Origin of the sequence: Actinobacillus succinogenes 130Z, from assembly GCF_000017245.1 — a bacterium.
In the GTDB taxonomy this organism is placed as follows: Bacteria; Pseudomonadota; Gammaproteobacteria; order Enterobacterales; family Pasteurellaceae; genus Exercitatus; species Exercitatus succinogenes.
The window spans coordinates 1672476-1730146 of sequence record NC_009655.1 but is presented as its reverse complement, the minus strand read 5'-3'; the positions used below and the strand labels follow the sequence as shown (position 1 = coordinate 1730146).

56 protein-coding genes and 2 pseudogenes (2 of these 58 cut by a window edge) are annotated in these 57671 nt (G+C 45.8%); 39 read left to right on the top strand and 19 right to left on the bottom strand.

Going from position 1 to position 57671, the window contains the following annotated elements; all coding sequences use genetic code 11:
* Positions 1–1211, bottom strand: the 5' portion of a protein-coding gene (locus ASUC_RS08135) for a DASS family sodium-coupled anion symporter (RefSeq protein ID WP_012073299.1). Its footprint begins 181 nt before the window's first position; the window shows 1211 of its 1392 coding nt (coding positions 1–1211); its start codon is at positions 1209–1211; its stop codon lies off the left edge, out of view.
* A gap of 193 nt (positions 1212–1404) precedes the next feature.
* Between ASUC_RS08135 and sucA the strand changes: the two genes are divergently transcribed.
* The 5 genes from sucA (at position 1405) to ASUC_RS08110 (ending at position 8310) form a co-directional block, all read left to right on the top strand.
* A complete protein-coding gene (sucA, locus tag ASUC_RS08130) occupies positions 1405–4230 on the top strand; it encodes a 2-oxoglutarate dehydrogenase E1 component (RefSeq protein ID WP_012073298.1) in 2826 nt (941 codons plus the stop codon).
* A gap of 23 nt (positions 4231–4253) precedes the next feature.
* On the top strand, positions 4254–5432 hold the full coding sequence (gene odhB / locus ASUC_RS08125; protein ID WP_012073297.1) for a 2-oxoglutarate dehydrogenase complex dihydrolipoyllysine-residue succinyltransferase: 1179 nt from the start codon (positions 4254–4256) through the stop codon (positions 5430–5432).
* Between the two features lie 188 nt (positions 5433–5620).
* On the top strand, positions 5621–6781 hold the full coding sequence (gene sucC, locus ASUC_RS08120) for an ADP-forming succinate--CoA ligase subunit beta (protein WP_012073296.1): 1161 nt from the start codon (positions 5621–5623) through the stop codon (positions 6779–6781).
* Between the two features lie 11 nt (positions 6782–6792).
* A complete protein-coding gene (sucD, locus tag ASUC_RS08115) occupies positions 6793–7662 on the top strand; it encodes a succinate--CoA ligase subunit alpha (protein WP_012073295.1) in 870 nt (289 codons plus the stop codon).
* A 108-nt stretch (positions 7663–7770) separates the two neighbouring features.
* Positions 7771–8310 carry a DUF5358 domain-containing protein gene (locus ASUC_RS08110; protein WP_012073294.1) on the top strand — a complete coding sequence of 180 codons (540 nt, stop codon included), beginning with the start codon at positions 7771–7773 and terminating at the stop codon, positions 8308–8310.
* Between the two features lie 70 nt (positions 8311–8380).
* Here the strand turns inward: ASUC_RS08110 and hemH are convergent, their stop codons facing one another.
* The 3 genes from hemH to ASUC_RS08095 are packed head-to-tail and all read right to left on the bottom strand — an operon-like array spanning position 8381 to position 10552.
* The gene (gene hemH, locus ASUC_RS08105) at positions 8381–9355 is read right to left on the bottom strand and encodes a ferrochelatase (protein WP_012073293.1); all 975 of its coding nucleotides are present in this window, start codon (positions 9353–9355) and stop codon (positions 8381–8383) included.
* Entirely contained in the window at positions 9348–9770 is a 423-nt protein-coding gene (locus tag ASUC_RS08100; protein WP_012073292.1) for a hotdog fold thioesterase, read from the bottom strand. The genes hemH and ASUC_RS08100 overlap by 8 nt, the downstream gene beginning before the upstream one ends.
* An 11-nt stretch (positions 9771–9781) precedes the next feature.
* Positions 9782–10552 carry a TOBE domain-containing protein gene (locus ASUC_RS08095; RefSeq protein WP_012073291.1) on the bottom strand — a complete coding sequence of 257 codons (771 nt, stop codon included), beginning with the start codon at positions 10550–10552 and terminating at the stop codon, positions 9782–9784.
* Positions 10553–10689: 137 nt separating this feature from the next.
* On the opposite strand from ASUC_RS08095, the gene modA reads away from it, so the two are divergent.
* Positions 10690–11463 (top strand): molybdate ABC transporter substrate-binding protein, encoded by a 774-nt coding sequence (gene modA, locus ASUC_RS08090; protein WP_012073290.1) that lies wholly within the window; start codon positions 10690–10692, stop codon positions 11461–11463.
* A 125-nt stretch (positions 11464–11588) separates the two neighbouring features.
* Here the strand turns inward: modA and rarD are convergent, their stop codons facing one another.
* The 4 genes from rarD to ASUC_RS08070 form a co-directional block, all read right to left on the bottom strand.
* On the bottom strand, positions 11589–12479 hold the full coding sequence (gene rarD, locus ASUC_RS08085) for an EamA family transporter RarD (protein ID WP_012073289.1): 891 nt from the start codon (positions 12477–12479) through the stop codon (positions 11589–11591).
* Between the two features lie 9 nt (positions 12480–12488).
* Positions 12489–13130: a monofunctional biosynthetic peptidoglycan transglycosylase gene (gene mtgA, locus ASUC_RS08080; protein WP_049752225.1), complete on the bottom strand. Its 642-nt coding sequence runs from the start codon at positions 13128–13130 to the stop codon at positions 12489–12491.
* 91 nt (positions 13131–13221) lie between these two features.
* The gene (gene trpR / locus ASUC_RS08075; protein WP_012073287.1) at positions 13222–13527 is read right to left on the bottom strand and encodes a trp operon repressor; all 306 of its coding nucleotides are present in this window, start codon (positions 13525–13527) and stop codon (positions 13222–13224) included.
* A gap of 34 nt (positions 13528–13561) precedes the next feature.
* On the bottom strand, positions 13562–15583 hold the full coding sequence (locus ASUC_RS08070; RefSeq protein WP_012073286.1) for a transglycosylase SLT domain-containing protein: 2022 nt from the start codon (positions 15581–15583) through the stop codon (positions 13562–13564).
* Positions 15584–15705: 122 nt separating this feature from the next.
* On the opposite strand from ASUC_RS08070, the gene ASUC_RS08065 reads away from it, so the two are divergent.
* The 8 genes from ASUC_RS08065 to yciH all read left to right on the top strand — a co-directional run bounded on the left by ASUC_RS08065 (position 15706) and on the right by yciH (position 22078).
* On the top strand, positions 15706–16545 hold the full coding sequence (locus ASUC_RS08065; RefSeq protein WP_012073285.1) for a VirK/YbjX family protein: 840 nt from the start codon (positions 15706–15708) through the stop codon (positions 16543–16545).
* 15 nt (positions 16546–16560) lie between these two features.
* Entirely contained in the window at positions 16561–17253 is a 693-nt protein-coding gene (gene cmk, locus ASUC_RS08060) for a (d)CMP kinase (protein WP_041834651.1), read from the top strand.
* A gap of 101 nt (positions 17254–17354) precedes the next feature.
* The gene (rpsA, locus tag ASUC_RS08055) at positions 17355–19007 is read left to right on the top strand and encodes a 30S ribosomal protein S1 (RefSeq protein ID WP_012073283.1); all 1653 of its coding nucleotides are present in this window, start codon (positions 17355–17357) and stop codon (positions 19005–19007) included.
* A gap of 143 nt (positions 19008–19150) precedes the next feature.
* Positions 19151–19435: an integration host factor subunit beta gene (locus tag ASUC_RS08050; protein ID WP_012073282.1), complete on the top strand. Its 285-nt coding sequence runs from the start codon at positions 19151–19153 to the stop codon at positions 19433–19435.
* Between the two features lie 108 nt (positions 19436–19543).
* Complete coding sequence (locus tag ASUC_RS08045) at positions 19544–19843, top strand: LapA family protein (protein ID WP_012073281.1); 300 nt, start codon at positions 19544–19546, stop codon at positions 19841–19843.
* Positions 19840–21018 carry a lipopolysaccharide assembly protein LapB gene (lapB, locus tag ASUC_RS08040; protein WP_012073280.1) on the top strand — a complete coding sequence of 393 codons (1179 nt, stop codon included), beginning with the start codon at positions 19840–19842 and terminating at the stop codon, positions 21016–21018. The genes ASUC_RS08045 and lapB overlap by 4 nt, the downstream gene beginning before the upstream one ends.
* Before the next feature lie 33 nt (positions 21019–21051).
* The gene (gene pyrF / locus ASUC_RS08035) at positions 21052–21750 is read left to right on the top strand and encodes an orotidine-5'-phosphate decarboxylase (RefSeq protein WP_012073279.1); all 699 of its coding nucleotides are present in this window, start codon (positions 21052–21054) and stop codon (positions 21748–21750) included.
* 13 nt (positions 21751–21763) lie between these two features.
* Entirely contained in the window at positions 21764–22078 is a 315-nt protein-coding gene (yciH, locus tag ASUC_RS08030; RefSeq protein WP_012073278.1) for a stress response translation initiation inhibitor YciH, read from the top strand.
* A gap of 110 nt (positions 22079–22188) precedes the next feature.
* On the opposite strand, the gene ASUC_RS08025 is transcribed toward yciH, so the two are convergent.
* Entirely contained in the window at positions 22189–22854 is a 666-nt protein-coding gene (locus ASUC_RS08025) for an NAD(P)H-dependent oxidoreductase (RefSeq protein WP_012073277.1), read from the bottom strand.
* A gap of 206 nt (positions 22855–23060) precedes the next feature.
* Positions 23061–23990, bottom strand: a complete 930-nt coding sequence (locus ASUC_RS08020) for a LysR family transcriptional regulator (protein ID WP_012073276.1) — start codon at positions 23988–23990, stop codon at positions 23061–23063.
* 224 nt (positions 23991–24214) lie between these two features.
* Here ASUC_RS08020 and ASUC_RS08015 point away from each other — a divergent pair, with 224 nt between their 5' ends.
* Positions 24215–24469, top strand: a complete 255-nt coding sequence (locus ASUC_RS08015) for an ATP-binding protein (protein ID WP_049752190.1) — start codon at positions 24215–24217, stop codon at positions 24467–24469.
* A gap of 104 nt (positions 24470–24573) precedes the next feature.
* Positions 24574–24723 (top strand): annotated as a pseudogene (locus ASUC_RS11165) (S-(hydroxymethyl)glutathione dehydrogenase); the annotation flags it as partial.
* Between the two features lie 134 nt (positions 24724–24857).
* Here ASUC_RS11165 and ASUC_RS08010 read toward each other — a convergent pair.
* Positions 24858–25766, bottom strand: coding sequence for a LysR family transcriptional regulator (locus tag ASUC_RS08010; protein WP_012073275.1), 909 nt, complete (start codon positions 25764–25766; stop codon positions 24858–24860).
* 125 nt (positions 25767–25891) lie between these two features.
* On the opposite strand from ASUC_RS08010, the gene ASUC_RS08005 reads away from it, so the two are divergent.
* Both ASUC_RS08005 and ASUC_RS08000 read left to right on the top strand, forming a co-directional pair.
* Positions 25892–26905: an MBL fold metallo-hydrolase gene (locus ASUC_RS08005; RefSeq protein ID WP_012073274.1), complete on the top strand. Its 1014-nt coding sequence runs from the start codon at positions 25892–25894 to the stop codon at positions 26903–26905.
* A 221-nt stretch (positions 26906–27126) separates the two neighbouring features.
* Entirely contained in the window at positions 27127–28116 is a 990-nt protein-coding gene (locus ASUC_RS08000; protein WP_012073273.1) for a zinc-dependent alcohol dehydrogenase family protein, read from the top strand.
* 459 nt (positions 28117–28575) lie between these two features.
* Here ASUC_RS08000 and ASUC_RS07995 read toward each other — a convergent pair whose 3' ends face one another.
* The 3 genes from ASUC_RS07995 to ASUC_RS07985 all read right to left on the bottom strand — a co-directional run bounded on the left by ASUC_RS07995 (position 28576) and on the right by ASUC_RS07985 (position 31987).
* The gene (locus ASUC_RS07995; RefSeq protein ID WP_049752188.1) at positions 28576–29451 is read right to left on the bottom strand and encodes a hypothetical protein; all 876 of its coding nucleotides are present in this window, start codon (positions 29449–29451) and stop codon (positions 28576–28578) included.
* An 11-nt stretch (positions 29452–29462) separates the two neighbouring features.
* Positions 29463–30749, bottom strand: coding sequence for an ATP-binding protein (locus ASUC_RS07990; RefSeq protein WP_012073271.1), 1287 nt, complete (start codon positions 30747–30749; stop codon positions 29463–29465).
* Between the two features lie 338 nt (positions 30750–31087).
* Complete coding sequence (locus tag ASUC_RS07985) at positions 31088–31987, bottom strand: LysR family transcriptional regulator (RefSeq protein ID WP_012073270.1); 900 nt, start codon at positions 31985–31987, stop codon at positions 31088–31090.
* A 346-nt stretch (positions 31988–32333) separates the two neighbouring features.
* Between ASUC_RS07985 and ASUC_RS07975 the strand changes: the two genes are divergently transcribed.
* The 5 genes from ASUC_RS07975 to ASUC_RS07955 are packed head-to-tail and all read left to right on the top strand — an operon-like array spanning position 32334 to position 35762.
* Positions 32334–33353 (top strand): aldo/keto reductase, encoded by a 1020-nt coding sequence (locus ASUC_RS07975; protein ID WP_012073269.1) that lies wholly within the window; start codon positions 32334–32336, stop codon positions 33351–33353.
* Positions 33354–33380: 27 nt separating this feature from the next.
* Positions 33381–34130 carry an SDR family oxidoreductase gene (locus tag ASUC_RS07970; protein WP_012073268.1) on the top strand — a complete coding sequence of 250 codons (750 nt, stop codon included), beginning with the start codon at positions 33381–33383 and terminating at the stop codon, positions 34128–34130.
* 43 nt (positions 34131–34173) lie between these two features.
* The gene (locus tag ASUC_RS07965) at positions 34174–34890 is read left to right on the top strand and encodes a putative quinol monooxygenase (protein WP_012073267.1); all 717 of its coding nucleotides are present in this window, start codon (positions 34174–34176) and stop codon (positions 34888–34890) included.
* Between the two features lie 11 nt (positions 34891–34901).
* Positions 34902–35453 carry an NAD(P)H-dependent oxidoreductase gene (locus ASUC_RS07960; protein ID WP_012073266.1) on the top strand — a complete coding sequence of 184 codons (552 nt, stop codon included), beginning with the start codon at positions 34902–34904 and terminating at the stop codon, positions 35451–35453.
* Between the two features lie 12 nt (positions 35454–35465).
* Positions 35466–35762 (top strand): YciI family protein, encoded by a 297-nt coding sequence (locus tag ASUC_RS07955; RefSeq protein WP_012073265.1) that lies wholly within the window; start codon positions 35466–35468, stop codon positions 35760–35762.
* Positions 35763–35842: 80 nt separating this feature from the next.
* Here ASUC_RS07955 and ASUC_RS07950 read toward each other — a convergent pair.
* Positions 35843–36193 (bottom strand): annotated as a pseudogene (locus tag ASUC_RS07950) (helix-turn-helix domain-containing protein); the annotation flags it as partial.
* 133 nt (positions 36194–36326) lie between these two features.
* On the opposite strand from ASUC_RS07950, the gene ASUC_RS07945 reads away from it, so the two are divergent.
* The 11 genes from ASUC_RS07945 (at position 36327) to napF (ending at position 49328) form a co-directional block, all read left to right on the top strand.
* Positions 36327–37301 carry an NAD(P)H-dependent flavin oxidoreductase gene (locus tag ASUC_RS07945; RefSeq protein ID WP_012073264.1) on the top strand — a complete coding sequence of 325 codons (975 nt, stop codon included), beginning with the start codon at positions 36327–36329 and terminating at the stop codon, positions 37299–37301.
* A gap of 248 nt (positions 37302–37549) precedes the next feature.
* Positions 37550–38623, top strand: a complete 1074-nt coding sequence (locus tag ASUC_RS07940) for an ABC transporter ATP-binding protein (protein ID WP_012073263.1) — start codon at positions 37550–37552, stop codon at positions 38621–38623.
* Positions 38620–39489: an ABC transporter permease gene (locus tag ASUC_RS07935; protein WP_012073262.1), complete on the top strand. Its 870-nt coding sequence runs from the start codon at positions 38620–38622 to the stop codon at positions 39487–39489. The genes ASUC_RS07940 and ASUC_RS07935 overlap by 4 nt, the downstream gene beginning before the upstream one ends.
* On the top strand, positions 39486–40334 hold the full coding sequence (locus ASUC_RS07930; RefSeq protein ID WP_012073261.1) for an ABC transporter permease: 849 nt from the start codon (positions 39486–39488) through the stop codon (positions 40332–40334). Before ASUC_RS07935 ends, ASUC_RS07930 begins: the two co-directional genes overlap by 4 nt.
* Before the next feature lie 27 nt (positions 40335–40361).
* On the top strand, positions 40362–41444 hold the full coding sequence (locus ASUC_RS07925) for an extracellular solute-binding protein (protein ID WP_012073260.1): 1083 nt from the start codon (positions 40362–40364) through the stop codon (positions 41442–41444).
* Positions 41445–41737: 293 nt separating this feature from the next.
* Positions 41738–44167, top strand: a complete 2430-nt coding sequence (locus ASUC_RS07920; protein ID WP_041834793.1) for a DmsA/YnfE/YnfF family dimethyl sulfoxide reductase — start codon at positions 41738–41740, stop codon at positions 44165–44167.
* 25 nt (positions 44168–44192) lie between these two features.
* Positions 44193–46625, top strand: a complete 2433-nt coding sequence (locus ASUC_RS07915; protein ID WP_012073258.1) for a DMSO/selenate family reductase complex A subunit — start codon at positions 44193–44195, stop codon at positions 46623–46625.
* A gap of 9 nt (positions 46626–46634) precedes the next feature.
* Complete coding sequence (locus ASUC_RS07910) at positions 46635–47252, top strand: DMSO/selenate family reductase complex B subunit (RefSeq protein ID WP_012073257.1); 618 nt, start codon at positions 46635–46637, stop codon at positions 47250–47252.
* Between the two features lies 1 nt (position 47253).
* Positions 47254–48075 carry a DmsC/YnfH family molybdoenzyme membrane anchor subunit gene (locus tag ASUC_RS07905; protein ID WP_012073256.1) on the top strand — a complete coding sequence of 274 codons (822 nt, stop codon included), beginning with the start codon at positions 47254–47256 and terminating at the stop codon, positions 48073–48075.
* Positions 48076–48150: 75 nt separating this feature from the next.
* A complete protein-coding gene (dmsD, locus tag ASUC_RS07900; protein ID WP_012073255.1) occupies positions 48151–48756 on the top strand; it encodes a Tat proofreading chaperone DmsD in 606 nt (201 codons plus the stop codon).
* Between the two features lie 14 nt (positions 48757–48770).
* Complete coding sequence (gene napF, locus ASUC_RS07895) at positions 48771–49328, top strand: ferredoxin-type protein NapF (RefSeq protein ID WP_012073254.1); 558 nt, start codon at positions 48771–48773, stop codon at positions 49326–49328.
* Here napF and ASUC_RS07890 read toward each other — a convergent pair.
* Entirely contained in the window at positions 49319–49690 is a 372-nt protein-coding gene (locus ASUC_RS07890) for a MerR family transcriptional regulator (protein ID WP_012073253.1), read from the bottom strand. The genes napF and ASUC_RS07890 overlap by 10 nt on opposite strands.
* Positions 49691–49778: 88 nt before the next feature.
* Here ASUC_RS07890 and ASUC_RS07885 point away from each other — a divergent pair, with 88 nt between their 5' ends.
* Positions 49779–50402 (top strand): cation diffusion facilitator family transporter, encoded by a 624-nt coding sequence (locus tag ASUC_RS07885; RefSeq protein ID WP_012073252.1) that lies wholly within the window; start codon positions 49779–49781, stop codon positions 50400–50402.
* Positions 50403–50501: 99 nt separating this feature from the next.
* Here the strand turns inward: ASUC_RS07885 and hypA are convergent, their stop codons facing one another.
* From hypA to prfB, 3 genes are all read right to left on the bottom strand, one after another.
* Positions 50502–50843 carry a hydrogenase maturation nickel metallochaperone HypA gene (gene hypA, locus ASUC_RS07880; protein WP_012073251.1) on the bottom strand — a complete coding sequence of 114 codons (342 nt, stop codon included), beginning with the start codon at positions 50841–50843 and terminating at the stop codon, positions 50502–50504.
* Positions 50844–50904: 61 nt separating this feature from the next.
* Complete coding sequence (gene lysS, locus ASUC_RS07875; RefSeq protein ID WP_012073250.1) at positions 50905–52416, bottom strand: lysine--tRNA ligase; 1512 nt, start codon at positions 52414–52416, stop codon at positions 50905–50907.
* Positions 52417–52509: 93 nt separating this feature from the next.
* A protein-coding gene (prfB, locus tag ASUC_RS07870; RefSeq protein ID WP_099045253.1) for a peptide chain release factor 2 occupies positions 52510–53608 on the bottom strand; the annotation gives its coding sequence in 2 pieces (ribosomal slippage) (positions 52510–53532 and positions 53534–53608; 1098 coding nt in all).
* 179 nt (positions 53609–53787) lie between these two features.
* On the opposite strand from prfB, the gene dsbC reads away from it, so the two are divergent.
* From dsbC to ASUC_RS07850, 4 genes are all read left to right on the top strand, one after another.
* Complete coding sequence (gene dsbC, locus ASUC_RS07865; protein ID WP_012073248.1) at positions 53788–54477, top strand: bifunctional protein-disulfide isomerase/oxidoreductase DsbC; 690 nt, start codon at positions 53788–53790, stop codon at positions 54475–54477.
* Positions 54478–54681: 204 nt separating this feature from the next.
* Complete coding sequence (gene recJ / locus ASUC_RS07860; RefSeq protein WP_041834649.1) at positions 54682–56397, top strand: single-stranded-DNA-specific exonuclease RecJ; 1716 nt, start codon at positions 54682–54684, stop codon at positions 56395–56397.
* Positions 56398–57063, top strand: a complete 666-nt coding sequence (locus tag ASUC_RS07855; RefSeq protein ID WP_012073246.1) for a thiol:disulfide interchange protein DsbA/DsbL — start codon at positions 56398–56400, stop codon at positions 57061–57063.
* Positions 57060–57671, top strand: partial view of a 5'-methylthioadenosine/adenosylhomocysteine nucleosidase gene (locus ASUC_RS07850; RefSeq protein WP_012073245.1) — the 5' portion only. 81 nt of this gene lie beyond the right edge of the window; only the first 612 of its 693 coding nucleotides appear in the window; the start codon lies at positions 57060–57062; the stop codon falls past the right edge of the window. Before ASUC_RS07855 ends, ASUC_RS07850 begins: the two co-directional genes overlap by 4 nt.

Sequence of the window (57671 nt, the reverse complement as noted above, 5' to 3'; positions counted from 1 at the left end):
GCTAATCCGAGTTCCGGCATGCCCAATGCTTGCGCAATGGAAATAAAAATCGGTACTAAAAGTGCGGCGCTGGCGGTATTGCTGGTAAATTCCGTTAAAAAAACAATGAAAGCGGCGACAATAATACCGATAAGGTAGAAATGCCCGCCCTGAATAAGGAATACGATACCGTCCGCCATGATTTTGCTGGCGCCGGAATTTTTTAATACGCTGCTTAAGGTTAAACCGCCGCCGAATAAAAGCAACACGCCCCATTCGGTATTATCCTGAATCTGTTTCCAGGATGCCACACCCGCTACAGCAATGAGTACCGCCGCCAGTAATGCGACGACACTGTCGAAGCTGCCCACTTTTTTGCTTAATCCCAATAATTCGGTAAATATCGGGTTAAGTTGTGAGCTGAAAATCCAACAAACGGCGACGAAGAGGAAAATCAGTAAAGTTTTCCAACGATCACCGTTCATTTCAACCTGTTCGAATTTTTGTTCGAAACGGAAATTTAAGCGCGGTTTGAATACGATGAATAAAGCGCCGATCATGATCGGCATTAAAATAGCGACTACCGGTAAACCGTACCATAACCAATCGGAGAAGGTCAGGTGAAGTTGGGACGCAACGATGGCATTGGGCGGACTACCGACAAGGGTGCCCATACCGCCGATACTGGCGCTATAAGCAATACCGAGCAACACGAATACATAGGTATTGTATTGCCGTTCGCGATCAAGCTGGCTTAACACGCCCATAGCAAGCGGTAACATCATGGCGGCGGTTGCGGTGTTGCTGATCCACATAGATAAGAACGCGGTAGCGACGAATAAATAAATGACGGCAACCAGTAAATTTCCTCTGGCCAAAGCCATAATTCGGTTGGCTATCAGTTGGTCCAGTTTTTGAATATGTAATGCCGTAGCCAGAGCAAAACCGCCGAAAAACAGGAAGATCGTCGGATCGGCAAATGCAACCAACGCTTCTTTTGTGCTGACAAGTCCAAGCCCGATCGCCAATAAAGGTACCAACAACGCGGTAACGCTGACGTGCAGGGTTTCGGTCAGCCAAAGAACGGCGACAAACGCCAATAAAGCCAATCCTTTGTTCGCTTGAGCGTCAAACGGCAGCCATTTAAGCAAGGCGGCAAACAACAGGATGTCCAAACAGAGAATGATGATTTTCGGATTAAACCGCGATTTAAGTTCCGGCGTGATATTCATATCTCGCTCCTTAGTTAATGAAGTAGAGTAGTTAAGTTCCCAGTTGTCACAGTATTGTCTTTTAACAAAAAAACAACAATTTTTTTTCAAAATTGTGACGAACATCAAAATATTTTATGAAATACTGTGGTTAAATTTCAAAAAAATTTTTTCTCTGTATAATGCGCATATTGCAAATGCATAAGGAAGTTGTATGCCGAATAATCAGTTTCATTCATTTCAGCAATGGCTCAGTCAAACAGCGCTGGGCGGCGCGAATCAATCTTATATCGAAGCCCTTTACGAAGATTACCTGCAAGATCCGAATAACGTCGACGACAGCTGGCGCACCGTTTTTAATTCTTTCCCGAAACCCACCGCGCTTTCGCCGGAACAACCCCATTCTCCGGTACGCGATTATTTCAAGCGCCTTGCCCGCGATAATACTCGGGCCGGCACAACCGTTGTGGTGGATCCGAAAGTCAGCGCGCGTTTAGTCAAGGTATTGCAATGGGTGAACGGACATCGCAACCGCGGGCACTTAGATGCGAATCTGGATCCGTTAAAACTTTGGGAACGTATGCCGTCTCCGACTTTGGATTATAAGTTTTACGGTTTTACCGATGCGGATTTGGATAAAGAATTCGATATTGGCGGTTATGTGTATAACCGTGAAAAAATCACCTTGCGCGAATTGGAATATAATCTGAAAAACACCTACTGCGGCACTTTGGGTTTCGAGTTCATGCACGTGAACGATTTGGAGGCGCGTACATGGTTACAGCGCAAAGCGGAAAATTTACTGAATAAGCCGCTGTTTAATCGTGACGAGAAGATACGGTTTTTAGAAGAATTAACCGCCGCGGACGGCCTGGAACGTTACTTGGGCGCAAAATTTCCGGGGGCAAAACGTTTTTCGCTGGAGGGCAGTGACGGTTATATCCCGTTAATGAAAGAGATTATTCGCCACGGCGGTAAAAACGGCGTGAAAGAAATCGTATTCGGCATGGCGCACCGCGGACGGTTGAACATGCTGGTAAATGTGCTGGGTAAAGAACCGTCGCAGCTGTTTGATGAATTTGCCGGCAAACATTCCGGCGATCGCACCGGCGATGTGAAATACCATCAGGGCTATTCTTCCGATTTTATGACGGAAGGCGGCGTAGTGCATTTGGCTTTGGCCTTTAACCCGTCTCATTTGGAAATTGTCAGTCCGGTTGTCATCGGTTCTGTGCGAGCCCGCCAAAAACGGTTGGGTGATCAAACCAAAGATCAGGTTTTACCTGTCACCGTGCATGGCGATTCCGCCGTAATCGGACAAGGCGTAGTTCAGGAAACCTTAAACATGTCGGCAACCCGAGGTTATAACGTGGGCGGTACTATTCGTGTGGTAATTAATAACCAAATAGGTTTCACCACCTCCAATACCAAAGATACCCGCTCCACGGAATACTGTACCGATATCGCTAAAATGATCGAAGCGCCGGTAATTCATGTGAACGGCGACGATCCTGAAGCCATCGCTTATGCGGCACGTATGGCGGTGGAATTCCGCATGCGGTTTAAACGGGATATTTTTATCGATCTGGTGTCTTACCGTCGCCATGGCCACAATGAGGCGGACGAACCCTTAGCCACTCAACCGGTGATGTATAAACTCATTAAAAAACATCCGACAGCGCGTAAAGTATATGCGGATCGGCTGGTGAGCGAAGGCGTCATTAACGAATCCGACGCTATCGAATTGATGAATGATTACCGTAAGGCTTTGGATGAAGGTGATTGTGTGGTGAAAGAATGGCGTAAAACGAATAAACCTTCGGCACAATGGTATAAATTCCTTGGCGCGGATAACGGCGGACGGGAAGCGGAATACAACGGTCGGTTTGATCCGGTTCGTTTTAAAACTTTAGCGGAACGTGTTTGCGAATATCCGGCTGACCATCCGATTCATCCGCGAGTGGAAAAGGTTTATAACGACCGTAAATTAATGGCTGCGGGTGAAAAAGCGCTGGATTGGGGAATGGCGGAAATTATGGCGTACGCTACCTTGCTGGCGGACGGTCATCATGTACGTATTTCCGGTGAGGACGCCGGACGCGGGACTTTCTTCCATCGTCAGGCGGTGTTGCATAATCAAAACGAGCGCAAAGCCTATATTCCGTTGATGCATTTGCAGCCGCAACAAGGACGCTTTGAAGTGTGGGATTCCGTACTTTCCGAAGAAGCGGTGTTAGCGTTTGAATACGGGTATGCGGCGACGGATCCCAATACGCTGACCATTTGGGAGGCGCAATTCGGCGATTTCGCCAACGGTGCGCAGGTGGTGATCGACCAGTTTATCAGTTCCGGCGAACAAAAATGGGGCAGAATGTGCGGTTTGGTCATGTTACTGCCGCACGGTTACGAAGGACAGGGGCCGGAACATTCCTCCGCCCGTCTGGAGCGTTATTTACAACTTTGCGCCCAGCAAAATATGCAGGTTTGCGTGCCTTCCACGCCAAGTCAGATTTACCACTTATTGCGCCGTCAAATGTTGCGCGCCGAGCGTCGTCCGTTAATCGTGATATCGCCGAAATCTTTATTACGCCACCCGCTGGTGGTGTCGCAAACGGACGAATTCGTTAACGGCGCTTTCCGTCGCGTGATTGACGAAATCGACGACATTAAACCGGAAAATGTCAAGCGGGTGATTTTCTGCGCCGGTAAAGTGTATTACGATTTATTGGAAGAGCGTCGTAACAAACAACAAACCGACATCGCGATTATCCGTATCGAACAGCTTTATCCGTATCCGCACGAAGAAGTGCGGTCGGTTTTGGCAAAGTTTTCCCATGTGAAGGATTTCATCTGGTGTCAGGAAGAGCCGCTTAACCAAGGCGCGTGGTATTGCAGCCAGCATAATTTCCGTGCCGGTTTGCCGGATGGCGCCACCCTGAATTACGTGGGACGCCCGGCTTCCGCTTCGCCGGCGGCAGGCTACGGCGCATTGCACAGCACACAACAACGTACATTGATTACGGAAGCATTAACATTTTAACGAATTGAATGAAGGAATATGACATGAGCCATTTTGATATTATCACGCCCGATTTACCCGAGTCCGTTGCCGATGCGACGGTAGTGAAATGGCATAAAGCGGTAGGCGACGACATTAAACGCGATGACATTCTCGTGGAAGTGGAAACGGATAAAGTGGTGTTGGAAGTGCCGGCGTTGGACAGCGGCGTACTGGAAAGCATTGACCAGCCGGAAGGTGCGACGGTTGTCAGCAAACAACTATTAGGGCGTGTAGCAAAAGGCGAAACCGTGGTAGCACCGGTTTCTGCCCAACCGTTACAAACCGAATCCCGTCCGGCACCGGATCATCATGATTCGCTCGGACCTTCCGTGCGCCGTTTGGTGGGCGAACACGATTTAAATCCGCAGGATATTTCCGGTTCCGGCAAACACGGTCGTATCACGCGTGAAGACGTAGCGCAGGCTTTGGCGGATAAAGAAGCGCAATCAGCCCAAACTGCGGTCAAAAACTCAGCGGAATTTCGCGATGAGCAGCGCGTGCCGATGACGCGTCTGCGTAAACGCATCGCCGAACGGTTATTGGAAGTGAAAAATACCACGGCAATGCTGACTACCTTTAATGAGGTGGATATGCAGCCGATTATGCAGTTGCGCAAAAAGTACGGTGAAAAATTTGAAAAACAGCATGATGTGCGCCTCGGATTTATGTCTTTCTACGTGAAAGCCGTGGTAGAAGCCTTGAAACGTTATCCGGTTATCAATGCTACCATCGACGGCGACGATATTCTGTATCACAATTATTTCGATATCAGTATCGCCGTTTCCACCCCGCGCGGCTTGGTGACGCCGGTGTTGCGCGATTGCGATAAAATGAGTATGGCGGATATAGAGAAACAAATCAAAGTGTTGGCGGAAAAAGGTCGCGACGGCAAACTCACGGTGGAAGACTTAACCGGCGGCAATTTCACTATTACCAACGGCGGGGTATTCGGTTCGTTAATGTCCACCCCGATTATCAATCCGCCGCAAAGCGCTATTTTGGGCATGCACACTATTAAAGACCGTCCGGTTGCAGTAGACGGCCAAGTAGTGATTCGCCCGATGATGTATTTGGCATTATCTTATGATCACCGCTTAATCGACGGCAAAGACAGCGTTCGATTTCTGGTCACCATTAAAGATTTGCTGGAGGATCCGACCAGACTGTTATTGGAAATTTAACCCACGATTAACGCTCAACCGCACTTAACGTGCGGTTATTTTTTGCCGTTTTTTCAACTTTTTCTTTTCATTACGATATTGATAAAAACAATTTTAATGAAAAAACAAATGGTTAATTCCCGTTTTTCCCTTAAAAAAAAACGTACTACCGTGTAGAATACCGCCATGAAATTTAAAAAGGGTAAAACATGAATCTACACGAATACCAATCAAAACAAATTTTTGCGCAGTACGATTTGCCCGTCAGCAAAGGTTATCCGTGCGAAACGGTGGAGCAGGCATTGAAAGCGATTGAAAAACTGGGCGGCGACCAATGGGTGGCGAAATGTCAGGTATATGCCGGAGGTCGCGGCAAAGCGGGCGGCGTAAAAGTGGTGAGTTCCGAAGCGGAAGTGCGGTCGTTTTTTGAACGGTTTTTAGGTAAACGCTTGGTGACATTGCAAACGGATGCTCAGGGTCAGCCGGTGAATACCATTTATCTGGAGGCCTGCGCCGCAGTAAAAAAAGAATTGTATGTGGGAATGGTGATTGATCGCGCCAACCGCCGTATCGTATTTATGGCGTCAACGGAAGGCGGCGTAAATATCGAAGAAGTCGCGGAAAAAACACCGCATTTACTGCATAAAGTAGCGATAGACCCGTTCATGGGCGCACAACCTTTTCAGGGGCGCGAACTGGCCTGTAAATTAGGGTTGACCGGTAAACAAATCCATCAATTTGCCCATATTTTCTGCCGGTTGAGCAAAATGTTCAGCGAAAAAGATTTGAGTTTGGTGGAAATCAATCCGTTGGTGATTTTGCAAAATGACGATCTGCATTGTCTGGATGCCAAAATTGTGGTGGACGGTAACGCCTTATATCGCCATGCCGATTTGAAATCCTTGCAGGATCCGAGTCAGGAAGATCCGCGCGAAGCGGAAGCGGAAGCCTTGGGGCTAAATTATGTGGCGTTGGACGGCAATATCGGTTGCATGGTGAACGGCGCAGGTTTGGCTATGGGTACTATGGACATCATAAAACTGCAGGGAGGATTGCCGGCAAACTTTCTTGACGTAGGCGGCAGCGCTACCAAAGAACGGGTGGCGGGCGCGTTCAAAATCATTCTTTCCGACACCAATGTAAAAGCCATTTTGGTGAATATTTTTGGCGGCATTGTGCGTTGCGATCTTATCGCCGAAGGTATTGTGGCGGCAGTCAATGAAGTGGGCGTTACCGTGCCGGTGGTGGTGCGCTTGGAAGGTAATAACGCCGAACGCGGACGGGAAATTTTGGCTCAAAGCGGACTTAACATTATTGCCGCAGAAAGCTTAAAAGATGCAGCTGTTCAGGCTGTGAACGCAGCAAAATAGGAGAGCACGGCATGTCAATTTTAATTAATAAAAACACTAAAGTGATCTGCCAGGGATTCACCGGCGGACAAGGCACCTTCCACAGCGAACAGGCATTGGCATACGGCACGAAATTAGTGGGCGGTACCAGTCCGGGTAAAGGCGGTACGACGCATTTGGGATTGCCGGTGTTTGATACGGTACGCGAAGCGGTGCAAAAAACCGGAGCCACCGCCAGCGTGATTTATGTGCCGGCACCGTTCTGTAAGGACGCCATTCTGGAAGCGATTGACGCCGGCATCCGGTTGATTGTCTGCATTACCGAAGGTATTCCTACTTTGGATATGCTGCAAGTGAAAGAAAAATTGGATGAAACCGGTGTGGTGATGATTGGGCCGAACTGTCCCGGCGTAATTACCCCGGAAGAATGCAAAATCGGCATTATGCCGGCGAATATTCACAAAAAAGGATGTGTCGGCATCGTATCCCGTTCCGGTACGCTGACTTATGAAGCGGTGAAACAAACGACGGATGAAGGATTCGGACAATCTACCTGCGTGGGCATCGGCGGCGATCCGATCCCCGGTTCGAGTTTTATTGAAATTCTACAACGTTTCGAAGACGACCCGGAAACCGAAGCCATCGTGATGATCGGCGAAATCGGCGGCTCGGCGGAAGAAGAAGCGGCAGATTTTATCAAACACCATATAACCAAACCGGTGGTCAGCTACATTGCCGGCATTACCGCACCGAAAGGCAAACGCATGGGACACGCCGGCGCCATCATCAGCGGCGGCAAAGGTACCGCGGCGGAAAAAATCAAAGCGCTGCAGGAAGCCGGTGTCACTACGGTACAAAGTCTGGCGGATATAGGTTCGGCATTGAGAAATATTTTAGGTTAGTTTTCTGAAAGTGCGGTCAATTTTAGCTGCACTTTTTACGGATACGTTGACGAAGTAAATTTTCTGTCTAAAATAACACAATGATTTTTTGAATGAAGGAATGTAGTCGTGTTTAAAAAAATTATCTTGTCGGCGGCAGTGCTGGCGATGTTAGGCTGCGGGACGACGCAATCCACGATTCCGGCGGAATATGCGGGTGCGGCTTATGAATTATCCGACGCGGATGCGCAAAAATGGGCGTTTGCCGCGAAACAGGCGGAACAATGCATTTATCCGCATCTGACCCGAATTCAGTATGAACATTTTCAAAAAGAGGATAGCTACATTTATTCTCAATACGTTTTTTTCTATCCGTTGGAAGACATTATCGGCGAAGATCACGTAAAAATGATTCAAAATGATAAAAAATCCATGGATTATGCAACTTATCAGTTTAAAAAATATAAATCCAAATCACCGGTAGAGGCGATGGAACCGGCTCCGTGTAAAATCCTGCAAACCAAAGCGCGGGAAGATTTGGCGGTGGTAAAAGGACAGCATGTTTCCGGCATGGTGGATGAGAAAAAGGCGGACGGCAGAAATATAGCCACCGAAGAAAACCGGTTCTTCTTCGATATTATCAAATGGGGATCTGCGCTGTTGTTATAGCGGCATTTTGTAAGACAATAGTAAAAAGTGCGGTCAAAAATGACCGCACTTTTTGTGTGTCTGATACGAATTAACTTTGTCGTATAATTAATTGCGCCATCATTTCGATATGTTCCGGGCTATCGTTTAGTGCGGGAATGTAATGGTAACGTTTCCCGCCGTTCGCCAGAAACAGATCCCGGTTGGTTTCGGCAATTTCTTCCAAGGTTTCCAGACAATCGCAGGCAAATCCCGGGCTGATGACGGCGATTTTTTCAATGCCTTGTGCCGCCGCATTTTGCAGAAAATGATCGGCATAGGGTTGTAACCATTCTTCCCGTCCGAAACGGGATTGAAATACCATGCCCCATTGCGTTTCCAGCAAACCGAGTTTATCCGCTACGGCAAGGGTGGTTTGGCGGCAGTATTCACGGTAATCGTCACCCTCCTGTTCATAACGCAGCGGAATGCCGTGATAAGAAAACAATAAAAACTCATCATTTTTTAACCGCACTTTAATGCTCTCGGTTAACGAGTTGATGTAATTTTCATCCAAATGATAAGAATGAATAAAGGAAAATGGCAGCATTTTGCGGGTGCTTTGCAGGGCGCGGGCGAAAGCGTCGAATGCCGCTGCCGTGGTGGTGCTGCTGTACTGCGGATAAAGCGGCAGAGCCACAATCCGTTCGACACGGGCATTTAACAGATTTTCGAGGGCTTGTTGAACGCTCGGGTTGCCGTAAGTCATGCCGATTTCCACTTGCGCATCGATTCCTAATGTCTGTAAACGGGCTTGTAGTGCGGTTTTTTGTCCTTTGGAATAAGCCAGCAGGGGGGAACCTTGTTCCGTCCAGACGGACTGATAATTATGGCTGATTCGGCGGGAACGTGAGGGCAAAATAATGCCTTTCAGCAGCGGTAGCCATTTCCAGCGCGCTAAATCGATAATCCGCGGATCCGTTAAAAACTGTTCCAGATAACGGGAAATGGCTTTGGGAGTCGGTTCGTCCGGCGTTCCCAGATTAATCAGCAGAACGCCGAGTTTTGTATTGGTTAAATCAGCCATGTTGCACCACCGAAAGCGTTAAACGCGATACGCAACAAAGTTTATCCTGCTGATCGCGGAGATGAATATCCCAAACCTGTAAAGTTTGACCTAAACGGACCGGGGTGGCGCGTGCGGTAATTTCGCCGGATTTTACCGGGCGTAAATGACTGGCATTGATTTCAATGCCCGCTGCCGTCTGATTGTCATCCGCGCATAACCAACCTGCCATAGAACCGACGGTTTCTGCCAATGCGGCAGAAATTCCACCGTGCAATAAACCGAATGGTTGAGTTGTGCGTCGGTCTACAGGCATGGCGGCTTCCAGCCAATCGTCGCCGAAAGCGGTAAACCGAATACCGAGATGGGAAACGGCACAATTTCGGCTGAGTCGATTAAGTTGTTCAAGAGTAAAAAGTTTTTTCCAGATTCGCATAGTCAATTGATTTAAAGTGTCGCCAGAATAATTTGTTCGGGGGCGATCGTCATCCATATTTTATCGCCCACGCGGTAACGATTATTTTTTACCGTAGTCGCCCATTCCGTTTCACCGACGGTTAACAGAATTTCGTTTTCGTTACCGATATTTTGTACGGATGTAATAGTGCCGGCCAGCAGATTTGCAGGAGTATTTTGCGGCGTAACCGCCGATAGCTGAATCCAAGGCGCTTTAATCATCAGCATCACTTCTTTGTGTAAAGCGAGTTGTAAACGAACCGCACTTTTAGCGGTAATAGAAACCGAAATCGGCTGCTGGATTCCTTCTATTTGAATGTCCGCCAGACAATGTAAATCGCTCGTTTGCAGAGATATTACACGTCCTGTAAATTGATTGCGGGCACTGCTTTGCAGGGAAAATTTGGCGAAGGCTGACAACAGGCTGTCCAGCGGAACGGTTTCGTCTTGCAGAACGGTAAATGCTTTTTTCTGCGTTTTTTCCAGTAAATCATAAAGCTGCAGTAATCGTTCGGCGTAAGCGGTTAAATTGGTGCCGCCGCCGTGACGACCGCCGGTGTTGCGCTCCAACAGCGGTTTCGGGCTGATTTCATTCATTGCCGCTAAATGATCCCATGCACTTTTGTAACTTACACGGGCGTTTTTTGCAGCTTGGTTAATGGAACCGCATTGTCGAATTTCCTTCAGCAGGCGAATTCTTTTGGGGTCCACAAAAAGTTGTTGCTGCAATTTGATGGTAAGAAGAATTTCCGTATTGAGCATGCGTCATCCCGTCAGTATTTGAATGGGATTATTTTACGGGTAATCCGCATTTTTTTATAGCTTTTATTTATAGTTAAGTTATATAATTTATTACATATATCTTAAATTATATAACGCATGAAAGGAGCAAAAAAATTATGCAGTCAAAACTGAAAGGTAAGTTAAAAAATCTTACTTTGTTAATCGGTTGTTCTTTATTTGTCATGAGTGCGGAAGCTAAAGTTACGGTATTTGCCGCCGCATCCATGACAAATGCCTTACAGGAAGTGGCGGATGGGTATAAAAAAGCGAATCCGCAGGAAGAAATCGTGTTTTCTTTCGCATCCTCTTCCGTCTTGGCGCGTCAAATTAACGAGGGGGCGCCGGCGGATATTTTTGTCTCGGCGGATCAAAAATGGATGGATTTTCTGGTACAGAAACAGGCGATTGAGCCGCAAACCCGTACTAATCTGGTCGCTAACCGTTTAGTGATGATTGCGCCCGCAGACAGCAAGCTGACGACTGTCAATTTAACCGATAAACAATGGCAGCAGGCATTGAAAGATTCATATTTAGCGGTAGGCGATCCCGATCATGTGCCGGCGGGACTATATGCCAAAGCGGCATTCACTTATTTAAATCAATGGGATGACGTTAATAAAAAATTAGCCCGGGCGGATAACGTACGCAAGGCGTTGTTATTGGTGGAAAAAGGAGAAAGTCCGTTAGGTGTAGTGTATGCCACCGATGCAGCAGCCAGTCAAAAAGTGAAAATCGTTGCGACGTTTCCTGCGCAATCTCACCCGCCGGTGGAATATCCGACGGCGATGGTGAAAGGGCATGATAATGCGGAAAGTCGGGCTTTTTTCCAATATATGACATCGCCGGAATCCAAAGCTGTTTGGGAAAAATACGGTTTTAAGGCGGAATAAGTGCGGTCGAAAATTCCCTTGTTTTTATAACCCCTTGTTTTATAAAATAAAGCGAATGATGATGTTGTCACATTCGCTTTTTTAAACTCATAGAATAAAAAATACAATTATTTTTGACCGCACTTTTAAGTCCGTTTAGCTTTTGCCCGCATTGCCCATAAGAAAATCGCGACGCCTATCCACACCAGAATATAACCGATTAACCGTTCAGTCGATAATTTTTCGCCCAGTAATAAGAAACCGCAGAGGAATTGCAGGGAAGGTGAAATATATTGCAACATGCCGAGTAAGGACATGGAAATCTGACGGGCCCCCATGGCAAACCATAGTAACGGAATGGTGGTCGCCGCACCGGAACCCAGTAAAACCGCCAGTTGCAAATTGTCTAACTGGCTGAAAACCAAGTTGTTCTGCATGGCACAGAACGCCAGATAGCCCAAAGCAAAGGGGGAAAGCAGCAGCGTTTCCAGAGCCAGACCGGCTAAGGCTTCCATCGGCGCCAGCTTGCGGATTAACGCATAGAAACCGAAACTGCCCGCCAGCAGCAATGCCACCCACGGAATTTGTCCCGCCGGCACGGCAAGCCACAAAATTCCCGCCGTTGCTGAAGCGAGCGCCAAAAGTTGGGCTTTATTCAGTTTTTCTTTAAATACCAACCAGCCTAGAAACACGTTAAACAGCGGGTTAATAAAATAGCCGAGGCTGGCGTCCAGTACGTGCCTATTGACAATCGCCCACAGATAAACCAGCCAGTTGAGGGCGATAAGAAATGCCGATGTGAGGAATACGGCTAAAATACGCGGTTGTTTAAATGCATGTAGTACGGCTCTGCCTTGCTTGAACACGAATAACAGAAAAACTGCGAATACTGCCGACCAAACGATCCGTTGCGCCAAAATTTGCTCCGCCGGCATAGCGGAATGATTAAGCGGATACCAATAAAGCGGAAATGTTCCCCAGGTTGCGTAACATAAAAAGGCGTAATGCCAGCCTTTCGGTTTAATGTTAAATGTCATACGTTTTCTCTATAATCGGTTTAAATAACTTTTTCCTAATGCATTCATTTGCCGCAAAATCCAAGCCTGTCTGCGTTTTACCAACGGACCGGGCGTTTTGACTTTATAAGCGATAGGATTGGGCAGGACGGCAACCAATAAAGCCGCTTCCGAAGACGTCAGGTTTTTAGCCGACTTTTTAAAATAATAACGGCTGGCGGCTTCTACGCCAAAAATACCGTTACCGAATTCGGCAATATTCAAATATACCTCAAGAATGCGTTTTTTGGACCAAAGCAGTTCCAAAGACAGTGTCACCGGGACTTCCAAACCTTTGCGCAGCCAGCTTTGTCCGTGCCATAAATACAGATTTTTGGCAGTTTGTTGGCTGATAGTGGAACCGCCGCGGATGCGTTTGGAGGTTTCATTATGTTTAAAGGCCTGTTCAATGGCAAACCAATCGAAGCCCCAGTGAACGGGGAACCTTTGATCTTCCGCCGCGATGACGGCAAGTTGTACGTTCGGGGAGATATTATCCAGACTCACCCAATCGTAATGAACAGCGTAATCGAAATCGAGTCGCATTAAACGGCTGATTTTTTGTTGGGCGATGTAAGCGGAAAAGGGAATGGGGACAAAACGAAAAAGCAGTGTGACGGCAAAAAACGTCATAAAAAAATACAATAAAAAACGACCGCACTTTCTTTTCGCAAGATTTTTAACCAAGCGGAAGAAAGTGCGGAGAATGGTTAAGCTGAACAGTTTATGACTGTGTTTCGGCATCGACTTGTTCTTTCACCCACGCCAGAAAATCCGGATCCATCATTTTCAACATATTGGAACCGCGTGTGATAGTTGCCGCACTGGTACTCAGATTTTGTTGAATTTCCCGCTGCGGTACGTTTTTATCTAATAATTGCGCCACAATCTGCAGGCGCAACCCCACCGCATCTCGCTCGTCCGGCGTGAGCAGAAGCGTCAGAAACTCTTGTTCTTTGCCTTCTTTAAACGCCGTACGCAATGTTTCGATAAAGGTATTCCAATGATCCATGTTGCGGCTGATGTACATAGCAGTCTCCGATTACACTATTAAACTAGTGCAATCAGTATAACCGATCTGATTCCTCTTTTGAAAATAATTGTTGCGGTTGTGCCTGTAAAATTTGGTAATAGCTGTCATAGGCCAAAACATTTTGCACATAACCACGGGTTTCAAAAAACGGAATCGAAGCGATAAATTCCGCCATTGACAGGCGGTTATTGGATTTTGCCAACCATTTGTCCACCCGGTCGGTACCCGCATTATAAGCGGCGGCGATAAGAATGCGGTTGTCGCCGTATTTATTTTGTAATTCCTGCAAATGCGCCGTGCCGAGCATAATGTTGTTAAACGGGTCAAACAACTGGCTTTCGTTGTTATACGGCAATTGAGTGCGTGTGGCGGTGAGTTTTGCCGTTGCCGGCAATAGCTGCATTAAACCGCGGGCATTGGCGAAAGATACCGCGTTGGGGCGCCATGCGCTTTCCTGACGGGCGATAGCCATGGCGAAAGTGCGACGGATTTTTTTGCCGTTTAAATGTAAATCGAATAAATCGGAATAGGCGTTAGGCAGACGCAGGCTGACGTAATTCCAGGCTTTAGCCTGAATAGTCGCTTCTACGCTTAAATCATACCAGCCTTGTTTTTCCGCATATCGGGCAAGATGCAGTTTTTGTTCGAACGAAGCCGCATCCATTAAACTTTTCCATTCGCTGTACATGTAGGCGGTATGATTCAGCATGCGTAATTCCGCAATTCTTGCCAACGGTTTGACGAATTCCCGTTCTGCCGTAACCGGCGTTTTTTGTCCTTCCGCTACGGATTCGCGTAAGGTTTCCATGGTCGGTTTATAAGGTAGACCCAATTCATGAGCGGCCAGCATACCGTAGAATCCACGGGTTTTGGAAAGTGCGGTCAAAATTTGCTTGGATTTTTCGGTATCGCTGTTTTTCGCCTGCCAGTATTGCCATTCGTCTTTTTGACGGGCGGCTTCCGATAATAAATTTAACCAGTCCGACGTGGGCGTTTGTTCGCGAATTGCCATGCGGATACGGCGTTCGGTTAATTTTTCGTCTTTTAAATTCAGTAATTGTTGATCGCGCCAAGTTTTGAATTCCGCATTTTCGCTATCGAAAAACTGAGTCAGATAAAGCTTTTTCCAATCGTTAATTTGGGAGTTGTCTAAGTTAAAACTTTTTGCCCAGATTTCGAATTTTTCAAAATATTTTGCCGGTTCTTTAACCTGATTTTCCGTTAAGGTTTTCACGTAAGCCGGAAAAACCGCTAATAGAATCCGCTTTTCCAGCGGTTTGTTCGGGATAATATCAATGTAAAAACGGCTGTTTTTGTCCGTCAGTTTCTGCGGTGAAGTAAGTAATGCATGTAAATCCGCCACCCAGTTTTGGTTTTTTTCGTCTTTAAGCCGCTTTTGCAAATGGGTGAGCAAGCTTCCGTTACCTTGCTCGAATGCCATTACGGCGCGCTGGCGGGCAAGTTCCGGAGTTAAACCGCCTTGTTCGTGCCATTGGTTTAACAGCGCATCACACTGGCTTGGCAAACTGCTGCCGGTTAACCACAGTACGGTGAGATCTTCCTGCGACAGTTTGGGGGTAAGTGCGGTGGATTTTTCTTCCGTTTGGGGATTTGTTTTATCCTGGATATTCGGTAGAGAATTGGCTTTCGCCTGCACTAGAATGCATTGGGAACCCATATCCAGCGGTAAATTGGCACCGTTGGCTAAAATAGTTTGCCAGTCCTGTTTTTCCTGCAATGAACGCACCCATTCTTTTTTCAGCCGATTGGCAAAAGGCAGAGTGGGGTTGGCTTGTTGGTAAGCTTCGATATCGGCGAGACTGAGGTTATCTTTATTGGCATTCAACAGTTGATACTGGGCATAAGGATAAAGCGGATAATCTTGAATTTGTTCAAGCAGCGTCCGGACTAAATTGCGGGTCGGTTCGCTTTGCGAAATGGAAAGCAGTTCGCCGATTTTTTGATAAGCGGCGCGTTGTTGCGTTAAATCGGCGAAAGCAGAAAATGAAATAACGGACGCTAACAGCACGACGGACAAAGTAGAACGTTTCATATTTTTCCTAATAGTTTAAAAGTGCGGGCAAATTTAGTATAATTTCGCAGATTTTAGTTATCTCAGTTCAATTAGACAACAGGTTTTTTGTGAGTTCATTTTTATTTCCTACCTTTCAAGCCATGTACGGCCGGGAGCGCCGTTTAGGTAAGCGGATTCGTTCTTTTTTCCGTTATCATTTCTACATGCAACGTTATAAAGCCGAAATGCGGGAATTTGTGCAGTATTTGCAGCAACATCCGCAATGGCTGCCTGTGTTTGAGCAAAACGGATACCGTTTCAATGCGTTACTGGCGAAATTTTGTGATCGCCGTTTTTCCGTCCGGCAACGGCTTTCCGTTATGAAGTACGCTTTCGACTGTGCGGAACAGTGCTGGGGCAGTGAAAACTGTCGTCGTTTGGTGGCGCAGCAAAGTTTATTGCTGGCACAATTAACCGAGAATTGGGGAGTGTACCTGAATATTAATGCCATCGATCCTTTCGAAGGTTTTTTCTCGCTTAATATTAAAAATCGGGAAGGGCGTTCGGTATACGATGCGTCATTTACGTTTTTGCCGGAGAATCGGATTCTGATTGCATCGGTGCAAGGTCCGAACGGTGCGGAGGCACAGGAACTCGTAAAAACGGCAACCAAACAACTGCACGGTATGCGCCCGATGTATATGATTGTGCATGTATTTAGAACTTTGGCGGACGTGCTGGCTTACGAATTGCTCGGTATTGCCCATAAAAATCAGGCAAAATTCCGTTGGAACGATCATTCCAAGTTACTGTTCAATTACGACGAGTTCTGGCGGGAAAACGAAGGTGCGTTGGATGAAGAAGGTTATTGGCGTTTACCCTTGGAAGTGGAACGTAAACCGTTGGAAGAGATTCAGAGTAAAAAGCGTTCTATGTACCGTAAACGTTATGATATGTTCGACAGCATACAGCGATCTGTTCGGGATTTTTTTCATAAATAGGATGTAAATGTAAAAATGACAAATATGGTGATTACGGTCGACGGTCCGAGCGGCGCGGGAAAAGGAACGCTTTGTTATGCGTTGGCGAAAAAATTGGGTTTCTCCCTGCTAGATAGCGGTGCGATTTACCGTGTGACGGCGCTTGCCGCCCTGAAAACGCAGGAACAAGGGCAAAGTGCGGTTAAATTAGATGATGAATTTGCATTAGCCGAATTGGCGCGCAAACTGGATATTCAATTTTTACCGCAAAACGGAGAAGTTCAGATTTTTTTGGATGGTGAGAATGTCAGCGGACAAATCCGGACTCAGGATGTGGCGGATGCAGCGTCCAAAGTCGCCGTATTTCCTGCGGTGCGATCCGCGTTATTACAGCTTCAGCAAGACTTCGCCAAACAGGGAAAAGGGTTGATTGCGGACGGTCGGGATATGGGAACGGTGGTGTTTCCGAATGCTCAAGTGAAACTGTTTTTGGACGCCAGCGCGGAAGAACGTGCAAAAAGACGATATAAACAGTTGCAAAGTAAGGGGATTGATGGTAACTTTGCGCAGATTTTAGCCGAGATTAAAGAACGGGATTTTCGAGACAGAAATCGTCTTGTAGCGCCGCTGAAACCCGCCGATGATGCATTATTGCTAGACAGTACGGAACTCAGCATTGAAGATGTAATTGCACAGGCGTTGGCGTATATCGAATCCAAAACGGCTTAATTATTTTTAACCGGTTTGTTCACGGACGAATAAACATTATTACCAACCCCACTTATGACGGATTATGAGTGGACGTTATTAACTCAAAAAGAAGATTGAATATGTCAGAATCTTTTGCTCAACTATTTGAAGAATCATTACAAAACCTTGAAACTCAACGTTTAGGTTCAATCATCAACGGTACTGTTGTTGCTATCGAAAAAGGCTTTGTATACGTAGATGCGGGGTTAAAATCCGAAGCACGTATTCCGGCTGAAGAATTCGCAAATGCACAAGGTGAAGTTGACGTTAAAGTCGGCGACATCGTTAATGTTGCATTAGATGCAGTGGAAGACGGCTACGGTGAAACTAAACTTTCCCGTGAAAAAGCAGTACGTCACGAATCCTGGATCGAATTGGAAAAAGCATTCGAAGCACAAGCAAACGTTGTCGGTTTAATCAACGGTAAAGTAAAAGGCGGCTTCACAGTTGAGTTAAGCGGTGTTCGTGCATTCTTACCGGGTTCATTAGTCGATACCCGTCCGACTCGCGATGCCGATCACTTATTAGGTAAAGAATTAGAATTCAAAGTTATCAAATTAGACCAAAAACGTAACAACGTAGTTGTTTCTCGTCGTGCGGTAATCGAATCTGAAAACTCGGCGGATCGTGACGAAGTATTAGCGAACTTAGCTGAAGGCGTCGAAGTTAAAGGTATCGTTAAAAACTTAACTGAATACGGTGCGTTTGTTGATTTAGGCGGCGTTGACGGTTTATTACATATCACGGATATGGCATGGAAACGTGTTAAGCATCCAAGCGAAATCGTGAATGTAGGTGATGAAATCACAGTTAAAGTATTAAAATTCGACAAAGAACGTACGCGTGTATCTTTAGGCTTAAAACAATTAGGTCAGGATCCATGGGTAGCAATCGCTGAAAACTATCCGGTCGGCAGCAAATTAACCGGTAAAGTGACCAACTTAACCGATTACGGTTGTTTCGTTGAAATTTTAGATGGCGTTGAAGGTTTGGTTCACGTATCTGAAATGGATTGGACAAATAAAAATATCCACCCTTCAAAAGTTGTCAGCTTAGGCGACTCCGTTGAAGTAATGGTATTGGAAATCGATGAAGAACGTCGTCGTATTTCTTTAGGCTTGAAACAATGCAAACCAAACCCATGGTTACAATTTGCAGAAACTCACAATAAAGGTGACAAAGTTTCAGGCAAAATCAAATCAATCACTGATTTCGGTATCTTTATCGGTCTTGAAGGCGGTATCGACGGCTTAGTTCACTTATCCGACATTTCCTGGAATGTTCAAGGTGAAGAAGCTGTCCGTAACTATAAAAAAGGCGATGAAGTGGAAGCCGTAGTTTTACAAGTCGACTCAACAAAAGAACGTATTTCTTTAGGTATTAAGCAATTAGAAGATGATCCGTTCAATAACTTCGTATCAATCAACAAAAAAGGTGCGGTTTTATCCGCAACCGTAGTCGAAGCCGATGCGAAAGGTGCTAAAGTTGAATTGGCGGGTGGCGTTGAAGGTTACATCCGTGCGGCGGACTTAACAAACGAAGTTGCGGCAGGCGATGTCGTTGAAGCAAAATTCACCGGCGTTGACCGTAAAGCCCGCATCGTGCACTTGTCAGTGAAAGCGAAAGACCAGGCTGAAGAAGCTGCGGCGCTTGCAAGCGTGAACAGCAAGCAAGAAGAAGTTGCTATTCCTAATGCAATGGCAGCGGCATTCCAAGCGGCAAAAGGCGAATAATTTATTCCCTTGATTAACTGAAACCGGTGGGGTTTCAACCCACCGGTCGTTTCATTTAAAGAGTGAAACAACGTGATTTTTAATTCCGAGTTTAAAAAGTGCGGTTAAAAATGACGTTGTTTTATTAGACAAAGGATAAAGCAATGACTAAGTCTGAATTAATTGAACTGTTAGCGAAAAAGAATCCTTCAATTTCGACAAAAATTGTCGAAAACTCAGTAAAAGAGATTCTGGAACAAATGTCAGGTTCTTTAGAGAATAGTGATCGTATTGAAATACGCGGATTCGGGAGTTTTTCATTACATTACCGCCAGCCGCGGTTGGGCCGTAATCCTAAAACCGGCGAAAGCGTAAAATTAGACGCAAAATGCGTTCCTCATTTTAAAGCCGGTAAAGAATTGAAAGAACGAGTTGATTTCAAAGCTTAACAATGGTCATTCGATTTTTGTAAATTCATCGCAAACGACACCTTAGGTGTCGTTTTTTGTATTTATTTTTGGCATAATGTAATCGTTTTATCTGTAGGAGACAGCGGTATGATTAAATATATTTTGGGTTTTATTATTGTATTGGCCATTGTACTGGTAGCTATTACGGTTGGGGCGAATAACGATCAGATCATTACATTCAATTATGTTTTTGCGCAAAGCGACTTCAAGCTCTCAACTCTGGTCGCGATTCTTTTCGGTATAGGGCTGATTCTGGGCTGGCTTATCACCGGTATCTTCTATTTACGGCTAAAATTTAAAAATATGGCTTTAACCCGTCAAACTAAACGTTTAACACAGCAAATTAATGAATTAACTACCAGTCTCAATAAGGCTGTCGAAGAATGATTGAACTACTCTTCCTGTTATTACCTATTGCCGCCGCTTATGGCTGGTATATGGGACATCGCAGTGCGAAAAAGGATCAGGAAGATATCAGTAACAAACTCTCGCGCGACTACGTAACGGGGGTAAATTTTCTTTTATCCAATCAAACGGAAAAGGCTGTGGATTTGTTTTTGGACATGTTGCAAAAACAAGAAGCGGAAAATGAAATTGAGCAAAGTTCGCAATTCGAAGCGGAACTAACCTTGGGCAATCTATTTCGCTCCCGGGGAGAAGTGGATCGCGCTTTACGGATTCACCAGGCACTTGATCGTAGTCCCGATTATTCATTTGAACAAAAATTATTGGCAAAACAGCAGCTGATTCGGGATTTTATGTCTGTCGGTTTTTTTGATCGTGCGGAAGCACTTTGCATTGTGCTGATTGATGAACCGGATTTTGCCGAAGGCGCATTGCAACAACTGTCCGTTATTTATCAAAAAACCAAAGAATGGAAAAAAGCCGTTAATGTCGCGGAAAAGCTGGCTAAAATTTCGCCTAAAGAAGATAATATCGAATTAGCGCAATTCTATTGCGAATATGTCCGTACTTTACCTGCGGATAGTAAAGAAGATAAGCAAACCTTATTACAACAGGCTTTGCAGGTTTCGCCAAGTTGCGTACGCGCTTCGATTTTACTGGGTAAAGAATTGATAGCGAATGAAAATTACCAAAGTGCGGTGAGAATTTTTGAAAATGTTTTGGAGCAGAACGCGGATTTGGTCGGTGAGATTTTACCGCTCTTGAAAGAATGTTATACCCGTTTGGAGCAACTGGATAATTTTGAACTGTTTCTCATTCGAGCAAGTCAGACGGGAAATGTGGAAGTGGACTTGGCGCTGGCGGATTTAATAGAGAAAAAAGACAGTCGAACTGCGGCACAAAACAAAGTTTATAATCAGCTCAAGCAACATCCCGGTATGGTGTTGTATCATCGTTTTATTCAGTATCAAATTGACGAAGCGGAAGCCGGACGGGCAAAAGACAGCTTGGTATTATTGCATAAAATGGTAGGGGAGCGAATCAGACAAGGCTTCAGTTACCGTTGTAGTAATTGCGGATATCAAAGCCATAAACTGATGTGGTGTTGTCCATCCTGCCGTCAGTGGGAAAAAATCAAACCGAACAAGGGTATTTAAATTTAACGAATTTTTATTACAAGGAAACCAAAAATGGATAGCAAAATTATTGTTGCATTAGATTACGAAACAGAAGCGGAAGCATTGAGTTTGGTCGATCAAATAGATCCGAGCCTTTGCCGGTTAAAAGTGGGCAAAGAAATGTTTACTACCTTGGGGACAAACTTTGTTAAACAATTACAGGAAAGAAAATTTGACGTATTTTTGGATTTAAAATTCCATGATATTCCGAATACGGTTGCACGTGCCGTGCGTTCGGCGGCGGATTTGGGCGTATGGATGGTGGATTTACACGCCAGCGGCGGTTTGCGCATGATGGAAGAAGCTAAAAATATTCTTGAACCTTACGGTAAAGACGCTCCGATTCTGATCGGCGTGACCGTGTTAACCAGTATGGAAGATTTGGATTTATTACAAATCGGCATTAATGCATCGCCGATGGAACAGGTGATCCGTTTAGCCCATTTAACTCAGCGTGCGGGATTGGACGGCGTGGTTTGTTCACCGCAGGAAGTGGAAATTTTACGTAAAAATCTTGGTTCGGATTTTAAACTGGTAACACCGGGAATTCGTCCTGTAGGTTCCGAATTCGGTGATCAACGCCGTGTTATGACACCGTCGGCCGCCGTACGTTCAGGAGCCGATTATTTAGTGATTGGTCGCCCGATCACACAGGCGGAAAATCCGGCTGAAGTGTTGCGTTCCATTAACGCTTCTTTAGCGAATATCTGATTTCAGCATTTATATGAGTACATTGGTGTATTCTACGGAAACCGGTCGCATTAAGCAGGAAAAACCGCAAACCGTGCGCCCGAAAGGAGACGGCATTATTCGTATTTATCGCCAAACCAGCGGTCGAAAAGGTGCGGGAGTAAGTTTAATTACCGGCTTAGATCTGTCCGTCGATGAATTAAAAAAACTGGCTGCCGAACTGAAAAAACGTTGCGGATGTGGCGGCGCCGTTAAGAACGGTGATATAGAAATTCAAGGTGAAAAACGAGATTTACTGAAACAGTTGCTGGAACAAAAAGGATTTACGGTAAAATTGGCGGGCGGTTAGAAAAGTGCGGTCAATTTTCCCTTAATTTTTTACAATAAGCCGTATTTAAAACACCAGAAGACTGTTTGAATGAATATTCGGACAGTCTTCTGTTTTTAAAGCGGTAATGATTATTTCGCCCAAATTACTACTTCGTCTTGCGGTTTGCGGGCTTTTTGTGCAATTTCTTGGGTTCGGTAACCAAAAGTAACGGCAACGGAGACGCCCCATTCTTTTGGATCGAACAACCCGGCTTCGGATAATGCACGGTTCATTTCCACATAGTTAAAACCTTCGATAGGGCAGGAATCAATGCCGACCATTGCCGCGCCGGTCATCATATTGCCCAATGCAATATAAGTTTGTTTGCAGCACCAGTCGAATAAAGCGCGTTCGTCGTTCAGCGTTTGCATGTCGTTGGTTTGGAAGTCTTTGTATTTTTCCAATGTGGCTTTGATTGCATCCGGCTCGGTGACGCCGCGGCGTTTGATGCCTTCCAGCATAAATTCGGTGTCGTAACGGGCATTTTTCTTCGCGAGAATTACGACAATGTGGCTAGCCGTGTCTAAGGCTGTTGCCATACCCCAAGAGAACGGTTTGATCGCTTCACGTAATTTCGGATCTTGCAGCACAATAAATTTCCACGGTTCGCTGCCTACGGAACTTGGCGATAAACGTCCAAGTTCTAAGATAAAGTCGAAATCCTGATCGCTGATTTTGCGGTTTGCGTCATAATAACGACAGGATTTGCGGTTTTTAAATGCGGATAATACTTGTTCTGTAGTTAAAATAGTCATAAAAATCCTTACTGTTCCGGTTGACTCGTTTGATTATTATAAAGGGTTTATTCCATTAATTATAGTTAATGATCAGCAAAATACTGTTGCGAAAACTTGTTAAATGAATTTTTTGAGTTTTTAAATTTCGGTTTAGTTCGTATTGTCCGTATCATTAACCGTTAAAAAATATCAGTTTTTAACCGCACTTTCATACGTTTTAGCGATTAGCATGCCCAATAACCGTTTTCGCCGAAAAGTTCGCTGAAGAAATCCAGCACGGCCCGCACGTTCAGAGAATTGTGGCGCATATCGGGGTAGAGCATGGCAATAGTACGTTGTTCCGTATGAATTGCCGTTTGGTAATGCTCCAATACTTTCACCAGCTCGCCGGAACGTAGACCTTCATACACAGACCAGTCCGGTAGCATCGCCAGTCCTAATCCTTGCTTACAAGCGGTATAGATTGTTTCACCGTTGTTAGTAGTTAATACGGCGGGTACGTTTTGTTGCACCCATTGCCCGTTTTCTTTAATGAGCCAGCGATTAATACCGAGATTGTTGCGATAAATAATACAGCGGTGCTGTTCCAGACATACCGGTTTTTTAGGTATGCCGTATTTGGCTAAATAAGCAGGGGACGCCACAATGTAATGCCGTTGTTTGGCAATAATTTTGGCGTGCATGGAACTGTTTGTCAGCGAACTGATGCGGAAAATGATATCCGTAGGTTCGATATGCGGTTCGATATAATCATCGGTGAGCATTAAATTGACATCCAACTGCGGATATTTCTCCGCTAACGCGGGTAAATGCGGCGCAATATGGCGGCGACCGAACACGACCGGCGCATTTAACCGCACAATACCGGAAGGCTCTTGTTTACGTTCGTGCAGTTTTCGTTGCGCCTGATTAAATTGTTCCATCATTACACGAACGTCTTCAGCAAATAATAATCCGGCTTCAGTCGGTGTTACGGCACGGGTATTACGATAGAAAAATTGTTGTTGAAGCTGGTCTTCAAGTTGTCGAATTGCGCGGGAAACCACTGAAGTCGCTACATTTTCCTGTCGAGCCACTTCGGAAAAACTTTGCGTATCCAATACGCGTAAAAAGAAATAAAGCGTACGAAAATCGGTTGAAGGCGGTGTAATCATTTGCTCTTTTAACAATACAGGTTAATGGATTTTTTCGTATTTGGGAATTATAGGTAGGTGAACGATAATTGGCAATTCTTAATCGAAAGTTGTTTGGTAAACAGCCAGTAGATTGAGAAGATTATGGTTATACCCTGAATAATATTCCAGTTTAAAAAGTTTTTATGGTTATAACCATAAAAAAGTGATGACAAGCATCCGCCGTTCGGGTAAATCATACGGTAATGAAACTGTTAGGAGTGGAGCTGAACACACAAGAAATTGATTTCATCGCCCAAAAACAGAATGAAAAAATCTATATCCAAGTCGCCTATAAATTAGAAAGCGAACAAACCGTCCAGCGAGAATTTTCCCCCTTGCAAGCCATTGCCGACAACCACCCGAAATATGTGATTACGATGGATGATTTCTGGCAGGACAATATCGATGGCATTGTACATCAGCATATCGGAGCGTTTTTGTTGGGGGTAAGCGGTTAATTTCGTTTGGAAATTGGCCGGATTTTTGACAGCCTGTTGCCCGTTTAATACCAATATCGTCAGTGTACGCTACAAACCACCCCTGTTTATGCAAAGCTGCCTGCAGCCAACTGCCGGGCATGGTAGAAGACGCAATGAAAGGCATCATCTGCCTGCGCCCGTTCGTTACCCACACCATGGGCTTGGACAAAATCAACGAAGCCTTTGATTTAATGCACGAAGGCAAATCGATCCGCTCGGTGATCCATTATTGATTAGTTGTCGGGCTTAAATAAAAACGCCGTCTGAAAAACAAACTTTCAGACGGCGTTTTTATTTCCATAGGCTTGCAAGCGGTTATTTTTTATGAACGTTTTGCAAAATTTGCCGAAAAAACGACCGCTCTTTTTTATCCGAGATAGCCCAGTTTTTCCGCCCAAAAATCCATCACTGCCTGCACGTTAGCGGGGCGGTAGCTGCTCTGCGGGGTGAGTAGGGCGATGTAGATTTCCTGTAAATCGCTGGAAATGGGCGTGTCCGTCAAAAGCGGCACCAGCTCGCCCGAGCGGATTTCGTCCGCTACCGCCCAATCGGGCATCATCACAATCCCTAATCCTTTCACCGCCATTTCTATCAGGCTGGCCGCATTGTTGCTGACAAAATAAGGCTGTCCGTCCATAATCCGCCCCGATTGGCCGAACCGCCAATGCAGAATACCGAGCTGTCCTCGATAGAACAGGCCTTGGTAGCGCGGCAAGTCATCCGTGCTTCGGGGTGTGCCGAATTGTGCCAGAAATGCGGGGGAAGCCAGCAGAAAATGCCGCTGGCGGGCGATGATTTTCATTTTCAGATTGCTGTCGGCGAGGCCGGCGATACGGATAATCAGATCCGCCGTTTGGCTGTAAGGATCGACGAAATCATCGGTCTGGGTCAGATGAATTTGGAGCTTGGGATAGCGTTTCTGTAATTCGGGCAAATGGGGCGTGATGTGCTTTTGTCCGAAAAACACCGGGGCGTTGATCCGGACAGTTCCCGTCGGCTCGCTGTCGGTTTGGCGCAATTCGTTACACAGGCCGTCAAACTGCCCCAGCAGATTTTGCACATAGTCGGCAAAGCGTTCGCCGGCTTGGGTGAGCGTCATCGAACGGGTGCTGCGATAAAACAGCGTTTGCCCGAAATCGTCCTCCAATTGTTTGATTTGGCGGGAAATCACCGAACTTGCCACGTCATAACGGCGGGCGACTTCGGAAAAGTTTTTTTCTTTGGCAACGGCCAAAAAGATTTCTAGGGCGTGAAAGCTGGTGTTTTTAGGGTTCATTTGTGCGATTTATGTATAAGTATTTTGCAATTGGTGTGATTTTAACAAATATAAAAGCCGTTTAAAATAGCCGGCCTCAGCGGTGCTCTCGAGTACCATTTATATTCACCTTAAGAGATTACTTTATGAAAAAACTATCAAAAATCAGTACGGCGTTGTTGTTATCTGTTGCGTTTAGCGGTTCGGCAACGGCACAGGGTTCACACTCACATGCAGTTTATCAGCCGCAGGAAAACGTCGTGAAGCAGCAACGCACCCAAGTGGACGGCTATTACCGCATGATGCTTGGCGATTATGAAGTTACCGCGTTATATGACGGTTATTTGTCTATCGGTGCCCCTGTTTATCAAGAATTCACCAAATTATCCAAACAAGAATTGGACGATCTCATTTCAGGTCAATTCCGCCCGATGTTGTCTGACGGCGGTGTGCAAACAGCGGTTACCGGCTATCTGATTAATACCGGTAAAAATTTAGTGCTTTTGGACGCCGGTTCCGGCGACGTATTTGATGACAAAGTGGGCAAACTGACTCAAAGTTTGATGAAATCAGGCTATCGCCCGGAACAGGTGGATATTATCATTCCGACGCATTTGCACTTTGACCATTTCAGTGGCGTAACCCGCAACGGCAAAATGGAATTCCCGAATGCGACGGTGTATATCGCTAATCAAGAAAAAGCTTTTTGGTTAGATACGCCAATCGATAAAATGCCCGAGCATACGCAAAAATACGCGCAATGGACTCGAGATGCCGTTGCGCCCTATGCCCGAGCAGGACGTGTAAAATACTACGATTTGGGCGATGAAATTATCCCGAATTTCAAATCCGTGGCAACTACCGGACATACTCCCGGACACAGCAGCGTGGAAGTATCATCAAGAGGCGAAACATTGTTTGTATGGGGCGATTTGTTGCATAACCACGCCCTGCAATTACCGGAGCCTGACGTGGCGGCGGAATTCGATGTGGACGCACAGGGCGCAAGAAAAGCTCGTTTGGCGATGTTGCCTGAATTAGCGAAACGCAAGGTTTGGATAGCCGGTGCCCATTTGCCGTTTCCAGGTCTGGGGCATTTGCGTCAGGAGAAAAAAGGCTTTTCTTGGATTCCGGTTGAGTATACACCGCTTGAGTACTGATTACGCTTAACGACCAACACCGCTTTCAAATGAAAGCGGTGTTGGTGTTTATGGGTGTGCAATCGGTGTTTTTTTGCCTGTTTTGCAAAATGGTTTTCAGGCCGTCTGAAAGATTAATTCGTGCAATTTAAGCAAAAGAGCTTTGTTATTGATGTTGTTTTTACGGAGAAAAGATTGCTTTAAGATGCGCGCATTGTTTTTAATTAAAGAGAGCGTTTCAAATGAGCAAACAAATCCAATTTACAAAAACAGGTTCGCCTGATGTTTTACAAATCGTTGATGTACAAATCCCTGCCCCCAAAGCGGACGAAGTACAAATCCAAATACAGGCCATCGGCTTAAACCGTGCTGAGATGATGTACCGTGAAGGGGCGTATGTGATTGACCCTGTGTTCCCTGCCACAATGGGCTATGAAGGGGCGGGCGTGGTAACAGCGATTGGCGATGGCGTGAGCGAATTTGCCATTGGCGACAAAGTGAGCATTGTGCCATCCTTTATGTTCACCGAATACGGCACTTATGGCGAAATCGTCAATATGCCTGTGCACGCCGTCGTCAAGCACCCTGACAATCTGACTATGGAGCAAGCAGCAGCAAGCTGGATGCAATTTGTTACCGCTTATGGCGGATTGATTGAGTTTGGCAAGGTGCAAAAAGGCGATGTTGTTGTACTTGGGGCAGCAACCAGTTCGGTCGGCTTGGCAAGTATTCAAATCGCCAAAATGCAAGGGGCAACCGTTATTGCACTTTCACGCAGCCACGCCAAAGGCGATGTGCTTTTGGAAAAAGGGGCGGATTTTGTGGTTGCCACAAGCGAAGACGATGTAACCGCCAAACTGTTGGAAATCACGGGCGGCAAAGGCGTGAATGTGGTATTTGACCCTGTGGGCGGACAAGGTGCGTCCCAAATCTTTCACGCTATGGCACAAGACGGCCGCTACATCATTTACGGTGCATTGAGCCACGATGACATCGCCGTACCGGTGTTCCCGATTTTAGGCAAACATTTGACCGTACGGGGCTATGAACTGTTTGAAATCACTACCGTGCCGGAAAAACTGGCCCAAGCGAAACAGTTTGTTTATCAAGGCTTGGCAAGCGGTCAATTACGCCCCGAAATCGACAAAATCTTTGCCTTTGACGAGATGGTTAAAGCTCACGAATATATGGCAAGTAATCAGCAGATTGGCAAGATTGTGGTGAAGGTTTAAGAAAGTATGCCGTCTGAAAATGGGTTTCAGACGGCGTTTTTTCATTTAAAGAGCGGTGATTGCTTGCAAGTTTTTATGGTTATATCCCGAATAATATTGCAGATTAAAAAGTTTTTATGGTTATAACCATAAAAAGTGATTACAGGCATCCGCCGTTCGGGTAAATCGACGGTAATGAAACTGTTACGGGAGGAGACGAACACACAAGAAATTGATTTCATCGCCCCAAAACAGAATGAAAAACTCTATATCCAAGTCGCCTATCAATTAGAAAGCAAACCGTCCAGCGAGAATTTTCGCCCCTGCAAGCCATTGCCGACAACCACCCGAAATATGTGATTACCATGGACGATTTCTGGCAGGAAACTATTGATGGGATTGTGCATCGACATATCGGGGAATTTTTGTTGGGGGAATGATTGGACAGCCGTCTGAAAGGTGGGTTCAGACGGCATTGATTTAAACAGGGATTAATAAACCAGCATCATTATATTTATATCCTACAATTTCTTTATTAACGGCACTAGTTGTATTTATATCCCCACTAGCTTGTCCTTTATACCAATAATCTATATATTCAGAGTAATTATCTATATCATACTGATAAATACCTAAATGTTCAGGTGCATAAATTCGTTTTTCTAGATAATTTCTGTTATCTATACTTATTTCATTATTTATATGCATATCACGTATAATATCCATGCAAATATCATAGGAATGAATTTGAGATAAATGCTTTAAACAAGTCAATACATGAGTATATTTACCGCTTAATAATGGTTCAATAATTTCTAGTCTTTCATTACCTGTAATTGCTTTTATTTGAATTCCAGCAGAATTTGTTGTTTCTAATTCTGTTGCAGGTTCCCATTCATTGTTGTCATTTTTACGAATAAATTTTATATCTGCATTACTTTGTGGCTCATAAAATCTAGAATATATATTTTTTGTTGATATAAATCCTGTTCCTATAGCTTTATATTGTTCAAAATAATCTAAATTGCTTTTTCTCTTCCTATTTGTACACCAATCAAAAGCGTTCTTTCTAATTTGACTATTTTCATTAAATAAATTAGTTAGATAAGATTCAAAAATAAGTCCTTTTATTGATGGTAAACTTTGTTTTGACTTAACATAACAGCTCCCATTAGGAAATAATGTTAATATTCCAGTTTCTAATCCATCTGATATTAATGAATTTTTATACCTAGCTTCAAGTATTTGATTTCTTAATTCTATTGATATAACCTTATGCTTAGGATCTAAGAATTCAATTAATTGCGAAAATGGTATTGTTTCAATATTTCCTCTTACAAGAATAATATCACTCATATATTTTTTCCTTAAAAATAATCCCCATACAACGGCACATTCACCAGCCAATCCTGCTCCCTAAAATCCGCCATTGAAAAGCGTATCGCCTGTTCGGGCCGGAACTGTTCCACATACACTTTCAAACTTTTGGCTTTGAGATTTTCTTCCGCTTTGACTTCAATCGGAATGACGGCTTGTTTGCGTTGCAGCACAAAATCCACTTCCGCCGTACCTTTTTCGGCTGCCCAGTAGAATACGGGGTTTTCCTGGGTGGCGATAAGCTGTTGCAGGACATACTGTTCGGTTAAAGCCCCTTTAAATTCGGTAAAAATACGGCTGCCTTCTAACAGCACGCTCGCATCTAAATGACTTTGCGCTGCCAGCAAGCCTACGTCCAAACCGTACAATTTAAAGGCGTTATCTTGATAGGCAGAAAGTGGCAAGTGAGGCTTTTTAATTCGTGGCACGCTATGTACCAAACCGCTGTCTTTCAGCCATTGCAGGGCGGTTTCATAATCTTTGCTTCTCGCCCCTTTTTGCAGTTGCGAATAAACGAATTTTTTATTTTCTTTGGCAAGCTGTTCGGGAATGGAAGCCCAAATCGACCGCACTTTTTGTACCGTCTGCCCGTCATGAATGTGTTTGGAAAAATCCTGTTCATACGCCGTCAATAAGTTGCGCTGCACTTGGCGGACTTCATCAACATTTTGCGTGTCGACGAACGTTTTTACCGCTTCGGGCATGCCGCCGACAAAATAATATTGACGGAGCAAATCAATATAAGCCGTTTTCATCGCCGAAATCAGCGGCCAGTCTTGCAATTCCAATAGCTGCACCAAATCCTGCTTGCCCAGTGCGGTTAAAAATTCGTGAAAATCCATCGGGTAAAGCGGCAGAAAATCGACTTTACCCACCGGAAAGGAAACCTGATGATGCAAGGACACGCCTAGCAGCGAACCTGCGGCGACAATATAAAATTCTGGGGCGTTTTCATAAAAATATTTGAGCGATGACAACGCCTGCGGCACTTCTTGCACTTCATCAAAAATAATCAGCGTGTTTTCCGCCCGAATATCGACCCCGCTTTCGATTTTTAAGCCCAAAATCAAACGGTTGATGTCGTAATCGCCGGAAAACAGCGTCCGCATTCTCGGGTTGTTGTCAAAATTGATATACGCCACTTGTTCAAAGGATTGCCCGCCGAAATGCTTCATCGCCCAAGTTTTTCCAACCTGCCTTGCCCCTTGAATAATCAAAGGCTTACGGTTGGGTTTCTGCTTCCATTTTGCTAAGGATTGAATGATTTTTCGCTGCATAATTCGCCCTTTTTCTGTGCTTTACCGGCTATTTTAAGCACATTAACACACTTTTTAAAAGGAAAATTAGAGCTACTCTTACATTTTTTCAAAGGAAAAAATGTAAAACTCCACACTTTTCCAAAGGAATATCGAATGTTTGCTCCCGTGGGCGGGAAGGTGCGGCGGAAAATCTGTCTGCAACGGTTTGGCAGGGAAATGTTGAAGCGGGAAAAGTTTTGCGGAAATTTTAATTGACTATGCCGTCTGAAAAACAAAGTTTCAAACGGCGTTTTGTTTTGCAAGCGGTTGAATTTGCAAAAAGTTTTGCAAATCCGACCGCTCTTTTATCCGCTCTTTTACACCTTGAATTTTTCGCTCAGAAATTCGATTAAAACCTGAATCCGTTTGGCTTTTTGGCTGTGTTGCGGGTAGTAGAGGTAAACGGGCGGGTAGGTTTTCCAGTAATCCTTTAACACCGGAAGCAGTTCGTCCGCATCCGGTTGCAGGCGGCGGATCGGGCTGAAAATTCTGCCGATACCGAGCCCGGCTCTTACGGCGTCGGCCATCATGTCGATGTCGTTGGAGATCAGCCGGCTTTCCATTTCCACGATCAAATCCTGCCCGTTTCGGCTCAGCGTCAGCGGGTAAATGCGGTTGGAGGTGATGAAGCGGTAGCCGATGAGAAAGTGGCGGTGCAAATCCTGCGGCGTGAGCGGAATACCGTATTGTTCGGCATAGCTTCGGGAAACATACAGCCCTTCGTGAAAGGGCTCCAGCAGTTTGCGCGCCACCATATTCTGTTCAATTTTATCGCCGAAGCGGATGCCCAAATCGAAGCCCTGCTGCAGAATGTCCACCGTGCCGTCATGAACGGAGATTTCCAGCCGAATGTGGGGATAAAGGCGGCAGAATTCGGCAAAATGGGGTTTTAAAATCAATTGATAAGCAAAGCGGGGCACGGTAATCCGTACTGTGCCGGTGGGAATTTCGCCCAAATCCTGCACGCTTTCTACGGCGTATTCCAGCGAGCGCATCAGTTGTTCGGTATTTTCCAGCAGGCGGAGACCGGCTTCGGTCAGCTCCATTTTGCGGGTGGTACGGTTAAACAGCGGCAGCCCGATATGCTTTTCCAACAATTTTAACGATTGGCTGACCGACGGCGGCGCGATTTCCAGCTTACGGCTTGCCGCCGCAATCCCGCCCTGCTCGGCGATAGCGTGGAAAACAGTTAAGTAACCGTAAATCGAGCTGTTCATAAAGCCTCCATTATTCGTTTTTTCCGAATAATAAATTATAAATTACCCTGCTTATTTTTTCAAATACAGCTGTTTACAATAGTCGCCGGTTCATAATGAGGAGAACAAATTTATGTTTTCACGCCGCCAGTTTATTTTAAGCACTGCGGCCGTCGGTTCGGGTTATTTATTGGGTGCCCGTCCGTCGGCATCCGCTTACGTTACCGGCGAAACATTGGTTAGGGCGGCCGCAAAACGGGTGATTATAAGGTTAAGCCTAATAATAAATTCACTTTTATCCTGTTTTTTACGGGGTAAATTCTGTATACACTATTTCTAAACAATAACCACTGGTAAGGAGAAAAAAATGCAATACACCCGACTTGGCAACAGTGACTTGCAGATTTCCCGTATCTGTTTGGGCTGTATGGGCTTCGGTGACGCTCAAAGCGGACAGCATAACTGGACGCTCGGAGAAGAAGAGAGCCGCAAAATCATCCGTTATGCCTTGGAAAACGGCATCAACTTTTTTGATACCGCCATCGCCTACCAAAACGGTTCGAGCGAACGCTATGTAGGCAAGGCACTTCGCGATATGGCAAGCCGCGAAGAGGTGGTGATCGCCACTAAATTTCTGCCGCGCACACAGGCACAGATTCAGGCGGGTATCGACGGCGCGCAGCATATCCGGCAATCATTGGAACAAAGCCTGAAAAATCTCGGTACGGATTATGTTGATCTCTACATCTATCACATCTGGGATTACAACACGCCGATTTTGGGCGTGCTGCAAGGTTTGGATCATGCTGTGAAATCTGGCAAAGTCCGCGCGCTGGGGATTTCCAACTGTTATGCGTGGCAGCTGGCGAAAGCCAATGCGCTTGCCGAACGAGAGGGGCTGACCCGATTCGTTTCGCTACAGAGCCACTATAACCTGATTATGCGGGAAGACGAACGCGAACTGTTCGGGCTGTGCCGCGAAGACAATATCGCGATGACTCCGTACAGCGCACTGGCAAGCGGCAGGCTTTCCCGTTTACGCAACGACAGCAAGTGCGCCTTGCAGGACAGCTATGCCAAAGGCAAATACGATGCGACCGCCGCGCAGGATCGCGTCATTATCGAGCGGGTGGCCGAGCTTGCGGAAAAACATGCGGTTTCAATGACGGAAATTTCACTGGCCTGGCTGCTGACCAAGGTGACTTCGCCGGTAGTCGGCGCAACCAAACCCTCCCATATCGACGGGGCGGTGAAAGCCGTGGATTTAACCTTGAGCGATGAAGAAATCCGTTATTTGGAAGCAGGCTACCGGCCGCACAATCTGGTCGGGATAATGGCGCAAAACACCCCGGCCACCAAAGATGACCGGCAGGTCTGGACAAAATAATTTTAACCGAATCAACAGGAGCTAATTATGCAAAACCTTAAAAACAAAGTCGTCATCATTACCGGTGCCTCTTCCGGTATCGGCGAAGCGACCGCTTACAAATTGGCGGAAAACGGGGCGAAAGTTGTGCTTGCCGCCCGTCGCGAAGCGAAATTGCAGGCGATTGCGGAAAACATTCAAGCCAAAGGCGGTGAAGCGGTTTATGCCGTGACTGATGTCACCGCTGCCACCGACAACGCCGCTCTGGTGGAACTGGCCAAATCCGCGTTCGGTCGGCTCGATGCTATTTTCTTAAACGCGGGGCTAATGCCGAGTTCGCCGTTATCCGCCTTGGAAACCGAAAACTGGAACAAAATGGTGGATGTCAACATCAAAGGCGTGCTGAACGGCATTGCGGCGGTGTTGCCGACCTTTGAAGCGCAAAAATCGGGACATATTTTAACGGTATCCAGCGTGGCCGGTCTGAAAGTGTATCCGGGCGCGGCGGTTTATTGCGGCACCAAATGGGCGGTTAAAGCCATTATGGAAGCCTTACGGATGGAATCGGCGCAGGCCGGCACCCACATCCGCACCGCCACCATTTACCCGGCGGCGGTGCAGTCCGAGCTGGTCGCCGGCATTACCGACAGCGACACCTCGCAAGGCTACCGTCAACTGTACGACACTTATGAAATTCCGGCTGAACGGGTCGCAAATGTGGTGGCTTTTGCGTTGAGCCAGCCCGACGATACCAATATCAGCGAATTTACCATTGGGCCGACCACACAGCCTTGGTAGGTATATTTTCGGGCGGATTTGACATCCGCCTTATGGAGATTTTATGAAGCCGAACAGATTGTTAACGGGCGCCGTCCTTTTCGGCATGGCACTTTCCGCCTATGCTGCCCCGCTAGTGCGTTATTTCGAATTGACGACCGAACCGGAACGGCAGGCGGCATTTGATGCGGTGGGGGTGGAAAATCTTTCGACCTCCGTCGAAAAAGAGCCCGGCACGCTGGCGATGTATGCGTTACATCAAACCGATGCGCCGAATGTAAACTATGTGTTTGAAATCTATCAGGACGACGACGCCTACCGAATCCACAGCCGTTCACCGCAGTTCGAAAAGTTTGTGGAAACGGCGAAAACCGCCGTCGTCGGGCGGAAAGTGTTCGAAACCGAACCGCACTTTCTGTACGAAAAAAGCGAACCGCTGCGGATAACCGACAACCGGCCGAAAGTGAATTTTGCCGAAGTGCGCGTCAAGCCCGAATTTAACGCTCAATTCAAGGCGGTGGTGCTGGATGAAATGCAGCAGTCGATGGCAAAAGAAGCGGGCGTGCTGGCGATGTATGCGGTTACGCTGAAAGAACGCCCGAACGAATGGCGTTTTTTCGAAATCTATGCCGACGAGCAAGCCTACCGAATCCACCGCGAAACGCCCCATTTCCGCCACTATCTGCGCCGGACGGCGGAGATGACGCTGGATAAAAAAGTGATTTCCCTGCAAGGCGGCACGCTGATGAACAAAGGCGGCCTGCGCTTTATCCGTCATTAAAGGAACAGACAATGCAAAATATACTGATAATTTCCGGTCATCCGGATTTAAAAAATTCGGTGGCGACCGCCGCCATTCTGGACGAACTGGCCGAATCGCTGCCGCAGGCGGAAATCCGCAAACTGGACGCACTGCATCAAAACTATGAATTTGATATTCAAGCGGAACAGGCGGCGGTGCTTCGCGCCGATGTGATTGTATGGCAGGTGCCGTTTTACTGGTATGCGATGCCGGCGTTAATGAAAAAATGGCTGGACGATGTATTCCATCACGGTTTCGCCCATGGTTCCGAGGCTCGAATCGGCGGCAAAAAACTGCTGGTTTCCGTCACCACCGGTGCCCCTGCCGAGCTTTATCGGAAAGACGGTTTTTTCCGCCACGAAATGGAGGAATATATGATCGGGTTTGAAACTGCCGCCGCGCTGTGCGGTTTAGACTATCGGGGGGCGATGTGGCTCAACGGCGTAAGCTATGTCGGCCGTGACCAGGCCAAAACTCAGGAACAACAGGCAATGGCGCGTGATTACGCCCGCCGCCTTGCCGAAAAAATCAAATCCCTTTAAGGAGCAGCCGAAATGTATCTCGTTAATATCATACTGAAACCGCAGGCGGCACAAGCGGAGAATGCCGCAGAAATGTTTGACCGCCATCGCGCATGGTTTGCCGACTATTTCCAAAAAGACCGTTTTTTAATGCTCGCCCCCTATCTCGACCAGGAACACGCCGGCGTGATTATCGCCCGGGCGAAAAACCGCGCCGAACTGGATAACATCTTAGCCGAAGACGTTTATTATCCCGATCTTGCCGATTACGAAGTCCGGGAATTTAAAGCGGCGATGGCGGCGGATGCCCGTCCTTTTCAGGGGCAATAAGCCTAAACCTACGTTTGTAAAACCGGCCGCCGCGTTGATTTAATAATGCCGTCTGAAAAACAAAGTTTCAGACGGCATGGTTACATTTGTCTGCCGCTCGGGGCGGTGCCGAAATAGCGTTTAAATTCGCGGCTGAACTGGCTGGGGCTTTCGTAGCCGACTTGGTAGGCGGCGGTGGAAACGGGCAGGTTTTCTTCCGCAATCAGGCGTTTGGCTTCCATCAGGCGCAAGGATTTCTGGTATTGCAGCGGCGAGAGCGTGGTGTGTTTTTTGAAGTGGCTGTGAAAGCCGGAAAGCGACATGCCGCACAGTTCCGCCAAGCTGTCCACCGTGATGTTTTCGGCGTAATGGGCTTGCAGGTATTCGGTGGCTTTGGCGATTTTCTGGGTGTTGGAGCCGAAGCTGACCATCTGTTTGAGCTTGCCGCCTTGAAAAGGTATTTCGCTTGATATCTAAATACGCTTCATCTTCTCATTTTTGAAAATCAGGTTCTCGATTTAATGTCTTTTCAGCTAATTTTAAGAAGTTATAATAGCCTCAACCAATTTGTAAAAAGGACAAAAAATGACCGCTTTTAACCGTATTACTGATATCTTAGGCATTAAATTTCCCCTCGTGCAAGGGCCGATGAGCTGGATGACCGACGCAAAATTTGTCGCTGCCGTTTCTAACGCCGGCGGTTTGGGAATTTTGGGACCGAACGCAGGTTTGCAAAAAGCCCCGAAAACTACTGAATCCTTGCTGGATACTTTCCGTACAGAAATTCGTAAAACCAAAGCCTTAACCGACAAGCCGTTCGGTGCGCCTGTAATTTTGTCTTATGATTTCAGCACTATTGATTTGCTGGTGGATTTATTGATTGAAGAGCGGGTTCCAGTCGCCCTAATCAACGGAATTGACGGCTACGATTATGTTCCGATGATGGCGAAATTCAAAGCCGCCGGTATAAAAACTATCTTCCGGGCCCATACGCCGACAGTAGAAAACGCTCGTTATGCGGAGCAAATCGGGGCAGATATTTTAGTGGCGACAGGTTTTGATGAAGGCGGCACCGTACCCGGTCAAGTTATCGGCACATTCTCTATCGTACCGCAAATGGCGGATGCAGTTAGCATTCCCGTGATGGCGGCAGGCGGTATCGCTGATGTGCGTGGCGTGCGTGCCAGTTTTGCACTGGGAGCCGAAGGCGTGTTCGTCGGCTCGGTATTGTTACCAACCCTAGAAAACCGCATGCATGAAAACGTAAAACAGATGATTGTGGACAGCACGGCTCAAGACTTACTTCTATTTCGTACTCAGCCTGCTTACTATCGCTCCTTGCCGACTAAACTGGCGCACAAACTAGTGGAAATGGATGAACACGGAGCCAGCCGTGATGAACTCGCCCAAGCCCAAACCGGCGGTTACGGAATGCGTCAGGGTATGCTGCTCGGCGACCTGGAAAACGGCTACATCTCGGTGGGTAATGGTATTACTTATATCCATGAAATCCGCAGTGTGAAAGAGGTGGTGGGAGAGTTGATGCAGGATTTTATTTGATCATATTTTAGGATCTGTTTATGAAAAATAAACAGACCCTAATTGTTTATTACTCAATGCTGTTTATTCCCTGTTGGAGTCCGTAACCGGTACGGAATTAAGCTGTTTTCAGGGCTGTAGCGAAGGGGCGTTCCGATAGATTGTGATACAGCTCACAAAATCGAATTTCTGTTTTTCATTTATATTGACAGCCATTTCATTCCGAGAGTAATTTTAGTTCGACTTGTTGTACTTTAAGGAAAAGAAATATGGCAAAACTAGAAATTAAAAATATAACGAAAAAATTTGGGAATTTTTATGCGGCAAATAATATTACTTTTACCGCAGAAGAAGGCGAGTTCGTTACATTGCTCGGTCCCAGTGGTTGCGGTAAAACGTCATTATTAAAATTGATTGCCGGGTTTCATATTGCCGACGAAGGTGAAATTTTAATTGGTGGCGAAAATGTCAATGAGGTTCCTCCGGAAAAACGTAATACCGCTATGTGTTTCCAATCTTATGCATTATTCCCTCATCTTAATGTTTCCCACAATATTTGTTACGGTCTAAAACAACGTAATATTGCTATCGAAGAGCAAAAACAACGGTTAGACGTGGTAATCAAGCAGATGGATTTGGAAATTCATCGTTTGAAGTTACCGAGTGAATTATCCGGCGGTCAGCAACAACGTGTCGCATTGGCGCGGGCGATGGTGACGCGACCTGATGTTATTTTGTTTGACGAACCGTTATCCAATTTGGATGCAAAATTGCGGGAAAGCGTGAGATTTGAGATTAAGCAGCTTTCTAAACAATATAAATTAACCAGTATTTATGTCACACATGATCAGGCCGAAGCCTTGACTATGTCGGATAAAATTATTGTGTTAAATAAAGGCGGTATTGAGCAGATAGGAACACCGCAGGAAATTTATCATCAACCGATTAACCGCTTTGTGGCGGATTTTATCGGCGTTGCCAATATTGCAGAAGCTAACGTGAAGAATATCGGTGATAATCTCTATTCGGTTCAATCCGTATTCGGCGATTTAACCGTTTATTCGGAAAAACGACCGGCGTCGGATCACATTTATATTTGTTTCCGTCCGGAAGATATAGAACCGGTAAAAGCAGATTCCCGACAGGAAAATATATTGACCGTGGATGTAATTCAAACGGCATTTATGGGTAATATTACGGAAGTGCAAGCCAAAATTACCCGAGGCGGCATATCTCAAAAACTCCGCTTACAGTTAACTAAGGCACCGAATCTGACTACCGATAATACTTTTTCGTTTTCTATTCCGCGCACTGCCGTTAAGTTTTTGGAGTCTGTCAAATGAAAAGCATAAAACAAGACGCAAAAGCCTGGTTGTTGCTTTGCACGGGACTGGGCACTATTTTGTTTTTAATGGGGTCAACATTTTTTATTGTGGTAACGCAAAGCCTGGGTTTATACAGCATGGGAGGCGAAGAAAGCCGCTTCACTTTAGAGTATTGGCGGGATGTATTGTCGGATTCGGTTTTCCAGAGTTCTTACATTTATTCCGTTAAAGTGTCGTTATTAGGCGCATTATTCTCTATTATTGTTTCATATCCCATTGCATTGTGGTTACGCAATGAATTACCCGCTAAAGTAACGATCGTCACTATTTTACGCGCACCGATGTTAGTACCGGGATTAGTGGCCGCTTTCTTGTTCGTTAATATGATTTCTTATCACGGTATTCTGAATGAATCCTTGGTGTTTTTGGGTATTTGGGACGAACCTAAAACCTTGCAAAACGATGAATTCGGTTGGGGCGTGGTGATTCTGCAAATGTGGAAAAATATTCCCTTTGCCCTGATTCTGATAGGTGGAGCGGTAAATTCCTTAAAAACGGATTTATTGGATGCCGCAGCGAACTTGGGGTCCGATGCCTGGCAAAGGTTCCGTTATGTGATCTTCCCGCTTACACTAAGTGCGGTGCAAGTTTCTTTTATTTTGATTTTTATCGGCGCATTAGGAGACTTTGCATTTTACAGTATTGCCGGTCCGAGAAGTACCTATTCTTTGGCTCGTCTTATGCAAATGTCCGCCTATGAATTTGAAGAGTGGAACCAAAGTGCCGTGATGGCAATGATGATTATGCTGACATCCGCATTTTTCACCGTATTGGTTTCAATGATTATCAAACCGTTAGCGGTAAAACGGGGAGACATCAAATGAGTTCAACTAAAATTGCTACTAAAAACGGCAAACTGATTGCCCGAATTTCCTTAATATTCTTTATCCTTGTTAATTTTGTCTGGTTATTCTTACCATTTTTGATGGCGGGATTATGGTCGTTGGTGGATCCGGAGAAACCCTGGAGTTATCCGGATATTCTACCGCAATCGCTTTCTTTGGAGCGTTGGAAAATCGTATGGCAAAGTACTTCTTTACCGGAAGCGATGTTTAACAGTTACACCATTGCTCCGACTGTTGCATTGGTTGCGATTTTGCTGGCTTTACCGACATCTTATGCTTTCGGACGAATGGAATTTCGCGGTAAAAAAATCGCAGAATTACTGACGCTGATTCCGTTAGTCATTCCCGGTATGATTATAGCGTTGTTTTTCAGCCGTATGTTGCTGGATTTGAACATCAGCAACCCGTTTATCGGTATCGTTATCGGACATGTGGTTTTGACATTACCTTATGCTATCCGTATTTTATCGGCCGGCTTTTCATCTGTGCCGCAAGATTTAATTGATGCCAGTCGGGATTTGGGCGCTTCCAAAATGACGGTATTCAAGGATGTGTATATGCCGATGTTAAAACCGAGTTTCTTGGCTTCAATTATTTTCTGTCTGGTAAAAAGTATTGAGGAATTCGCCATTTCCTTTGTTGTGGGGTCTCCTGACTTTATTACCGTTCCGACCATATTGTATTCATTTCTCGGTTATTCGTTTATTCGACCGAATGCCGCTGTGGTTTCGATTATTCTTTTAGTGCCGAATATCATTCTTATGATGATTATAGAGCGTTTACTGAAAGGAAATTATCTCTCACAATCAACAGGAAAAGCATAGTTTTCATCGTGAAATAAGGAGTTGTTTATGCGCAAATTTTTTACAAAAGTGCTTTCTGCAAGCGTTGTTGCCCTCGCTTTTTCGGCTACCGTACAAGCGGAGGATTTAAGCGGAAAATCCTGGGCTGATATTGAAGCTCAGGCTAAGCAGGAAGGAAAAGTGACGGTCAGTGTGTGGTATTTACAGCCGCAATTCCGCGGATTCGTTAAAGAGTTTGAAGATAAATACGGTATTAGAGTTAAAGTACCGGAAGGTACTTTGGACGGTAATATTAACAAACTGATTGCGGAAAAAAATCTGAAAAAAGGTAAAATGGATGTGGTGGTTCTTAATGCGGATCGGGTTGGAAATGTGGCGAACAGCGGTATTCTGGCAAATTTAAAACAGTTACCGAATTTTGAAAAATTAAACCATTTTTTACAAGGTGTAGAATTAGGTGAAACCTCCGTCGGGTATTGGGGTAATCAAACCGGTTTTGCTTATGATCCGTTGCGCATCAAAGAAAATGAATTGCCGCAAAGTTGGCAGGATGTAGAAAAATACATTCAGGAAAATCCGAAAAAATTTGGTTATTCGGATCCTAACGGCGGTAGTTCCGGTAATGCCTTTATTCAACGTGCTTTATTTTATGTGAACGGTGATTACAATTACCGTACGGAGAAAATTGACGAAGGGCAAATTGCGGAATGGAAGAAAACATGGGCTTGGTTTAATGAGCGTAAAAATTCGATGATTCGTACGGCTTCCAATGCCGATAGTTTGACCCGTTTAAACGACGGTGAGTTGATCATCGTTTCGGCATGGCAGGATCATTTATTCAGCCTGCAAAAACAAGGGGCGATTACCAACCGGTTGAAATTTTATGTCCCTGAATTCGGAATGCCGGGCGGCGGTAATGTAATGACAATTGCAAAAAATGCACCTAATCCGGCCGCCGCTATGCTTTTTGTCCATTGGGTTACTTCACCGGAAATTCAACAAAAATTAAGCCAGGAATTTGGAGTGAGACCTTTGGATAGCGAATCCGGTAAAAAAGATACGTTATTTTTCTCAACGCCATGGCGAAAAGCGGAAATGGAATATTTCACTAAAGAAGTCATTTCCAGATAATGGTTATTTACAGGATGTAACAGAAATCTCCACATTGCGTGGAGATTTTTTTGTTTAAAGGTTTTTATATTGCTTTTTTAACTCTTAATATTATAGATAATCATTCTCATTTCTAATAAGCTATTGATTTTATTATATTTCTACTGAGCTTGATTTATGTCAAGTCCCATATTACTCACTAAGGGTAGACTGCCATTAATTGAATGAATATAAATTTACTTGAATTAACACCAGAGATTTTATTTCACAATGGCAGAAGGATAACAAATTCTATCTTTAAGGAGAGATTAATGATGAACAATCAAGAACTCAATCCGAAAACAACGCGCCGAAGCTTTATTAAAGCAAGCGGAATGACCGCACTTACCGTATCGGCAGGAATAAATCTTCCACTTCAAGTTAAAGCGGAGACAATTCCGATTAAAAATATGCAGGATGATAAAGAGGTTCTGTCTTTGTGTTCGGTGAACTGCGGTAGCCGTTGTGTTTTACGGTTACATGTTAAAAATGATGAGGTTCGCTGGGTAGAAACCGACAACTCCGGTGATGATGAATATGGTAATCATCAAATTCGGGCATGCCTACGCGGTCGTTCAATGCGCTACCGAATGAATCATCCCGATCGTTTGAAATATCCCATGAAGCGTATCGGAAAACGCGGAGAAGGTAAGTTTCAGCGTATCAGTTGGGACGAAGCATTAGATACGATTGCCGATAATCTTAAGCGTATTGTAAAAGATTACGGTAATGAAGCGGTCTACAATAATTATGCCTCAGGAATTGTGGGAGGAAATATGACCCGCTCTTCACCCTTTGCTTCATTATTTACCCGACTGATGAATTGTTATGGCGGGCTATTAAGCTATTATGGTTCATACAGTACCGCACAAATTGCCCGGGCAATGCCGTTTACCTACGGTTCCAATGTGGGAAACAGTACCTCCGATATCGTCAATTCGAAACTGGTGGTATTTTTCGGTAATAATCCGATGGAAACCCGTATGAGCGGTGCAGGGATTACTTATCACTTAGAGCAAGCCCGAGAACGTTCCAACGCAAAATTGATTGTCATTGATCCTCGCTATACGGATACCGCCTCAGGTCGTGAAGACGAATGGATTCCGATTCGTCCGGGGACGGACGCCGCACTAGTAGCGGGTATGGCGCATGTAATGATTACTGAAAATCTGGTTGATCAGGTATTTTTAGATAAATATTGTGTTGGTTATGATGAAAAAACATTACCGGCATCTGCGCCGGCGAATGGACATTATAAGGCTTATATTTTAGGCCAAGGGGATGACGGCGTTGAAAAAACGCCCGAATGGGCGGCTAAAATTACAGGTATTCCCGCAGCCAAAATTATTCGTTTAGCCAGAGAAATAGGTACGACCAAACCTTGTTATATTGCTCAAGGTTGGGGATTACAACGTCAATCCAATGGTGAATTGGCTTGTCGTGCGGTGGCGATGTTAGCCATTTTAACCGGAAACGTCGGAATTAGCGGCGGGAATTCCGGCGCACGGGAAGGCTCTTTTTATCCTCCAATTCAACGTTTGCCGGTACTGGAAAATCCGGTGAAAGCGAAAATCTCCGTATTCTCTTGGACCGATGCCATTGATCACGGCGATCAAATGACGGCTTTGAAAGATGGGGTTCAAGGAAAAGATAAATTAGACGTTCCGATCAAATTTATGTGGAATTACGCAGGCAACTGTATTACGAATCAACATAGTGATATTAATCGAACTCATGAAATTTTATCGGACGATAAAAAATGTGAAATGATCGTAGTAATCGAAAATTTCATGACGGATTCGGCTAAATATGCGGATATTCTCTTGCCCGATTTAATGACGACAGAGCAAGAAGATATTGTACCGAATGATTATGCCGGCAATATGGGGTATTTGATTTTCAGCCAGCCTGCTACTTCTGCCAAATTTGAACGGCGAGGTATTTATGATATTTGTTGTGAAATAGCTAAACGCTTGGGACAGGATGTCTACGATAAATTCACGGAAGGCGGTAGAACACAAGAGCAGTGGTTGCAATTTTTATACAGCCGAATGCAGGAGAAAGACGCAACTTTACCAAGTTATGATGAACTTAAACAAATGGGCGTGTATAAACGCCAAGATCCTAACGGTCATTTAGTTGCGTATCAAAAATTCCGCGAGGATCCGGAAGCCAATCCGTTAAAAACACCTTCGGGAAAAATCGAAATTTATTCCGAACGGTTGGCGGAAATTGCTGCGACATGGGAGTTAAAAGAAGATGAAGTAATTCATCCGTTACCGATTTATCATAGCGGTTTTAACGGATGGGATGATCCGAAGAGAGAAAAATATCCGTTTCAATTAGTAAGTTTCCATTATAAATCCCGCACGCACTCCACTTATGGCAATATTGATGTTTTAGAATCCGCCTGTCCGCAAGAAATGTGGATAAATCCTATTGATGCGCAACGGTTAACGTTAACGGACGGTGAAACGGTTCGCGTATTTAATGAAATCGGTGAAACGCGTATCCCGGTAAAAATTACGCCTCGAATAATGCCCGGCGTGTTGGGTATGGGACAGGGGGCATGGCATAAAGCCAATATGTTCGGCGATAAAGTGGATCATAACGGTTGTGTAAATGTTTTGACTACTTTACGTCCGTCCCCGCTGGCAAAAGGCAATCCGCAGCATTCTAATCTGGTACGGATAGAAAAATTATAGGGTTGCCCTTAAGGAGTAATTAACGATGAATCATCTAGATCTTAATTCGAATACGACACGACGTCGTTTTATTAAAACAACCGGTCTGACGGCATTTGCCGCATCGGCAGGTATTAGTATTCCGTTTGCGACGAAAGCCGGAAATCAATCTATTACGTCGACTGCAGGGGCAGATGAAAAGGTCGTTTGGAGCGCCTGCACGGTAAATTGCGGTAGCCGTTGTCCTTTGCGTATGCACGTGAAAGATGATCAAATCATTTATGTGGAAACAGATAATACGGGAAGCGAAACCTATAATCTTGATCATCAAGTGAGAGCCTGCCTGCGTGGGCGTTCAATGCGTCGTCGGGTATATAATCCGGATCGTTTGAAATATCCGATGAAACGAATCGGAAAAAGGGGAGAAGGAAAATTTAAACGCATTTCCTGGGATGAAGCATTAACGGAAATCGCTCAGTCTTTGCAGAAGAATATCGCTCAATACGGTAATGAGAGTATTTATTTGAATTATGGTACGGGAACGCTGGGCGGTACGGTAACGAAATCATGGCCGCCGGGTTCGACGCTTATTGCCCGTTTAATGAATTGTATCGGCGGTTATTTAAACCATTACGGCGACTACAGTACGGCACAAATCAGCGTAGGCTTGGATTATACCTATGGCGGCGGTTGGGTGCTCGGTAACGGTATGGCGGATATTGAAAACACAAAATTAGTGGTTCTGTTCGGCAATAATCCGGCCGAAACCCGTATGAGCGGCGGCGGCTTGACTTACTGTATTCAACAGGCAAAAGCAAAATCCAATGCCAAACTGATTGTGATCGACCCTCGTTATACCGATACCGGTGTCGGTAAAGAAGACGAATGGATTCCGATTCGCCCCGGTACCGATGCGGCGTTAGTGTCGGCACTGGCTTATGTCATGATAACCGAGGAGTTAGTGGATCAACCGTTTTTGGATAAATACTGCGTCGGATATGATGAAAACACACTACCGGCCGACGCACCTCAAAACGGGCATTATAAAGCCTATATTCTAGGTCAAGGCGAAGACGGTATTGCCAAAACTCCCGAATGGGCGGCCAAAATTACCGGAATTCCGGCGGAACGTATTATTAGGCTTGCCCGCGAAATCGGGTCGACTAAACCTGCTTATATCTCACAGGGATGGGGGCCGCAACGCCGCAGTAACGGTGAGATTATTTCCCGCGCTATCGCCATGCTGCCGATTTTAACCGGTAACGTTGGGATTAGCGGTGGAAACACCGGTGCCAGAGAAAGTTCTTACGGCGTGCCTTTCGTAATGATGCCGACATTAACCAATCCGGTAAAAGCCAGTATACCGATGTTCCTGTGGACGGACGCCATCACCCGGGCGACGGAAATGACCGCTAAAACCGACGGTATTCGCGGAGTGGAAAGATTAACCGCACCGATTAAATTTATTTGGAATTATGCGGGTAACTGTTTAACCAATCAACATGCGGATATTAATCGGACACATGAGATTTTGCAGGACGAAAGCCTGTGCGAAATGATTGTAACCATCGATAATCACATGACGTCAACGGCTAAATACAGTGATATTGTTTTACCCGACTGCATGACTTCGGAACAAATGGATTTCTGTTTGGACGGCTATGTAGCGAATATGAGTTATGTCATTTTTGCCGATCAAGCGGTGAAACCTTCTTTTGAATGTCGCAATATTTACGACATGTTATCCGATCTATCGGAAAAGTTAGGTGTGAAACAGCAATTTACCGAAGATCGAACACAGGAGGAATGGTTGCGTTACATTTATCGACAGTCGCGGGAACAACTGCCGGAGTTGCCTGTTTTTGACGAATTTCGCACTCAAGGCATCTTCAAAAAAGTGGATCCGAAAGGCTTTTATATTCCGTACAAAGAATTCAGAGATGATCCGCAGGCCAATCCGCTTAAAACGCCGTCAGGTAAAATTGAAATTTATTCTTCCCGCCTGGCCGAAATCGCCCGTTCCTGGAAATTGGATGAAGATGAAGTGATTCATCCGTTGCCGATCCATGTAGACAGTTTTGAACATTACGGCGATCCGCTAATGGAAAAATATCCGCTGCAATTGACCGGTTTTCATTATAAAGCCAGAACCCATTCCACTTACGGTAACGTCGATATTTTGAAAAGTGCAAATCCGCAGGAGATCTGGATTAACCCGTTTGATGCGGAAAAACGCGGTATTAAAAACGGCGATATGCTCCGTATGTTTAACGACCGCGGAGAAGTGCGTATTCATGCCAAAGTGACACCCCGTATTATCCCGGGTGTTGTGGCGTTAGGTGAGGGAGCATGGCACGCGCCGGATAACCAAGGCATAGACCATTCGGGTTGTATTAACGTCCTCACTACTCAACGTCCGTCCCCGTTGGCAAAAGGCAATCCGCAACATTCTAATCTGGTTCAAGTAGAAAAATTATAGGAGTAAGCTATGGAACAATATGGCTTTTATTTTGATTCGGAACGCTGCACCGGTTGTAAAACCTGCGAGTTAGCCTGTAAGGATTATAAAGATTTAGGTACAGAGGTAAATTTCCGCCGTATTTATGAATATGCGGGCGGTAATTGGATGCAGGACAACAATGGTTGCTATCATCAAGATGTGTTTGCTTATTATATGTCCGTTTCATGCAACCACTGCGATGATCCCGCCTGTGTCAAAGTCTGTCCTACCGGTGCTATGCATAAAAACGAAGAGGGTTTTGTCATCGTAAACGAAGAAACCTGTATCGGTTGCCGTTACTGTCACATGGCTTGTCCTTACGACGCACCGCAGTTTGATGCTAAAAAAGGACATATGACTAAATGCGACGGTTGTTATTCCCGGGTGAAGGAGGGACACAAACCTATTTGCGTGGAGGCTTGTCCGTTGCGTGCATTGGATTTCGGACCTATCAACGAATTACGCATGAAACACGGAGAACAAGCCTCTATTGCACCATTGCCGCCGGCAGAATTCACAAAACCGAATTTAATCGTGAAACCGAATAAACATGCACGCCCGAGCGGTGATACAACGGGTTTCTTAGCAAATCCAAGAGAGGTGTAAAATGAACGAAATACATGAATTACCTTTAGTGATTTTCACTGTTCTGGCGCAAAGTGCGGCGGGCGCATGGTTGATTTTAACTTTTGTTTTATGCCGTCACGACGACGGAGATCGCGCTTATTGGAACAAGGCGTTGTTTATACCGTTGCTATTGCTGGGCATCGGTTTTATTGCCTCCGTCGTACATTTGGGTATGCCGTTGCGCGCATTGAATTCTCTCAATCGGGTGGGTTCTTCTATGCTGAGTAATGAAATTGCCTCCGGCGCATTCTTTTTCGTACTGGCGGGAGGATATTGGTTACTGAGCCTGTTCGGTAAAATGCCGCAAAGTTTGGGAAAAATGTGGTTAATTTTGACCGCACTTACGGGCGTAGTATTTATGTATATGATGGACCGGGTTTACCACATCGCCACCGTACCGACTTGGAATAGCTCGCTGACTTCCTGGCAGTTTTATTTAACCGTTGTTATCGGCGGCAGCGCCTTAGCTTACGGATTATTGGCAAATCGCGAAGAGGGTCAAAGCCGTATACCGTTACTTTATGTGATTGGCGTTTTCCTGGCGGCGATTATCGTAATTTATCAGGGGTTCGGGTTAAGTCAAATACACAGCTCGGCACAACAGGCCGTCGCATTGGTACCGGATTTTGCCGTTAAGCAAGTAGGACGTCTGTGTCTGTTAGCCATTGCCGGTGCGTTATTGCTGAAAAGCAAACAGTCTTTATTGCTTGCCAGTGCGGTCATTTTGGTATTATTTGCGGAAATGATCGGTCGCGAATTATTTTATGCTTTGCATATGACGGTAGGCATGGCGGCAAGCTGAAAATTACGTGAAAACCGACCGCACTTTTTGTGATTTAACGGAGCAAAGTGCGGTCAATTTTAAGGAAGTTTTTTGATGGATAACGCATTGTTGCAATGGATTTCAATCGGCGGTCGTTTATTGGGCGCCGTCTTTTATTATGCCCCTCAGGATAAACGGATTCAGCCCGTGCTGGATTTTTTTCGACAACCGGATTGGTTGAACGATTGGGCGGCGTTAGAAAATCCTGAATTTATTCATGCATTAATCGAAAAAGGGATGCAACAGGATTTGTCGCAGGCTTATCAATATTTATTTATCGGTCCGAACGACTTGCCGGCGCCGCCTTGGGGCTCGGTGTATTTGGATAAAGAATCGGTGATTTTCGGCGATTCTTTACTGGCATTACGCGAATTTTTGGCTGTTCGCCATATTGAATTTATCAAAACCCAAAACGAACCGGAAGATCATCTGGGGTTAATGTTTATGCTTGCCGCTTATTTGGCGGAAACCAAACCGGAATATCTGAGCGAATTTCTGAGCGAGCATTTTGTTACGTGGGCATATCGTTGTCTGGACTTGATTGCCGAACAAACGGATTATCCTTTTTATCAGGGGATGGCGTTGCTTGCCCGACAAACTTTAGAAGGCTGGCAGCAACAGCTTAAACTTCAGCCGAACCGGCCGCAGCTTTATCGGTAACGACAGGGCAGGGGATGACTATGCAAGGGAAAAACGAACGATATTATGAGGCGTATTTAGCCTGTAACCGCATTTCCCGGCGGGGATTGTTGCGCGGCGTTTTTCATCCGATAGAACAGGCGGCGCAGAGCGGCGAATCCCGTTTGGCGGCACGCCCGCCTTTCGCGGCGGAGGAAGCGTTATTTCTTGCGGCTTGTAACGGGTGCGGCGAATGTGTTGCTGCCTGCCCCTATCATTTGATTCGCCTTTACGGGCAAAAAGCCGTGCTGGAATTAGATTACGCCGCTTGCGATTTATGCGGAAAATGTGCGGAAAGTTGTTCGACTCACGCACTGCATCCCGCCTTTAAAAAAGATACGGAATTTCGACCGCACTTTTCGGAAAATTGTTTGATAAAACAAAACCAAGCCTGCACCGTTTGTCAGGAACGTTGCCCGCAACAGGCCATTTCCGCCGATTTACAACTGAACCATAACGCCTGTAACGGTTGCGGCGAATGCAAATTGAGCTGCTTTGTTTCGGCAATTCGGTTGAGATTGACAAGTGAATCCGTTTCTCCGCGTTATAAATGAAGCGCTTTGCAGTCCGCTTCGCTGTGTCCTTCGTCCATGACCAAATTTTGCAGAAAATGGCGGATTTCATTCAGCCGCATAATTTTTTCTTCTACATTGGCTAACTGACGTATAATCATTCGATCCGCCAGACCGTGTTGCTGAGGGTGGCTTTTTATGTGATTGAGTTGTTTGACTTCTTCCACGGAAAATCCCAACGAACGACAGGTTTTAATGAAGCGGAGCAGCTCCAGTGTATTGTCATCGTAACAGCGATAACCGTTCGCCTGCCGTTTCGGCGTAGGCAAGACACCGGTTTTTTCATAATAACGAATGGTTTCCGGATGAATACCGCTTTGTTTGCTGAGTTCGTTGACCGTCATATTTTTCTCCATAAAATGATTGACCCCGTAGTCGCTACGACCTTTATAGTGTATCCCAAGTTAAATTTTCCGACAACGGGAGGTCGTTATGGGGTATCAACATCATTGCCCGGAACAGGGACATCATCACGGGCACAGTCATAATCATATTCCGCAAGATCGCAAAATTCTGGCGTGGAGTTTTGCCGTAATTGCCGGTTACACGGTGGTGGAATTTATCGGCGGCTGGCTGTTTAACAGCCTGACGTTAATGGCGGATGCCGGGCATATGGCAAACGATAGTTTGTCGTTGTTGCTTGCGCTGATCGCTTTGTTTTTATCCGAACGAAAACAACAGTGGTTTGCATTGCTTAACGCGGCGTCGCTGATTGTCGTGGCCGCTCTGATTCTGACGGAAGCCGTTCAACGCTGGCGGGCGCCGCCCGAAATTCAGGCGCTGCCTATGCTCGGCGTAGCGGTAATCGGGTTATTAGTGAATGTTCTGGTGGCATGGATTATGCTGAAAAGCAATCGGGAAAATCTCAATGTAAAAGCGGCCTATTTGCATGTGCTGGCGGATTTATTCGGTTCCGTCGTGGCTGTCGTTGCGGGGTTGAGTGCGTATTTTCTCGGCTGGCAATGGGTGGATGTAGCGGCAAGTGCGATATTAAGTTTATTCATTCTGCGAAGTGGCGTCGGCGTGATGCGGGAAGTGCTGGCAAATTTTAATTAACCGCTGAAGCGCGGAAAAGTGCGGTTGGATTTGAAATCGTTTTGCAGTAAAAAACGTTCAACTTTTTGACCGCACTTTATTTATTTTATCGCGTATTTTTTATTCCACCGCGATTTCCTTAATCCGCAACTCATCGCCCCCTTGTTTTTGCAGATGAACACCGCCGCATTCGGGGCAGGCGTCATGATGGGTTTTGATTTTCACCGTTTTTTCACAATGCCAGCAATAGGCGAGAGCGGGCACGGGAATAAAATGGATCTTGCAATTTTCCATCACCGTATCTTTGCTGTATACGTCAAAACAAAATGTGATGGCATCAGGCTCCACACAGGAAAGCGGACCGATTTCCAACCAAATATCCGTAACTTTATTTACGTGATTACGGCGGCATTGTTCTTCCACAATTTCGATGATGTTTTGAGTGAGAGCCATTTCGTGCATAAAATCTCCTTAAAAAGGAACCGCACTTTATCTAAAAGTGCGGTTGATTTTTCATCTGTTTTTACGCTTTGTGTTTCATCGCCGGGAATAAAATCACATCACGGATTGACGGCGCATTGGCGAACAGCATTGCCAAACGGTCGATACCCAAACCTTCGCCGGCTGTCGGCGGTAGGCCGTGTTCCAGTGCGGTGACGAAATCGTCGTCTTTGAACATAGCTTCATCATCGCCCGCGTCTTTTGCCGCCACTTGGGCGTCGAAACGTTCAGCCTGGTCTTCCGCATCGTTTAATTCCGAAAAACCGTTACCGATTTCACGACCGCCGATAAATAATTCGAAACGATCGGTCACCTCCGGATTTTCGTCGTTACGGCGTGCCAACGGTGAAATTTCCGCAGGATGCGCCGTTAAGAAGGTCGGCTGAATTAAATGATGTTCCGCCACTTCTTCGAAAATCGCGTTCACAACGGAACCTAATCCCCAGGATTTTTGAATTTCAATGCCGAGTTTTGTCGCCGCGGCTTTGGCGCGTTCTAAATCATATAAATCTTCTTTGACAATACCTTTTTCTGCGCCGTATTTAAGCACCGCATCGTGCATAGTGATGCGTTCGAACGGTTTGCCGAAATCGAATTCATATTCACCGTAAGGCACGATGGTGGTGCCTAAAATATCCAACGCCAGTTTGCGTAACAATTCTTCCGTGTTATCCATTAAATCGTGGTAATCCGCATAGGCTTGATAGTATTCGATCATAGTAAATTCCGGATTGTGGCGTACGGAAACCCCTTCGTTACGGAAATTGCGGTTGAGTTCGAATACGCGTTCGAAACCGCCGACGACTAAACGTTTTAAGTAAAGTTCCGGCGCAATACGTAAATACATATCAATGTCTAAAGCGTTGTGGTGCGTCACGAACGGACGTGCCGCCGCGCCGCCCGGGATCACTTGCAGCATTGGCGTTTCCACTTCGATGAACCCTTTGCCGATAAAGTATTCGCGAATACCGGCGATCACTTTTGAACGAATGACAAAAGTGCGGCGGGATTCTTCGTTAGAAATTAAGTCTAGATAACGTTGACGATAACGGGTTTCTTGGTCGCTTAAGCCGTGGAATTTGTCCGGCAGCGGACGAAGCGCTTTGGTGAGTAATTGTACTTCGTGGGCTTTTACGGTTAATTCGTTGGTTTTTGTTTTGAATAACGTGCCTTTGATGCCGACAATGTCGCCCAAATCCCAGCTTTTTACATCTTCCGCGTAAACGCCTTCCGGCAGGTTGTCGCATGCTACATAAAGCTGAATTTTGCCGCTCATATCCTGAATGGTGATAAACGTAGCTTTACCCATGGCCCGACGGGTCATAATACGGCCGGCGACAGCAACCTGAGGGTTCTTTTCTTTTAATTGTTCGCCGTCCGTTTCGTCGTATTGATGATGCAAATCCTGCGCTAACGCATCACGGCGGAAAGTGTTCGGAAAGGCGTTGCCTTTTGCACGTAACGCCGCTAATTTTTCGCGACGCACCGCCATTTCACCGTGAAAGTCTAATTCTGTATTTTGTTGTTCTGACATTTTTGGGTTACCTTGTAATTAGATAGGAGGGCGAGCTTGCCCACCGTTCATATTTTTAACTGTTTAATTGAATTTGGCAGAGAAGTAGTACGATTACAATCCCGCTTTTAAACTGGCTTCGATAAAACGATCCAAATCGCCGTCGAGGACCGCTTGGGTATTGCGGTTTTCCACGCCTGTACGCAAATCTTTGATACGGGAATCGTCCAGTACATAAGAACGGATTTGGCTGCCCCAACCGATGTCGGATTTAGAATCTTCCAGAGCTTGCTTATCGGCGTTTTTCTTTTGTAATTCCATTTCGTACAGTTTCGCTTTCAACTGCTTCATACATTGATCTTTGTTTTTGTGTTGAGAGCGGTCATTTTGACACTGCACTACAATGCCGCTTGGAATATGGGTAATTCGTACCGCACTTTCGGTTCGGTTTACATGCTGACCGCCGGCGCCGGAGGCACGATAGACGTCGATACGCAAATCCGCCGGATTGATGTCGATGTCGATGTCATCGTCAATTTCGGGGTAAACAAAGGCGGCGGCAAAAGACGTATGACGGCGGTTGTTGCTGTCAAAAGGCGATTTACGGACTAAACGGTGAATGCCCGTTTCGGTACGCAACCAACCGAAAGCGTATTCGCCCGACACTTTCACCGTAGCGGATTTTAAGCCCGCCACATCGCCGTCGGATACTTCCATTAATTCGGTTTTAAAACCTTTACTTTCCGCCCAGCGCAAATACATACGTAATAACATTTCCGTCCAGTCCTGCGCCTCCGTGCCGCCGGAACCCGCTTGCAGATCCACATAACAATCGCAAGCGTCGTGTTCGCCGCTGAACATACGGCGGAATTCTAATTTGGCTAATTGTTGTTCCAATTCGTCTAATTCGGCAACGGCTTCGTCAAAGGTTTCTTGGTCTTCGCCTTCAACCGCCAATTCCAACAGGCCGTCAACGTCTTCCAAGCCTTGGTCAAGCTTTTTAATGGTGTCTACAACCGCTTCTAAGGAAGAACGTTCTTTGCCTAAAGCCTGCGCTTTTTCGGGTTCGTTCCACACATCGGGTTGCTCCAGTTCGGCATTGACTTCTTCTAAACGTTCCACTTTGGCATCGAAGTCAAAGATACCCCCTAAGCGCGTCAGTGCGGGAGGCGAGATCTGTAATTTTGTGTTTTACCGGATTAATTTCAAACATTGTCTTGATTTCACTGAGAAAAATAAGGCGTGATTATAGGCTATTTCAGGCGTTTTTTCTACACCGTTTATGTTTTTAATCACGGATATTTCTTCACCTTTTTCTTGTACAATTATGCAATCCCGTTATAATTCGATGATTTAAGCAGTCGGATTTAGGAACAAAACAGGAAACGAATAATGGGCAAAATTTCACTTTTTTTGACCGCACTTTCGGCGGCGGCACTGTCCGTCAATGTGATGGCGGATGATTCGGTCATTCAGCAAAATCTGAAAAAATTAGGGGCGACCCGGATTGAAATCAAACCTTCGCCGATTAAAGGGGTAAAAGCCGTGGATACGGAAGAAGGAATATTGTACGTCAGCGAAGACGGCAAATACGTTTTGCAGGGAAAATTGTTCGAATTAACCGATAAAGGTCCGGTGGATATGACGGCGAAATCCTTGATGGGAACAGTGGAAAGCTATAAAAACAGCATGATTGTTTATCCCGCAAAACAGGAAAAACACGTCGTAACGGTTTTCTTCGACACGTCATGCGTGTACTGCCACAAAATGCACGAACAGATCAAAGAATATAACGACTTGGGCATAACCGTCCGTTATTTGGCTTTCCCGCGCGGCGGTATGGATGAAAACGCACATAGAATGGAAGCGGTTTTCACCGCGCAAGATAAAGTGCAGGCGTTCAATGATGCGGAGAACGGTAATTATCCTAAGCAGCTAAAAATGCCTGATGTCGTCAAAAAACATTATGAGTTAGGCGTAAAAATGGGAGTGCGCGGTACGCCGAGCATCGTCACGGCAAACGGTGAATTAATCGGCGGATATTTACCGCCCGCACAGCTGTTAGCCGTCCTTGAGGGCTAATTCGTACGGCTTTCCGGCTTGAAAAAAAGCCGTTACCGCCTATAATAAACGGCAAACAGTCCTTTTTTCCGCTGTGGCATAAAAGGGATGATTTTTCCGGAAAGCCCGGTTTCGCCGGAAAAATCTTGGAAACACAGCATTGTTAATCGAAATTGAAAAAGCTGTTGAGTTCAACGGCTTTATTTTTAAGAGTCATAACCATTCGTGAACAAAATTATTCAACGACGTCCATTGCCAAACGGCATGCCGGTGTGCAGCGATCCTTTGCTTGATCGTCTTTACCGCGCCCGCCATATTCAGAATGCACAAGAATTAGACCGCACTTTGGCATCGATGCTGAATCCGAATTTGTTATCCGGTATGGAAAGTGCGGTCAATTTGTTGACAGAATTTCAACATCGCAAGATCGTGATTGTAGGGGATTTCGATGCGGACGGCGCTACCAGTACGGCGTTAACGGTATTGGCTTTGCGCCGATTGGGATTCACGGACGTGAATTTTTTAATTCCCAACCGTTTCGAACAGGGGTACGGACTGAGCGTTGCCGTCGCGGAGATGGCGTTGCAACAGGGCGTTGAACTGTTGATTACCGTAGATAACGGCGTATCTTCCCACGAAGGCGTAGCATATTTGAAACGACACGGCGTGAAAGTTCTGATAACCGATCACCATTTACCGCCGGAAACGCTGCCTGTTGCGGATGCGATTGTCAATCCGAATCTGGACGGTTGTACCTTTCCTTCCAAATCTCTGGCAGGTGTCGGCGTGGCATTTTATGTCATGCTGGCATTGCGCTCCAAACTGCGCGAAATGGGGCGGTTTGATAATAAAACTCAACCTAATTTCACTGAATTGTTGGATATCGTGGCATTGGGCACTATCGCCGATGTAGTGCCTTTGGATCAGAACAATCGTATTTTGGCTTATCAGGGGTTAGCACGAATCAGAGCGAAACGCTGTCATTACGGTATTCGGGCGTTGGCGGAAGTGGCGAATAAAGACATCACCCAACTGACCGCGGGAGATTTAGGTTATTCCATCGCGCCACGTCTCAATGCCGCCGGGCGGCTAGATAATATGTCCGTCGGTGTGGAATTATTACTGGCGGATTCCATGGAACGCGCGCGTGCCTTGGCGTTAGAACTGGACGACTTAAACCAAACCCGTAAAGAAATCGAGCAGGGTATGAAGCAGGAGGCGTTGGATATTTGCCGGAATCTGACCGCACTTCGCCGGGAATTACCGCTCGGCATGGTATTGTATCAGGCGGACTGGCATCAGGGCGTGTTAGGTATTCTGGCTTCCCGCATTAAAGATCAGTTTCATCGTCCCGTAGTTGCTTTTGCCCAGGACGGCAACGGCGTGCTAAAAGGATCCGCACGTTCGGTAGAAGGCGTACATATGCGTGATTTGCTCGAACGCGTGCATAGTCGCTATCCCGATATGATTTTGAAATTCGGCGGACATGCGATGGCGGCGGGATTAAGTATTCACGAAGCATTATTCGAACGATTCCGACAAGTTTTTGATGAAGTGGTAACCGAATGGATCGGTAAAGACGAATTAAAAGGCACATTATGGACGGACGGCGAATTAACACCGCCGCAATTAAATATTCAAACGGCCGAAACGTTGCGTGCCGGCGGACCTTGGGGTCAGTCTTTTCCCGAACCGGTATTCGACGGCGAATTTAAAATCCTTCAGCAGCGGCTGGTGGGGGAACGTCATCTTAAAATGTTGGTAGAACCGAAGCAGGGCGGACAGTTGCTGGACGCTATCGCTTTCAATATCGACACCCGTTATTATCCCGATCTTTCGGTACGGGCGGCGAAACTGGTCTATAAATTGGATATTAATGAATTTCGTGGCAATCGTGATGTACAGTTGTTGGTGGATTATATCGAGCCTATGGCGAATTAAATGATGAAATTCTGGCGCTATTCTTTACTGCTGTTATTGATTCCTTCCGCATTTGCCAAGAATGCGGCGGATTCTTTTGGCGTAGGGAAACTTCGTTTTAAGGAGGGAAAAGATTATTTTTCCTATAGCTCGCCGATTAAAACAGATGAAAGAACGGATAATAAGATTTTAGTGCAGTCGTTTTTTGATTACGATTGCCGCAATTGTTCCGATGTTCAGGACGTACTGGAACTGTATGCGCAACTTAATTCGAATCAAGTCATGGTAAAAAATTATCCGATCGCGTTACCCAAAGCGCAGTTTTCGGCACGGACATTTTACAGCCTGAAAGCGGTGGGACGCGAGGATGTTTCGGACAGCCTGCTGTTGGAGACCTCCGACAAACATATGTACAATAAATTGTCCAAAATGAATAATTTGCTGAGATGGCTGGAAAAAAAAGGAGTGGACGGGCGAACGTTTAAAGAAATGTATGATTCGCCGGAAATTTCCGCTGCGCTCAACGATATGGTGGACATGACGGAAAAATACGGTGTATTTACCTATCCTTTCGTGGTGATTCAGGGCAAATACGCCTTAACTAACAGCACGTTATATAATGATGATTACACCTTCGCCGTGATGGATTATTTAGTTAAACAATTAACAAGAGAAAAAGCGGAATGAAAATTGGTATCGTCGGTGCGATGGCACAGGAAGTGGAAATTTTAGCCGGTCTAATGACCGATAAAACCGAACACAAAATAGGAAGTGCGGTTGTTTTTGAAGGCGAAGTTAACGGAAAAAGCGTCGTTTTGTTACAATCAGGAATAGGGAAAGTTGCGGCGGCAATCGGTACAACGGTATTGTTACAGGGTTTCAAGCCGGATGTGGTTATTAATACCGGTTCTGCCGGCGGCGTAGCGCAAGGGCTGAAAGTGGGAGACATCGTTATCTCTACGGAAACCGCTTACCATGATGCGGACGTCACGGCTTTCGGTTATGCCAAGGGGCAGTTGCCCGCTTGCCCCGCCACCTTTAAATCGGATGAAAAATTGACCGCACTTGCAGAGAAGATCGCACAAAAACAAGGTCGTCGCGTTAAACAAGGGTTAATTTGTTCCGGCGATAGTTTTATTGCCGGCGGTGAACGTTTGGCACAAATTAAAGCGGATTTTCCACCCGTTACCGCAGTGGAGATGGAAGCAGCGGCGATTGCCCATGTATGTCATGCTTTCGGCGTACCTTTTGTGGTGGTGCGGGCGATTTCCGATGCGGGTGACGGCGAAGCCGGT

What these genes read in the sequence shown, in the direction of transcription:
- sucA (WP_012073298.1), top strand. Translation starts at nt 1,405, where the DNA reads ATGCCGAATAATCAGTTTCATTCATTTCAGCAATGGCTCAGTCAAACA.
- odhB (WP_012073297.1), top strand. Translation starts at nt 4,254, where the DNA reads ATGAGCCATTTTGATATTATCACGCCCGATTTACCCGAGTCCGTTGCC.
- sucC (WP_012073296.1), top strand. Translation starts at nt 5,621, where the DNA reads ATGAATCTACACGAATACCAATCAAAACAAATTTTTGCGCAGTACGAT.
- sucD (WP_012073295.1), top strand. Translation starts at nt 6,793, where the DNA reads ATGTCAATTTTAATTAATAAAAACACTAAAGTGATCTGCCAGGGATTC.
- hemH (WP_012073293.1), bottom strand. Translation starts at nt 9,355, where the DNA reads ATGGCTGATTTAACCAATACAAAACTCGGCGTTCTGCTGATTAATCTG.
- ASUC_RS08100 (WP_012073292.1), bottom strand. Translation starts at nt 9,770, where the DNA reads ATGCGAATCTGGAAAAAACTTTTTACTCTTGAACAACTTAATCGACTC.
- ASUC_RS08095 (WP_012073291.1), bottom strand. Translation starts at nt 10,552, where the DNA reads ATGCTCAATACGGAAATTCTTCTTACCATCAAATTGCAGCAACAACTT.
- modA (WP_012073290.1), top strand. Translation starts at nt 10,690, where the DNA reads ATGCAGTCAAAACTGAAAGGTAAGTTAAAAAATCTTACTTTGTTAATC.
- rarD (WP_012073289.1), bottom strand. Translation starts at nt 12,479, where the DNA reads ATGACATTTAACATTAAACCGAAAGGCTGGCATTACGCCTTTTTATGT.
- mtgA (WP_049752225.1), bottom strand. Translation starts at nt 13,130, where the DNA reads ATGACGTTTTTTGCCGTCACACTGCTTTTTCGTTTTGTCCCCATTCCC.
- trpR (WP_012073287.1), bottom strand. Translation starts at nt 13,527, where the DNA reads ATGTACATCAGCCGCAACATGGATCATTGGAATACCTTTATCGAAACA.
- ASUC_RS08070 (WP_012073286.1), bottom strand. Translation starts at nt 15,583, where the DNA reads ATGAAACGTTCTACTTTGTCCGTCGTGCTGTTAGCGTCCGTTATTTCA.
- ASUC_RS08065 (WP_012073285.1), top strand. Translation starts at nt 15,706, where the DNA reads ATGTACGGCCGGGAGCGCCGTTTAGGTAAGCGGATTCGTTCTTTTTTC.
- cmk (WP_041834651.1), top strand. Translation starts at nt 16,561, where the DNA reads ATGACAAATATGGTGATTACGGTCGACGGTCCGAGCGGCGCGGGAAAA.
- rpsA (WP_012073283.1), top strand. Translation starts at nt 17,355, where the DNA reads ATGTCAGAATCTTTTGCTCAACTATTTGAAGAATCATTACAAAACCTT.
- ASUC_RS08050 (WP_012073282.1), top strand. Translation starts at nt 19,151, where the DNA reads ATGACTAAGTCTGAATTAATTGAACTGTTAGCGAAAAAGAATCCTTCA.
- ASUC_RS08045 (WP_012073281.1), top strand. Translation starts at nt 19,544, where the DNA reads ATGATTAAATATATTTTGGGTTTTATTATTGTATTGGCCATTGTACTG.
- lapB (WP_012073280.1), top strand. Translation starts at nt 19,840, where the DNA reads ATGATTGAACTACTCTTCCTGTTATTACCTATTGCCGCCGCTTATGGC.
- pyrF (WP_012073279.1), top strand. Translation starts at nt 21,052, where the DNA reads ATGGATAGCAAAATTATTGTTGCATTAGATTACGAAACAGAAGCGGAA.
- yciH (WP_012073278.1), top strand. Translation starts at nt 21,764, where the DNA reads ATGAGTACATTGGTGTATTCTACGGAAACCGGTCGCATTAAGCAGGAA.
- ASUC_RS08025 (WP_012073277.1), bottom strand. Translation starts at nt 22,854, where the DNA reads ATGACTATTTTAACTACAGAACAAGTATTATCCGCATTTAAAAACCGC.
- ASUC_RS08020 (WP_012073276.1), bottom strand. Translation starts at nt 23,990, where the DNA reads ATGATTACACCGCCTTCAACCGATTTTCGTACGCTTTATTTCTTTTTA.
- ASUC_RS08015 (WP_049752190.1), top strand. Translation starts at nt 24,215, where the DNA reads ATGAAACTGTTAGGAGTGGAGCTGAACACACAAGAAATTGATTTCATC.
- ASUC_RS08010 (WP_012073275.1), bottom strand. Translation starts at nt 25,766, where the DNA reads ATGAACCCTAAAAACACCAGCTTTCACGCCCTAGAAATCTTTTTGGCC.
- ASUC_RS08005 (WP_012073274.1), top strand. Translation starts at nt 25,892, where the DNA reads ATGAAAAAACTATCAAAAATCAGTACGGCGTTGTTGTTATCTGTTGCG.
- ASUC_RS08000 (WP_012073273.1), top strand. Translation starts at nt 27,127, where the DNA reads ATGAGCAAACAAATCCAATTTACAAAAACAGGTTCGCCTGATGTTTTA.
- ASUC_RS07995 (WP_049752188.1), bottom strand. Translation starts at nt 29,451, where the DNA reads ATGAGTGATATTATTCTTGTAAGAGGAAATATTGAAACAATACCATTT.
- ASUC_RS07990 (WP_012073271.1), bottom strand. Translation starts at nt 30,749, where the DNA reads ATGCAGCGAAAAATCATTCAATCCTTAGCAAAATGGAAGCAGAAACCC.
- ASUC_RS07985 (WP_012073270.1), bottom strand. Translation starts at nt 31,987, where the DNA reads ATGAACAGCTCGATTTACGGTTACTTAACTGTTTTCCACGCTATCGCC.
- ASUC_RS07975 (WP_012073269.1), top strand. Translation starts at nt 32,334, where the DNA reads ATGCAATACACCCGACTTGGCAACAGTGACTTGCAGATTTCCCGTATC.
- ASUC_RS07970 (WP_012073268.1), top strand. Translation starts at nt 33,381, where the DNA reads ATGCAAAACCTTAAAAACAAAGTCGTCATCATTACCGGTGCCTCTTCC.
- ASUC_RS07965 (WP_012073267.1), top strand. Translation starts at nt 34,174, where the DNA reads ATGAAGCCGAACAGATTGTTAACGGGCGCCGTCCTTTTCGGCATGGCA.
- ASUC_RS07960 (WP_012073266.1), top strand. Translation starts at nt 34,902, where the DNA reads ATGCAAAATATACTGATAATTTCCGGTCATCCGGATTTAAAAAATTCG.
- ASUC_RS07955 (WP_012073265.1), top strand. Translation starts at nt 35,466, where the DNA reads ATGTATCTCGTTAATATCATACTGAAACCGCAGGCGGCACAAGCGGAG.
- ASUC_RS07945 (WP_012073264.1), top strand. Translation starts at nt 36,327, where the DNA reads ATGACCGCTTTTAACCGTATTACTGATATCTTAGGCATTAAATTTCCC.
- ASUC_RS07940 (WP_012073263.1), top strand. Translation starts at nt 37,550, where the DNA reads ATGGCAAAACTAGAAATTAAAAATATAACGAAAAAATTTGGGAATTTT.
- ASUC_RS07935 (WP_012073262.1), top strand. Translation starts at nt 38,620, where the DNA reads ATGAAAAGCATAAAACAAGACGCAAAAGCCTGGTTGTTGCTTTGCACG.
- ASUC_RS07930 (WP_012073261.1), top strand. Translation starts at nt 39,486, where the DNA reads ATGAGTTCAACTAAAATTGCTACTAAAAACGGCAAACTGATTGCCCGA.
- ASUC_RS07925 (WP_012073260.1), top strand. Translation starts at nt 40,362, where the DNA reads ATGCGCAAATTTTTTACAAAAGTGCTTTCTGCAAGCGTTGTTGCCCTC.
- ASUC_RS07920 (WP_041834793.1), top strand. Translation starts at nt 41,738, where the DNA reads ATGAACAATCAAGAACTCAATCCGAAAACAACGCGCCGAAGCTTTATT.
- ASUC_RS07915 (WP_012073258.1), top strand. Translation starts at nt 44,193, where the DNA reads ATGAATCATCTAGATCTTAATTCGAATACGACACGACGTCGTTTTATT.
- ASUC_RS07910 (WP_012073257.1), top strand. Translation starts at nt 46,635, where the DNA reads ATGGAACAATATGGCTTTTATTTTGATTCGGAACGCTGCACCGGTTGT.
- ASUC_RS07905 (WP_012073256.1), top strand. Translation starts at nt 47,254, where the DNA reads ATGAACGAAATACATGAATTACCTTTAGTGATTTTCACTGTTCTGGCG.
- dmsD (WP_012073255.1), top strand. Translation starts at nt 48,151, where the DNA reads ATGGATAACGCATTGTTGCAATGGATTTCAATCGGCGGTCGTTTATTG.
- napF (WP_012073254.1), top strand. Translation starts at nt 48,771, where the DNA reads ATGACTATGCAAGGGAAAAACGAACGATATTATGAGGCGTATTTAGCC.
- ASUC_RS07890 (WP_012073253.1), bottom strand. Translation starts at nt 49,690, where the DNA reads ATGACGGTCAACGAACTCAGCAAACAAAGCGGTATTCATCCGGAAACC.
- ASUC_RS07885 (WP_012073252.1), top strand. Translation starts at nt 49,779, where the DNA reads ATGGGGTATCAACATCATTGCCCGGAACAGGGACATCATCACGGGCAC.
- hypA (WP_012073251.1), bottom strand. Translation starts at nt 50,843, where the DNA reads ATGCACGAAATGGCTCTCACTCAAAACATCATCGAAATTGTGGAAGAA.
- lysS (WP_012073250.1), bottom strand. Translation starts at nt 52,416, where the DNA reads ATGTCAGAACAACAAAATACAGAATTAGACTTTCACGGTGAAATGGCG.
- dsbC (WP_012073248.1), top strand. Translation starts at nt 53,788, where the DNA reads ATGGGCAAAATTTCACTTTTTTTGACCGCACTTTCGGCGGCGGCACTG.
- ASUC_RS07855 (WP_012073246.1), top strand. Translation starts at nt 56,398, where the DNA reads ATGATGAAATTCTGGCGCTATTCTTTACTGCTGTTATTGATTCCTTCC.